Below are 43,068 nucleotides of genomic sequence, written 5' to 3'. Positions count from 1 at the left end.
GCCCGGACGTGATCTCCGAGCTGAAGGGCGCGGGCCTGCGGGGCCGCGGCGGGGCGGCGTTCCCGGCACACGTCAAGTGGGCCGCGGTCGCCGCAGCAACGGGGTCGAAGGTCGTCGTCGCCAACGGCGAGGAGGGAGAGCCGGCGTCGGCCAAGGACCGCTGGCTGCTCACCCACCGCCCGCACCTGGTGCTCGACGGGTTGTTCCTCGCGGCCCGCGCGGTCGGCGCCGATCGAGCGGTGCTCTACCTGGCGCACCCCGACACGGTGGCCGCGACCCTGAACGCCCTGGACGAGCTGCGCGGCGCCGCGGCACTTCCCACCGGCGTCAGGGTCGACGTGCACGTGGTCGAGCCGAGCTACGTCGCGGGCGAGGAGACCGCAGCCTGCCGTTCGATCAGCGGGGGACCGGCGCTGCCGCTGGCCAAGCCGCCGCGTCCGCACGAGAGCGGCGTGGACGGGACGCCGACACTGGTGTCCAACGTGGAGACCCTCGCGCATGCGGCGTGGATCACCCGGCACGGCGCCGCGGCCTATCGAGCCGTCGGCACGCCGGACTCGCCGGGGACCACCTTGCTCACTATGAGCGGCGCGTGTGTGCGTCCCGGGGTCTACGAGGTTCCGTTCGGACTTCCCGTCGCCGACTTGTTCGCCTCTGTCGGCGGCGGGTTCACCAGCGACCCGGTCGGGTTCGTGATGGGCGGCTGGTTCGGCGGCCTGCTCGCCGCGGAGCGCGGCGCCGTCGCGTGCTGTTACGACGCGGTTCGCGCGGCCGGCTCCGGGCTGGGCTGCGGCGCGGTCACCGCGCTGGGTGCCGACGAGGACCCGGTGTTGGTCGCCGCGGACATCGCGGCCTGGTATGCGCGAGAGTCGGCCGGGCAGTGCGGGGTCTGCGTCAAGGGCACCGCCTCGATCCGCGACGCGCTGGGCGCGCTGCGCGACGGCCGGGCCACGGGCCCCGAACCGGCGAACCTGGCCCGCTGGGGCACCGCGTTGCCGCGCCGCGGCGCCTGCGCGTTCCTCGACGGCGCCGCCACCCTCGCGCGCACCGTCGTCACCGAATTCCCATCCCAGGTCGCCGACCGCATGCGGCCGGTCGATCACCACCACAACCCGGGAGACCCCGCATGAAGGCCTACGTGGACTCCACGAAGTGCTCCGGATACGGCACCTGCGCCGACACCTGCCCATCGGTGTTCAAGCTCGACGAATGGGGCTACGCCGCCGCCCTGAACGACGGCCTGGTGCCGGATGGTCAGGACGAGCTGGCCCGAACGGCGGCCACGGGCTGCCCCGAGAACGCGATCAGGATCGAGGATTGAGCAGGCGTGGATCTGGAACTCAAGGACAAGGTCGCGCTGGTCACCGCGGCCAGCAATGGCATCGGCCGCGCTGTCGCACACCGGCTCGCCGCTGAGGCCGCCACGGTGGCGCTGAGCTCCCGTGACGCCGGCCGGGTGGACGCGGCGATCTCCGAGATCGGTCCGGTCGCAGGTTCGTTGAGCGCGCACCCCGCCGACCTGGCCGACCCGGCGGCGACCGAGGCGCTCGTGCCTGCGGTCGTCGCGGCGCACGGCCGGCTCGACATCGCGGTGCTCAACACCCCGGGACCACGGATCGCGGCGTTCCTGGACACCACCGCGCAGGACTGGGCGGACGCCTACGACCTGCTCGTGCGCCCGGTCGTCCAACTGGCGCACGACGCCGCCCGGCAGATGGTCGGCCAGGGTGGCGGCAGCATCGTCTTCCTCACCTCGACCTGGGTCCGCCAGCCCACATCGGGCGGGGTGCTGTCCGCGGCCATGCGGTCCGCGATCTCCGCCACCGCCAAGCAGATGGCCCTCGAGCTCGCACCGCACGGGGTGCGGGTCAACCAGCTCATGCCGGGGGCCACGGGGACCGGCCGGATGGAGTCGATCCTGAACTCGAAGGCCGCGGCCAACGGCACCTCGCGCGACGACGAGCTGGCCAAGATCGTCGAGAACATACCGCTCGGCCGGTGGGCCGAGCCCGAGGAGATCGCCGACGCGGTCGCGTTCCTGGTTTCCCCGCGCTCCGCGTTCGTCACCGGCTCGGCGCTAGCCGTCGACGGTGGCGCCATCCGCTCCACCTTCTAGACCGCAGCGAACGACGAAGGGACACACAAGGCTATGCCGAAGACTCTCCGGGAACTGTTCGTGGACCAGTTCCGGCTCTGCGCGGTCAAGCCCGACGAGACCGTAGGCGTGATCAGTGAGCTGGGGCAGAAGACCGAGTACGTCGAGGCGGCGGTGGCGGCGGCCCGCGACCTCGGGGCCGGGGCGCTGGTGCTCACCGCGTCCAGCCTCTCCAACCCGATGCTGCCGCCCTATTCCGCCGACGGACGCGAGGTCGCGGCCCTGCTCGCGGGTGCCGGGGAGTGCGACCTCATCGTCGACGTGACCGTGGGCGGGCTGATCCACTCCGATGTGCGCACCAGGATCACCGGAGCGGGCAAGCGGATGCTCTTCGTCGCCGAGCCGCCCGACGTGCTCGAGCGGCTGATGGGCTCGGCCGAGCTGCGCTCGGTCGTGGAGGAGGGTGGTAAGCGCCTCAAGGCCGGGACGACGTTGCGGGCCACTAGCGCCGCCGGGACCGACCTGACCGCCGACATCTCCGGCTCGGAGCTGCCGGTCACCCACCAGTGGGGCTACGTCGACGAACCGAGCCGGTGGGACCACTGGCCCAGCGGATTCGTGGCCTGCTTCCCGCACGACCGCACCGCCGAAGGCACCCTCGTGCTGCAGCCCGGCGACGCGCTCATCCCGTGGCAGCGCTACGTCCGCGAGCCCGTCACACTGACCGTGGAGAAGGGCTTCATCACCGACATCAGCGGCGGGGCCGAAGCGTTCCTGCTGCGCGACTACTTCTCCAGCTGGAACGACCCGGAGGTCTGGGCGCTCTCGCACATGGGCTGGGGCTTGCACCCGGTGGCGCGCTGGTCCGCGTTCGAGGTCTACGAACCACGCTCGCTCTACGGCCAGGAGCTGCGCTCCTCCGCGGGCAACTTCATGTGGTCAACCGGGTCCAATCGGTTCGCCAACCGGGAGACGCCGGCGCACCTGGACATCCCGATGCACAGCTGCACCGTGACGATCGACGACGTGGCGGTCGTGCGCGACGGCCGGCTGGTGGAGGACTGAGCGAGATGGATGCCAAGACCCTCGAGACCGCGATCCTGGCGCTGGCCGGCGACGCCGAACTGCTGGCGCGGTTCCGCGGCGACCCCTCCGGCGTCGCGCCCGAGGTCGGGCTGGACACCCAATGGGCGGCCGTCATCGCCGGCGGCGACCGGGACCGGTTGCGCTCGGCCGGCCTCGGTGACGGGATCACCATCCTCGTCAGCCGGTGGTTCGCCGACGACCTGGGCGACTCGGCCAGCACCGGCCGGTTCCACGTCGAGCAGGGCGGCGCGCTGCCCGACCCCGACATGCCCGCGGAGGTGGTCTTCGCCGGCGGCTGCTCGCACGTGCCCGACCTGCTGGCCCGTCCCGAGATCGACCCGGCCGACGCCGTGGCACGGCTGAACACCGGGTACGAGCGGCTGGCCCGCGACATCGCCGCCGCGAATCCCGACATCATGATCGTGACGGCGGACTGCCATTTCCAGAGCTTCTCCACGGGCGCCTTCGTGGTCGGGACCGGCGAGACGCACACCGGGTCGATGGCCTTCTTCAAGCGACCCGACCTGGACCTGACCCTGCAGGGCGACCCGAGCTACGCGCACGCGATCGTGGACGCGGTGCGGGCCGAGGGACTCGAGGTCGAGGAGTCCACCCGCATCGACCTCGACCACGGGCTGATCGTCCCGATGCGTCTGCTACTGCCGCGCCCGGACATCCCCGTCATCCCGATCATCACCCAGCCCGCCCGCGGGTTCTCCCCGTTCGGGGCGCGGGCCTTCGGCGAGGTGCTGCGGACCGTTGTCGAGTCGGCCGGGCGCCGGGTGGCGATGCTGGCGACCGGCGGCCTGTCGCACTGGCTCGACCCGGGGAAGTTCGGCCACGTGGACGAAGAGTTCGACAGCTACGTGCTGGAGATGCTGCGCGCGGGCAAGGGCGTGGAGCTGGGCAACTTGGAGCCCTACGCACTGCTCGACCACGGCCAGTATGAGTTCCTGAACTGGCTGATCATGCTCGGGCTCATCGGCGGCGGGGTGCGCGGTGAGGTCTACGCTTACGAACCCATGAAGGCCTCGGGTGGGGGCTGGACCGTGGTCAACATGCTCCTGCCGGAACGGCAGCCCGCCGGTGTGTGAGAGGGCGGAGCAGCGGCGGTTGCGGGTGGGGCTCACGCAGTGGCGGCCCACCCGCGACGTCGCGGCGAACCTGGCCGTCGCGACCCGGTTGATCGGCGAGGCCGGGCCGGACGCCGACCTCGTACTGCTCCCGGAGAACGGCCTGATGCTCGGCAGCAACACCGAGATGCGGGCTGCCGCGCTGTCCGTCGACTCGCCGGAGATCGACGAGTTGCGGGCTGCGGCGAAGAGCTCTTCGGCCACGGTGGTCCTCGGCGGTTTCAAACGCCGCGACGACGAGGACCGCATCTTCAACACCGCCCTCGTCATCGGCCCGGACGGGACCGTCGCAGGCGGTTACGACAAGATCCACCTATTCGACGCCCGGATCGGTGGACAATCGTTCGAGGCCTCGTCGGTTGAGCAGGCCGGCGAGCGACCGATGATCGCCGAGATCGGCGGCGTCCGGGTCGGCCTCACGATCTGCTACGACGTCCGCTTCCCGGAGCTATACCGCAGTCTCGCGCTCGCCGGGGCCGAGGTCATCCTGGTGCCGGCCGCGTTCACCCAGAAGACCGGCGCGGCGCACTGGGAGGTGCTGCTGCGGGCGCGGGCCATCGAGAGCGCGGCCTTCGTCGTCGCATCCGCCACCGTCCGCGGTGACGACGGCACCGACGCGTTCGAGACCTTCGGGCATGCGCTCGCCGTCGATCCGTGGGGGAAGGTGCTCGCCGACCTCGGGGTGGGTGGGCCTGCGTGGCAGGTGCTCGATCTCGCGCTGTCGGAGGTGGACAGGGTGCGCACCGCCCTCCCGGTACTGGCAGGTGTTCGGCCTCAGGCGTACGCCGCTGAGCCTGAGATCATCGGCGTCGGCTGATCTGAGCAGGGGAGAGGGTTCATGAGCGTGGGGGGTCCCGATGAGGGAATCGTGCGTGCCGGGGAGCCGTTCGGCATCGGGAACGAATTCACCGGAGTGCAGGTCCGAAAGGTGTGGACGAAACAGGGTGAGCGTCTCGAGCTGACGGTACCCCGCAGCGGTTATCGCATCCTGCTCGACGCGATGCAGTTGGAGATCATCGCGGCCCAGGACCCAGAGCGGTTCAGCGAGCTGTTCGCGATCCGGCTGGATGCCCACGACGGGATCAAGCAATGACGGTGCGCAGGCCCGGCAACACCGTCGAGGAGATCTACCAGACGTTGTGGGAGCGGATCATCGACGGCGTCTACGCGCCGGGATTTCGGATGTCGCAGAGCGCCTTGGCGGCGGAGCTGCAGGTCAGCCGGACCCCGTTGCGAGAGGCGCTGCACCGTCTGGAAGGCGACGGCCTCCTGGTGTCCGAGGCCAACCGTGGAATGGAGGTGGCCCCCACGAACGTGGCGCAGGTGGAGCAGTACTACGCCCTCCGTCTGCTCATCGAACCGCCGACCATCGCCGCGATCGTCTCCGAACTCGACGACACCGAGCTGGCCAAGATGGGCTCGGAGCTGGACAGCATGGAGGCCGACCGGCACCGGATCCGCGACTTCCAGGAGTCGCATCGCCGGTTCCACGACCTGGCGATCCGCCACTATCCGGCAGCCACCGCCGAGCTCACTCATTCACTGCACCTCAAGATCTATCGCCACCAGCGGCTCTACTTCTCGCGACCCGACGCGCCCGAGGACTTCACCCACGTCGACCGGATGTTCCTCGACGCCATGCTCGCTCGGCATCCCGAACTGACCCGGCGGCTGTTGGAGTTCCACCTCATCGACGCCGCAATCGGGCTGGTCCATGAGGGCGAGCCGGACCACCGATTCCACGCCCTGCTCCTGGCCACGCGGGGGGTCGGCATCGAGTTGAAGTCTCTGCCGGACGGCCGTCTCGAGCGGCCCGCGCGAATCCGCTGGCAACGCGCCGAGCCCTGGCCGCTGCCGGCGCTGACCACCACGAACCTCGTCCACACCGCTGGCCCGGGCGCCGGCTGGGAGGGGGATGCGACCGGATGACCACGTATGGGATCGGGATGCTCCTCCCGAGTTCGAGCACCACCATGGAAACTGAGATCCCCGCGATGCTGCGGGCGAGGGAGCACACCCACCCGGAGCGGTTCGCCTTCGACTCGGCGCGGATGGCGTCGCCAGCTGCGATCCAGCTGATGCAGGACGCCGTAGGGAGCCCGGTGGTCTCCTCGGCGACGACGACCGTCCAGCAGATCCCATCCGCCCTGGAGCTCGCACCTGTCGTCGCGGATGCGGGGGTGCTGCCGGAACCACGGTGATTGAACGCCGCCCAAGCGGCCGTGGGGTGGGAGCGATCCTTTTCGCGACGTTGCGGGTCGGCATCGCTCGAATTGCTATGCGTGAATTACCGTAGCAGAACCCGTTGAATCCGGGGATTGACAGTGCGCCAAGTGTATGCAGTAGTGTATCCACACTATTCGGAATCCTCGGCTTATTCGCGAGATCCCCATCGTGCAACCCGCCGCTGTGTGCCCACCACATTCGCGAGGAGATCGTATGAAACCTCCTGCGTTCGATTACCAGGAACCGCGCACGCTCGACGAGATCGTCGAACTGCTGGCCCGGACGGACCAGGACGCCACCGTGCTGGCCGGTGGCCAGAGCCTGGTCCCGCTGCTCAATCTGCGACTGGCCCGGCCGGACGTCGTCGTGGACATCAACCGCGTGCCCGGCCTCGATGGCGTCGAGATCACGGACGACTCGGTCATACTCGGCGCGATGGCCCGACTGTCGACGCTGGAACGTGACCCGGTGCTCCTCGATGCACTGCCGATCGTGCCGGAGGCGATCCGGTTGGTTGCGCATCCGCAGATCCGCAACCGGACCACCCTCGGCGGGTCGCTGTGCCACGCCGATCCCGCCGCTGAGCTACCCGCCGTCGCGGTCGCGCTGGACGCTCGCCTGCACCTGCGGTCCCGTGACGGTAGCCGGACCGAGGAGGCCGCCGACTTCTTCCAGTCGGTGTTCACCACCACTCGACGGCCGGAGGAACTGCTCACCGCGGTCGAGTTCCCTCGTCACCCGGGCTTCCGCTTCTGCTTCGAGGAGGTCGCCCGACGGCACGGCGACTTCCCGTTCGTCGGTCTGTGTTTCGGGGTCCAGCTCGAGGATGGCGTCGTGACCGCCGCCCGGCTGGCCGGTGCCGGCATCGCCGAGCGACCGCTGCGGCTGCCGACCACAGAAGCGGCACTGGTCGGCCGCCGGCTCTCCGGCGACCTCGCCGAGGTGCTCGCCGCCGCGAGCGCCGAGGTGGACCCGCCCTCGGACATCCACGGCACCGCCTCGTTCCGGCGCGGGCTACTCCGCGCCGTCATCCGCCGCGCCGCAGCCCGACTCGACCAGGGAGGCTCCCGATGACCGTACCGACGACCCCGGTCCCGGCCGGGACGCGGACCGTGACCACGACCGTGAACGGCGTGACGCACTCGGCGGACACCGAGCCGCGCGCGCTGCTCAGCGACTTCCTGCGCCACGACCTCGGGCTCACCGGCACCCATGTCGGATGTGAGCAGGGCGTCTGCGGCGCCTGCACGGTACTGGTCGACGACGTGCCGGTGCGCTCCTGCCTGCTCCTCGCGGTACAGGCCGACGGGCGCCGAATCGAGACCGTCGAGGGTCTCGCACAGGACGGGGAGCTCTCCGGATTCCAGCGGGCGATGCGCGATGAGCACGGCCTGCAGTGCGGGTTCTGCACCCCAGGAATCCTGATGAGCGTCACCGCCGCGGAGCGCGACGGCCTGACGGCCGAGCAGACCGCGACCGAGGTGCTCGGCGGCCACGTCTGCCGGTGCACCGGGTACCAGGGCATCCGCGCGGCGATCGAGCGTCACTGGCAGGAGGCCGGACGATGACCACCACGAGCACCCACAATGGTGAGACCCTCATCGGCAGGCGCATCCCGCGTCTGCACGACGCCCGGATGCTGCGCGGCCACGGCCGCTACGTCGACGACATCGACGAGACCGGGGTACTGCACGCCGCGGTCGTCCGCAGCCCCGCCGCGCACGGCACCATCACCCGCTTCGACGCCACGGCGGCCCGGGAGAGCGGCGAGGCGGTCGTCGTGCTCGGTCCCGACGAGATCGGCCGGCTCACCGACCCGCTACCCACCACCTGGCGGATCCCGGGCCAGCACCTCGCAGCCGTCGAGCTGGCCATCCGCACCGTGCGCTACGTCGGTCAGCCCATCGGCGTGGTCGTCGCGCGCAGCCGCGCCGTCGCCGAGGACCTCGCCGAACTCGTCGAGATCGACATCGACCCGCTGCCCGCCGTCGTCGGGATCGAGGCGGCGCTCGGCCCGGACGCGCCATTGCTGTACCCGGAGCACGGCAGCAACGTCGCGGGCGGCATCCATTTCGGCCCGCCCGTCGAGGACCTCGACACGCTCCTCGCTGGTGCCGCGCACGTCGTTGAGCGTGAGTTCGCCGTGCAGCGGGTCAACCCGAGCTCGATGGAGCCCCGCGGCGTGCTCGCCGAGTGGATCCCGAGCACAGAGCAGCTGACCGTCTGGGCCAGCACGCAGGTCCCGCACCTGGTGCGCCAGGAGCTGGCCGCCGGTCTGCGGCTACGTGCTGACCAGGTCCGAGTCGTCGCGCCCGATGTGGGCGGAGCGTTCGGCGGCAAGACCACCCTCTACGCCGACGAGGCGATGGCCTGCTTGGCCGCCAAGGTGCTGGGTCGCCGGGTGAAGTGGATCGAGGATCGCACCGAGAACCTCACGGCGAGCTACCAGGGTCGCGGCCAGCAAGCCCGGTGCCGGCTCGGCCTCGACGCCGACGGCCGGTTCACCGCCCTGCACGTGCACATCTACGGCGACGTCGGCGCCTTCCTCAGCACGGCAGGCAGCGGGCCGTTCCAGGTGGCCGCCCTGACCGTCGAGGGCCCCTATCGGTTCGGCGCGGCGGGCGCGACCGTCACCGCCGTGTTCACCAACGCCGTTCCGACCGGCGCCTACCGCGGCTACGGCATGCAGGAGTCGGCCTGGATCCGGGAACGGATCATCGACGAGGCCGCCCGCGAGCTCGGGCGGGACGCGAACGAGTTACGGCTGCTCAACACGATCCAGCCCGAGCAGATGCCGTTCACCACGAACACGATGCTCACCTACGACTCCGGCGACTACCCAGCCGTTCTGCGCCGGGCGGTGGAGATGGGAGAGGCCCGGCGGCGTCCGTCCACGGATCGGATCCGGCGCGGTATTGCGGTCACCGGCAACGTCGAGATCACCGGCTTCGCGCCCAGCGCGCTGCTGGAGATGTTCCAGATCCATTGGAGCGGGTACGAGACCGGCACGATCCGGGTCAACGAGGACGGCACCGTCACCGTCTTCTCCGGGGTCACGCCGATGGGGCAGGGCATCGAGACCGCACTGGCCCAGATCGTCGCCGACGAGCTGGGGGTGCCGCTGGACATAATCTCCGTCCAGCTCGGCGACACTGCCACCGCCCCGTACTCCAACTTCTCCTCGCAGGCCAGCCGGTCCCTGCCACTGGCAGGCGCGGCCCTGATCACCGCCGGTGCAACGATGCGCGAGCGGATGCTCGGTCTCGCCGCGCGCACCCTCGGGGTCGGTGTAGAGGACGTCAAGCTGGACGGAACGGTGTTCCGGGCCGCCACGACCGGCGCGGAGGCCACCTGGCGCGAGGTGGCGCATCGGGGCTGGATGGGCTGGGGCCGCGGCGAGACCGACAAGATCCTCCTCGAGGAGACGGTCTCGTTCGACCCGCCCGGCATCGCCTACGCCTACTCGGCGCACGGCGCCGCGGTGGCCGTCGACCTGGACACCGGAAAGGTGACCGTTGAGGACTACTGGACGGTCAACGACAGCGGTGTACTGGTCAATCCCCTGATCGCGGACGGCCAGATCATCGGCGCCATCGCCCAGGGGCTCGGGATCGCGCTCCTGGAGGAGGCGGCCTTCGACCCGGAGACCGGACAGCCGGTGGCGACCTCGTACCTGGACTACGTGATCCCGCTGTCCGAGGACGTCCCCGACATCACCATCGAGCACCACGTCACGCCGAGTCCGATCATCACCGGCGGGTTCAAGGGCGTAGGCGAGAGCGGCATCCAGCCACCAGCGGCGACGATCGGCAACGCCATCGCGAACGCGGTGCCCGAGATCGCCGCCGGACTGACCACGACCCCGTTGTCGCCGTCGCGGATCTGGACGCTCCTGGAGGGCGCCGGACTGCAGGGCTGACGCCGTTGGCGGTCGGCGTAGGGCCGGACGCATCAGCCCCGCGCCGACCGCAATCGGCCCATGAGGAACCCGCCGGCCCCGCCCGGGAGCCTTGGCGATCATGCGAGGTCAACGCCACCTCGCCGGGTGAAGTCGCCCATGCACGTCGCGGGGGTGGCGTGGTGCGGCGTCCCCGGACCGACAGATGGGCTGCTACGGGCGCATTGTCGCCCGCCGCTGCTTGCCCGCGTCGTAGCCCCGGCTGCGGCGCAGGACGGTGTCCGCGCCGCGCACCGACTGGGAGTCGATGATCGCCGCAGTCGGGGTCGGGTGGCGGCCGGCGCCACATCAACCGAGTAAAGATGATCAAGAGGCAGATGTTCGGCCGCGCCAAGCCCGACCTGCTCCGCAAACGCATTCTGCTCAGCGACTGAGCCCCACCGGTCAGACTCACGGAAACCGTGCCAGAACCAGTCTTGGGCTGCCGCCGACCTCGGGGCGGAAACCGGTGGCGGAGCCGCGTGCTGTGGCCTGGCGGGGCCTCGGGGTTGGGTGGATTTGCGCGCCGCACCACCGATGAGGCCAGATGTGGACTGCGGCTCGGTGCTTACCGGAGTCGGCCCGCGCACCGGCAGGCCGACAGTTCGGGCCGGGCGGACGATGCCGACGTCAGGGTCATTCGCCTATCGTGATGATGTGGGTCACGCCGCCGCGACAGAGGAGTCCTCGAGCTCCGCCCGCGCGGCCGTGGCTGGGCGTTGCCTGCTCCGCCTCGAGGAGCAGTACCGCGCTTGGCTCGTACTGCTACGGGAATCGGGGTTGTACGGCGATTCCTGGGTCGATCATGACGAGCTTCACGCGAAGGCGCTAGAGGTGTTCGAGCTCATCTGGCGTCGTATCGCCGGTTTAGAGGTGGGCAAGGACCTCGCTGAGGTGTCATACCGCGTGGGTGTTCGTCGCGCTGAGCAGGGCGTTTCGCTCAGTGAGGTGCAGGCGGCCGCGAATCGGGACTTCCAGATCGTGTGGGAGGCAATGCTGGCGGAGGCGGACGAGGATGAAGCCGCAACACTGCTGCACGAAGCTCCGGCGATCTGGTCGATCGTCGATGACCACACGCAACGCATCACGGAGGCATATCGGCGACGGTCCAGCGAGTTGGACCGGCTTTCCGGCGACCGGCGGCGTGAATGGTTCAGGCGCTTGCTGAAATGCAATGGCGAGCGACCCGATGTCGTCCAGAATGCAGCGGATGTGCTGCAACTGCCGGCCGACGGCCGGTTCCGGGTCGCAATCGCACACCGGGATTGCGCCGGTCGCTTCCGAGACGCACGTGACGCCCTGACGGCCCTGCGATGGTCCTGCCACTATCAAGAGGTCGAGGGCGGTGACCTTCTCGTCATTCAGAGCACACTGGAGCAGGACAAGCGGGTCATGAACTGCCTCTCGGAGATCCGCTGCGCCATCGCTCCGGCGGCCCATGGCTTGGACGAGGTCCCCCGGGCGGTTCGGATCGCCTCCGACATCCTCGCAGCACTGCCCGAGGATCGGGACTCACCGGGCCTGCTCGAGGACGCGTGGCTCTCCGTCGCGGCGACGCAGGCCCCATTGGTGACCCAGGCTCTTGCTGACCGCATCCAGTGCGCTCTGGAGAACGTCCAGGACGCGGATGTGCTCATTGAGACCGCGCGGACCTTCTGTGAAGGCGACGGCACTGTCTCCCGCACTGCCAGCGAGCTCTATTGCCACCGGAACACGGTGCTGAACCGACTCGAGAGGCTCCGCAGTCTCACCGGCATTGACGTACGTCGGCCTCGCGATGCTGCCAGCTTTCTGTTCGCGATGAGTGCCGGGAGGCCGGCCGGGGGGATCACGTAACGGAGGACCCGGCGACGATAAGCTGCTGCGCGTCTGTTGTCAGCCAGGCGGCCGCAGCTCAAGCACCGCCTCCGCCTCCGCCTCCACGGCGAAACGGCTGTAGAGAAGGGGGAAGTACTGCCCGTGCGCCCACGCGTCGACCAGGTCGTCGAAGTGCGTCGACCGGGGGTCGCCGGACTGTCCCGGGTAGTTCAGAGCGAGCGACCCGTCCCAGTCACCCACGTCGATCACCACGCGGAAGGTCGATCCACCCGTCTGCACGAAGGCGGCGTCGTAGGCGGTGTCGCACACGGTGTCCCCACTCCCACCACGTGGAACCGGGCCGACCTTCACAACCTCGCCCGTGTGCTCGTCGGTAAGGCCGAGGGGATGACGGAGCACCGAGACGTGGAGGTCCCCCCATCGCCACGTGGACGCGTCGTCACCCAGCAGCGACTCGCAGTGCGCGTACGCCGCCTCCAGCGACGACGTCATGACCTGTCGCAGCGTGGCAGCGGGGTCCGGCCCCAAGCGGTCGCCAGGCTGCTCGACGAGACTCAGCAGAACCCGGGAGTCGGCGAGCAGCGACTCGTCGGGCAGCAGCCGGGCCACCGCATCGTCGACGTCCGCCGCCGGCAACAGCCGGCGCAGCGCCGCGGCGAGCACCGCGGGCCGCAGGTGGCGCCGGTGCCACACCTCGAAGAGGGCGGCTGCCGCTGACGTCGCGTCGAGGACGCCGTCCCAGCCTCGGAGCATCACGAGACCACGTGTGGCCTCGCCGTCGGTGAGACGCTCGAGGACCCGAAGGATCCGTTGCGCGGGAAGGCTCGTCACGTCGCTCTGCAACCGCGCAGCGTCGGTGACCGACCGGACCAGGCCGTTCGAGATCGCCGCGTCGATCCGTTGCTTCCGAGCCGGGGCATACCAGTCGTGGGTGACCGTCTTCTCCGCGGGATGGTCGGGCGGGAGGTTCATCTCGTTCGCCGATGCGAACCAGCCGACGGCCGGGTTGTCGATTCCCGGGAGCTCGTCGGCGTCGTAGAAGCCGTCCCACTCGTAACGGCCGTCACCCGGGACGGGCAGCGTTCCGTCCCAGTTCGGTCGACGCGGGGTCAGCCCGGCTGCCTTCCACGCGATGTTCCCCAGGACGTCGGCGTAGATCTGGTTCTCCGCAGGTGCGCCCCATCTGTTCATGGCCGCGCTGAAGGTCTCGACGTCCGTTGCCCTCATGTAGTCCACGCTGCCCAGGTAGGGCGCCATGCCCGGCTCGAGCCACGCAGCCCGCACCACGAACGCGTGCGTCTCCGTCGTACGGATGACCGGCCCGTGGCGGGTGAACACGAGTTCGACCTCGACGTCGCCGCCCCCACGGACCGGGATCCGGCACCGTTCGACCCGCATCCGCTCCCAACCGTCGAGATACCGGTAACGCGTCGGGTCCTCCGGGTCGAGCTCGTAGATGTACAGGTCCTCCTGGTCGACGCTGAACAGCGTCATCCCGAATGCCATCGAACCGTTGTGGCCGATCGAGATCCCCGGTAGCGCAGGCTCACCGCCGCCGATCACGCTGAACGAGGGCGTGTTCAGATGGACGAGGTAGCGCAGCGACGGCAGCGACAGGGCGCGGTGCGGGTCGTTCGCGACGATGGGCCGACCCGTCGACGTCACCTCCCCGCCGAGCACCCAGTTGTTGCTGCCCTCCATCAGGACCGCCTCGGAGGACGGGACGTGGGCCGGGTCGTCGAAGTCGGGGTACGTCGTCGCGAGTTCATAGACGTCGAGCACGTCGTCGGGGATCGCGTCGAGGTCGAGCCCTTCGGGCACCGCCAATGGGACGAACGGCTCCCTCACCTTCCGCAGCTCCTCGACCGCGACGCCGTAGTCCCTGATCGTCCGCGCCCGAGCGACCTCCTCACGCACGTTCTGGAAGAGGCCATGGCTGCGGATGCGGGCGACGTCGTCCGGCTGCCAGCGCGACGGCAGATAGCCGTGCCGGCGGAACTCCGGCGGCAGCAAGTCGGGGGAGGCACACACCAGATCGACGTAGGCGTTCACGCCGGCGACGAACGCGGACGCGATCCGCTTGGTGTCGGATCCGTACGCGAGCCATTCCTGGCGCATGTCACCGCGGAAGAGGAACAGTCTCGCGGCCCGGTCGCGCTCGACGAACTGCGGTCCGAAGACCTCGGACAGGAGCCCCAGGCCGCGACGCCTCCACAGGTCGATCTGCCACAGTCGGTCGCGCGCCGCGTTGAAGCCCTGCGCGAAGAACGCGTCGTGCGAGCACGAGGCGTAGATGTGGGTGACGCCCCAGCGGTCGATGACCATCTCCACCGACGACTCGAGGCCGGGGATGACGTGAACCCGTCGGTCGGCAGGCACGTTCTGCTGACTCATCGTGACTCCTAGATGTGCGGGGAAGCAGAAGCGCAGGCCGCAACGCCGGGGGACGTGGGTTGAGCGTCACCCCGGCGCTGCGGGAAGGATCAGCCGACCGGGTTGCCGTTCTCGTCGTAGGCGAGGTCGTCGTAGTCGCTGACCTCGATGAGGCCTTCCTCGACCATCTTGTTGAAGGCCTCTCCGCGCTCGATGAGCTTCAGCGGAGCGCGGTTGGCGGCGAGCTCCTGGCGACGATCGGCAGTCGCCTCGGCGTCGACGGCCAGGGGGTGCCGAGGGTTGTCGCTGTCGACGAGAACGACGCCGTACTCGTCACGTGCGCTCTCCGGGGACACCAGGGCGCGCTGGACGTCGAGGCGCACGGCTTCCGGGTCGCGCTTGAGCGGGTCGCCCCACCCGCCGCCGCCGGGGGTCGTGATGCGGACGATGTCGCCCTTCTTCACCGGGACCATCTGCTGGCGGTGAACCAGCTTGACCTCGTCGGGTGTGCCCGGGTTGATCCAGCACACGCCCGGAAGGCCGGCCTTGCCCCCGTTGACGCCGAACGGGCCGAAGACGGTGCGGTACGCGGTGATCGAAAGGAAGCCGTCCGCTAGGCAGCGAACGTCCTTGAGGTACCCGAGGCCGCCCCGGAAGAGCCCGGCGCCGCCGGAGTCCTTGTAGAGACCGACTCGCTCGACGACGATCGGGTAGCGCTGCTCGATGAACTCCGCCGGCAGGTTCTTCGAATGGGGAACGAGGTCGACGGTGTCTGTCCCGTCTGCCCAGGGACGCGCGCCTGAGCCGGCCCCGAAAATCTCGCGGTAGAGGTACTCGTTGCCGTCGTCGTCGTGGCCCCAGATACCGTAGAGCTGGATGTTCATCATGCCGGCGATGACGTTTCCCTTGTGCGCCTTCGCCAGCGCCGCCGTGTAGGCGTTGATCATCACCAGCATGCATTCCATGCGGTCGACGACAGGTGCGGGATGCCTCGCCGACAGCACCGTGTCGGGCGGGATCATCATTTGCATCACGCGGCCCATGCCTTCGTTGACGAGGATCTCCTGCCCCGCCTCGCCGGCGAGGAACGCGCCGAGCCACTTGATGTAGTGGCGGCCGTCCATCGCCCAGTTGACCGGGCCTTCCGCCGTCGGACCGGTCCCGCTGGCGTCGATCACCATGCGGTCCTTGTCCTTGTGAATAGTGTATTTGATCTTGATCGGCTTGTTGGAGATGCCGTCTTCTTCGATGAAGTCCTCGCCGACGTAGGTCCCGTCGGGAATGTTCGGCAGTGCGTGCGCGCGAGCGTCGTTCTCGCACCGGTCCATGATCGCGTAGAACGCCGCCTCGACCACGTCCGCGCCGTACTGGTCGATGAGCTCGAGGACCCGGCGCTCCATCAGCCGCGCGCACGCGATGAACCCGTCGATGTCGCCTTGGAGCTCGCCCGGAAAGCGGCTGTTGCGCAAGATGATCTTCTGCGCGTCCGCGTTGAGCTTGCCGGCGTCGAACAGCTTGATGACCGGGCAGATCGTGCCTTCTTCGTAGATGCTTGTCGACCGGATGGGCCAGCTGCCCGGTACGGCGCCGCCGACGTCGGTGACGTGGCCGAACACCTGGGAGAAGCCGATGAGCCGGCCCTCTCCGAAGATCGGGATGACGATGCAGTAGTCGGGCAGGTGTCCGATCGTGGCGCACGAGCCATGGACGTCGTTGTAAATGTAGACGTCACCGGGCAGGATCTCGTCGAGAGCGTAGGTGTCGCGGATCGGGTCTGCGGTCGCGGCCCACGACACCGTGGTCACGTTGTCGCAGTCGATCGAGTTGATCGAGGCGCGGTAGTCGTGCTGCTCGCGGATGATGCTGCTGCGCGCCATCCGCTCGACGACAGCCTCGCCCTCCTCGACGGCCCACTGGAGCGCGCCACCAATGACGTCGACCGTGAGGGAGTCGAGCGTCGGCTTCAGCTTCTGGACCCGCTCCCACGCGGCGTCGTCGCGCGGCCAGCTCTTGAGCCGCATGGGCTCGAACTGGGTGCGGTCCTCGTACGGCGTCATGTCGATCGTGAAGTGCGTGATTTCCTGAGTCATGTCGGGTCTCCGTTCGAGGCGTCAGGTCAGTCGCGGGTGGCGAGGATCTGGCCGTTCTTGTCCACGGTCATCGACCAGCCCGGCTCCAGTACGAACGTCGAGTCCTCCTGCACCACGATCGCCGGTCCTGAGGTCGGCAGGTCGACGGGCAGACCATCACGCGGGTAGACGGGGGTCGAGACCCAGCCGCCGTCGTGACCGGCCTTCGACTCGAAGTAGACCTGCGTGTCACCGAGGTTCGCGCCGGCCCAGGTGGTGTGCTTGGCGGCGATCTCGTTGATGGGCGGCCGGCTGAGCTCCCCGATCCCGGCCGCCGCGAGCGCGACGATCTCCACGGGATCCTGCCCCTTGTACGAGTACCCGTAGGTCCGCTCGTGAGCGGCGTGGAACTGCTCGATCGCCTTCTGCCAGGCCTCCTCGGAGAGCTCGTTGGGGTCCCCGTCGTAGTGGGAGTCGACCTGCACACGGATCTCGTACGCCTGGCTGCTGTAGCGGAAGTCGAGGAAAGTCTCCACGCCGATCCGCTGCTGGTCGACACTTTCGCGACGGGCGGCCGCGAGCGCTTCCTCCGCGATCTTGCGGTACGCCTGCTGAAGCTCGGGGAAGTCGATCTCGTCCTCGCGACGCACGTAGGTGTAGACGGCGTCGGTACGGAGGTCGGTCATGAGCAGGCCCTCTGCGCAGGCGAGGCCGGGGGCAAGCGGCACCAGGACCTTGCCGGTCTGCATGATCTCCGCGCACCTGCAGGCATGCAGGCCGCCGGCGCCTCCGAACGGGAAGAGGGTGAACTTGCGCGGGTCGCGGCCGCGGGCGACGCTGGTCAGGCTGATGCCTCGGGCCATGTTCTCGCTCGCGAGTCGGAGGATGCCGAGTGCTGCCTCCTCCGGGGTCACGCCGAGCTTGTCGGCGATGTTCTCGGTGATGGCCTTGCGCGCGGCCTCGCGGTCGACCGTGATCGACCCGTCGCCGAGGGTGGCCTCCGGGATGCGGCCGAGGACGACGTGGGCGTCGGTCACCGTCGCCAGCGTGCCGCCCTTGCCGTAGGCGGCCGGGCCGGGGCTCGCGCCGGCGCTCTGCGGACCCACTCGCAGTGAGTCGTCACCGACGATCGACGCGATGGAGCCGCCTCCGGCGCCGAGCGTCGTGATGTCGACCATCGGTGTCTTGATGTTGTAGTGCTCGATCTTCCCCTCGGCCAGCATGTGTGGCCGTCCGTTCTCGATCAGGCAGATGTCCGTGCTGGTACCGCCCATGTCGAGGGTGATCAGATCCGGCTCGCCCGCCACCTGGCCGAACGTGCAGGCGGCCAGGACTCCCGCAGCCGGGCCGGAGAGCACCGCCTTGATGGGCTGGGTCGCGATGTCGGCGTCGGGGACGAGGCCCCCGTTGGACTGCATGACGAACAGCTCGGACTTGCCGCCGCTCTGGGCGATCGCCACCGACAACTGCTTCACGTAGCGCGTGAGCGCGGGCATCAGGGCGGTGTTGAGGCAGGTGCTCAGCGTCCGCTCGTACTCGCGGTACTCGCGGCTCAGCTCCGACGAGAGGGTGAGGTAACACTCCGGGTAGACCTCTCCGAAGATCTCGCGGACAGCTTCCTCGTGGACGGGGTTTCGGTAGCTGTTGAGCAGCGAGACCGCCACTGCCTCGATGCCCATGGCCTTGAACTCCTCAGCGACCGCGCGCACCGAGTCGGAGTCGAGGGGCACCATTTCGCTCCCGGTGTGGGCCATGCGCCCCTTCACCTCCCGCACGAGCTCGAGAGGCACCACGCGGGGCGGCTTCTCCCAGTAAGCGATGTTGCCGAAGCCGCCCGGCACCGTCTGCCGGGCGCATTCGAGCACCTCACGGTGCCCGTGAGCAACGATGAGCCCGGCCTCGCTGTACTTGCTCTCGAGAATCGCATTCGTCGCCACGGTGGTGCCGTGCATGACCATGGCTGTTTCGTCGGCGCTGACTCCGTGCTCCGCCAGACCGCCGAGGCCGTTCGCGAAGCTCTTCGAGGGGTCCCACGGCGTCGACGGGACCTTCTCGTAGACGCGCCGTCCGGTCTCTTCCTCGATTGCGACGACGTCAGTGAACGTCCCCCCGATGTCAATCCCAACTCGCCACGTCATTTGGTGTCCTTCCTGGTTGCTCGACTGCCGGTGAGCGGGCGACCGTAGCGCCAGGCCGGGCGCGCCGGTGACCTGGCCCACACCGACCGGGGAGAACTCAGTACAGACGTCGGCTCCGCCGGTCACAAGCGGCAGGTCCACAGCCTTGGCGGAAGTCGGTTGTGCACTTGCTGTCCGGAGGGTGGACGGAATTGGGGCGCGGGTTGTTCTGCGTGGCCTCGTACCCGAGGAGCAGACCGATACATCTGGTGAGCTCGGCAACCTGGTCAGGCGAGCGCGGGCCGGGTCGGTAGCACGGGTCGCTGCGCGTCACCCGTCGCGGTTCACAGCCAGCTCCGAGAGACCCGCATTGAGCAGATGTCGAATTCGGGCGCGTACCTGCTCACTGTCTGCCCATCGATCCTGTGGACTCGAACGCCTAGCGTCCTCGGTACGTGGCGGGGTCACATCCGCGACGCCAACGGCAGGACGAAGCCCGAGGAGGTCGTCGAGGCGTGTCGGTAGCCCCTGAGTTGGACGCAGTTGGTCAGGCCGAGCTCGTCCGTGCAGGTGAGGCGACTCCCGAGGAGATGGTTCGGGCGGCGATCGACAACATCGAGGCGCTGAACCCGAAGATCAATGCCGTCATCCACCGCATGTTCGACGAAGGGCTGGAGACCGCGCGACGTGCCGGCACGTCGTCAGCGCCGTTCCACGGCGTGCCTTTCCTCCTCAAGGACTTGCTCGCCGAGTACGCGGGCCAGCCCTATCGGGCAGGCAGCCGGTTCCTCGACGGCAACGTGTCGACCCAGGACGCCGAGTTGACCAGGAGATACAAGGCTGCGGGCCTCATCACTCTCGGGAAGACGAACCTACCCGAGATGGCTGTTGGCCCTGCCACGGAGCCCTTGCTCTTCGGTGCGACCCGGAATCCTTGGAACGCAGAGCTGTCGACGGGCGGTTCGAGTGGTGGAGCTGCCGCGGCGGTCGCGGCCGGCCTCGTTCCGCTCGCGCACGCGAACGACGGCGGCGGGTCGATTCGAATCCCGGCTTCCTGCTGCGGGCTCGTCGGCCTCAAGCCGAGCCGTGGCCGCAATCCCGTCGGCCCTCGCTATGGCCAGGTCTGGGGCGGACTCGTCGCAGAGCACGTCGTCAGCCGTAGCGTCCGCGACAGCGCCGCTGCCCTCGACGCAACACATGGTCCAGACGTGGGCGCGCCGTACTGGTTCGAGAATCCGCCGACGACATTCCTCGAGGCAACCGGTCGCTTGGACCGCTCGCTGAAGATCGCGTTCACCGAGCAGACGTATGGAGGGGAGGCGGTGCATGAAGAGTGTCGCGCTGCGGTGCGGCTCGCCGCGACACTCTGCGAGTCTCTCGGACACAGGGTGGTTGAGTCTCGGCCCTCCATCGATGAAGACGTCTTGTTCGACAACTTCACCCGCATGCTTGCGGTTGCTGTTGCTGCGAGCGTCCGCGACGCAGCCCGACTCAAGGGCAGGGAGCCCACGGAGCGTGAGATCGAACCGCTGGTGTGGCTCATGGCCCAGCGCGGAGAGAAGATAAGTGGGGGCGAGTATCTGACTGCCGTCCAGGATCTGCAGGAATTGAGCCGGCGAGTTGCTCAGTTCCACGAAGATGTAGACGTCATGCTGACACCGACCCTCGGGCGGCCTCCCGTTCCGATCGGGGCGTTCGTGACCGCGCCTGGCGCAGACCCATTCGAGACTCGACGACGGATGTGGTCGTTCGCGCCCTTTCCTCAACTCCAGAATGTCACGGGCCAGCCGGCCATCTCCCTGCCTCTCCACTGGACGTCCGATGGTCTTCCCATCGGAGTTCAGGCGGTCGCAGGACTCGGCGAAGAGCGCACGTTGTTCGGGTTGGCCGGCCAGCTCGAGGCCGAAGCGCCATGGGCGCATCGCTGGCCGCCCATCTCGGTGGTTGGAGAAGGGCTACGAGGAACACGCACCGCCTCATCTGCCTAGATGGGGTCTGCGGCAGGCGCGTTCGGCAGTTCGGCGAGACCACGTCCGAGGCGCAGCGTGCAAGCACAGCGAGCTCCACTCCCGGGAGATTTCCAAAGTTCTCGAAGCGCTGTGCCGCGCGATTTCCGCCGCCTTGCACGCCAAGCGACGCCGAGCATGCGCTGTGCGACGTCACGGGCTGGGTCACGGCCGGCACTGCCGACTGGCTCGTGGATGGCGTCGTCGAGTGCGATGGTCGGAGTCATCGCCTTCGAGGAGACGACAACAGCCGAGGTTGGGGCCCAGCAGGCTTCCCCCTAGACGAGGGACTGTCCCGATCGTTCCACCCTACCCGCCCGCGGCGGCGTGCTGCTGACTACCCGACGCAGCCGGTGGCAGATGCACGCGGCCGCGGGCGAGTACGAAACGGACCCGGCCCAGCGCGTCGAGGTCGGCCAGCGGGTCACCGTCCACCGCGATCAGATCGGCGCTGAAGCCCGGCTTCAGCTGGCCGATCGAGTCGGCGAGCCCGATCGCGGCCGCGGCCTCAGTGGTGGCCATGGCCAGGACCCGAGCCGGTGACCAGCCGGCGCGGGCGTAGAGCCCGAGGGAGCGGGCGAAGTCATCGAAGAAGGACCCGGTTACGCCGGCATCCGTGCCGGCCACCACCTTGAGGCCGTGACGGTCCATCCAGGCCAGCCGATCGAGCAGGGAGTCGAGTCGCTTGAACGTCTCCCAGTTGCTGCTGCGGGCCGGGCATACGTAGATGCCCGCGGCCGCGATCATCTCGGCGACGTGGTCGGGGGTTCCGTAGCGCCCTTCGGCCGGATGTCCGACCAGCCAGGTGCAGTGCTCGATCGTGTCGACACCCGCCTCGACACACGCGATGATGCTGTCCGTGCCGTGGGCGTGGGCGGCCACGGGCAGGCCGACCTCCCGGGCAGCGTCCACTACGACCTCGAGCTGCCGTGCATCGAACTGCGGTTCCCACATGGCCGCCCCGCCCGGGGTCATGTGCCCCCCGCTGACCATCACCTTGATCACGTCGACCCCATAGGCGGCGTGATCGGCGACTGCGGCCCGGATCGAGGCATCGCCAGTGACCTCGCCACCGAGGAACCAGCAGTGCCCACCCACGACTGTGAGCGGCGCTCCGGCGGTCAGGATCCGTGGCCCGGCCGCAGTGCCGGCGCCGATCGCGTTCCGGAGCTGGGCGGCGAGCCCACCACGGTCCCCGAGGTCGCGCGCAGTGGTGATCCCGGCATCCAAGAGCTGCCCGGCGCGCTCGGTCATGGCCGCCAGCAGGGCGACATCATCGGTATTGCGCAGCGTGGCCGCAGGGTCAGCGCTGGCATCGAACGCCAGGTGGATGTGGCAGTTCACCAAACCCGGTAGGACCGTTTTATCCGGAAAGTCCCACCGGTCGACATCCGGACTCGCGAGCTGCACGACTTCAGCCTGGGTGCCAATCGCAGAAATTGTGCCGTCCGTAGCGACGAGCACGGCGCCATCGTGAAGCGGAGCCCCATCTGGAGCAGCCAGAACCCGCCCAGCAGTCACAATCAGTTCTTTATTCACTCGAATGGGTGTCTTCCTGTAGAGAGACAGTAGGATGCTTTCTGCAGCCTACTGTGGAACCCCGTGCAGCCACGCCCGCCGAATGAGCCGTCCTAGTTGTCCCGGAGGTAGACACATGATGAACGAGCTCCGCCTGCGACGGCAGTGCCGGCGGTTGCTGCGGGATCTGGACATCCAACCGCCGCTGGACATGGCCCGGCTCTGCACCCGAATCGGGGACTACCGCGGTCGGAAAATCATATTGCACGAGGAGCCACTGGAGATCTCCTCGACGGCCGCAGCGGACGGCGGCCACGGCAAGGGCGATACCTCGGCGTTCGGGTACTCGTTCGATTGGGGCGACTACGATGTGATCGTATTTCAGAAGAACACCTCCAGGTCGCATCAGCTCCATATTATCTTCCATGAGCTGGGGCACATCATCTGCGGCCATATTGACCCCGACTATGTCGCCGAGGATCAAAACGAAGCGGAGGACGATGCGGGGGCCGCTGCCGCGGCGATTGCCGCGGTCGCCCTGCATTTGCCGCCGTTCAAGGGCGTGGTTCCCCCGCGCATGCTGCGCCGAGCCTGCTACGACTCCTCCCGGGAACGCCTCGTCGAATCGATCGCTACGACGTTCATGGAGTGGGCTGTCATGCCGGGACACGCGCCGCAGCCGACCCCGAGAGAGCTCGGCGACGCCCAGCGACTCTATGAGGCGCTGTCCTATCGCCGGGGTTGGCTGTGATCCTGCAGCTCAGCGCGGCCTCGGCGGTCGCCCTGTGGGTGGGGGTGGTGCTGCTCGCGCTGGCTGTCTCCCAAGCACCCCATGATGTCGTCCTGCGCTACTTCGCCGGACTCATCTTCCTGCTGGCGGTGCAGCACTCATTGGTCGTGGATCAAAACGGCACGACAGCATTTATGCGACTGCTGGGGAATCTTCTCGGCTTGGCCGCCGGCTGTGTGAAGGTCTGCTTCTTCCTTACGGCTCTACGCCAGCAGAATGCACCCCGGCCGCGGTTGTGGATCGAGGTCATGGCGGCCTCAACGGTCGGAGCAGTGGGGGTCGTCGCCTGGTTGCTGGCCCCGCCGGAAGTGCGCCCGGCCATTGGGCAGCCGAAGAATGCTCATCTTCTGGCCGCTTTCGTGTTCCAGATGGCCATCATCGGGTATCTCGCCTCGGTGTCGTTCCGGACGATCAACTGGTCAGTGCGACTCATTCGGCGACTCCAGAACTCCGTCTTCCGGGCGGGCTTGGTCTTGGTTGGTTTGGCTGCGGTCGGCTCACTCGTTGCGGGACTGCTCGATATTTACACTCACATCGTCGCGTTCGTTGCTCCATCTCGTATTGACTCGGTGCAGTTTCTGTACCCGTCGATTGTCACGACCGTGGCCCTAAGCTTTGTCCTCTTGCTTATCGGAGCGATGTTGCCAGTGCTGGACGGTACGGTGCGAGCTGTTCCGCTTGCGCTGGAACAGCTCAACGGTTATCGGACTCTTGGGCCGTTGTGGCGGGCGCTCCGTACGGCGTTTCCGACGGTCCCCTTCCGGGCGGGTTGGGCGATTCATCGCCTGTTTTACCGGCGGGGCATGGAGATCCGCGACGGCCTGGTGCTGCTGGGCCCCTTCTACGACCGCGCCATTGCCGCGCTGGCCGAGGAGCAGAGCCGGGCGCGCGGGGAATCGGCCGAGGACCGTTCCATCATGGTGGCGGCGGCGCTGGTGCGAGCCGCGCTGCAGGCCCACCGCGCCGGCCGACCACTGCCCGACCCGCACCCCATCCCGACCAGCGGCGCAGATGACTGGGCGACCGATACGGCCTGGCTGGTGCGGCTCGGCCGGGCCTTCGCGAGCAGCCCGCAGCGCGGACCGACGGCCGTGTCTTCGTCCTCGCTGGCCAGGTGAGCCCACCTCGGGCTCAGCCGGCCTCGTCCCTCTCTCCGCGGGGCTTCTTCCCTTCCGCCGCTTCCTGCTCGGACAGGGTTTCCACGATTGCGAGAATCTGGCGTTGCAGGGCCGGGCCCATCTCCCCGTAGCGAGTGGCCAGGCGGCGCACACCGTTGTCGGCGAGGCGGGTGTTGAGTTCGCGCTCCTCGTCGAGTTGGCGCTGGAGGCTGGCGACGCGTTCCTCGTCCTGGGCGTCACGCCACGGCTGGTCCACCGGCGTTTCGGGATCGAAGTAGTTCAGCGTGATCGGAATGCCGATCTTTCGCGAGAAGTACGTCGACAACGCCTGCAGATGATGGAAAGTCGGGTTGTCACGCGCTCCGGTCCGGAGCTGCCAGAGGTACGCGCCGGATACGGTCGGCCCGCCGTCGGCCTTGATCTCCTGAGCGATCTTGTCATAACTCGGGCCACCGATCGCCACGATCAACGCGTCGATCTTTGCTGCCAGCTCGGCCATCCAGTGCCCTCGTCTCTCGTGCGCTCGGCTCCCCCGGGCGGAGCGAACCTCACCAAGGTTCGCCCGCGATGACCGCCGCAGCAACCAGCATGCACGTGTTGGCAACTGCTGTCACCGGGTCGGATGATCCCTGATCCTTCTCAGAGGCTGAAGAGCCGCCCTACCTCACCGGCCTGAGCAGGCAGTCTCGGCTCCTCCCGGATCCTGATCACCCTCCGCCATCTTTGCTAGTTCCCAGTGACTCGCTGATCTACAACTGCTATAAACAGCTTGGAGTGCGACCCGCCGCTCCGCTGGCAGACACGGACGGCAGGAGAGAGACCGTGACCGAGGACCGCCTCGCTGATGGGTAGGCGCTTCGGCTGCCGCGCTGATCGGGGCGCCGCGGAGCAGCCGCCGTGGCTGGTGGCGCCGGGCTACGCCCCGTCGTCGGTGCCCGCCCACGAGGCCGCCGACTGGTCGGAGCCGCAGGATCCGGGTCTGCTGACCGCGGGCGTGCCCTCGTTCGTCCCGGCCGCAGTGCCCGAGGACCGCACGGCGCCGCCAGCTCCGGCCGCACCGCCGTGGCCCGCGCCGGGAGAGGCGGTCTCGTACCTCCCCGGGCGTGATACCCCGGGCCAGGGCGCCGCGGCGGACCCGCCGACGGTGCCCGACCGCGGCGCGGTGGCGCCGACCCAGCCGTCCCCCGCTCGCCCGTATCCCGGGCCGCTGCCGGGGGCATCGGAGCCGGTGGTGGCGATGCACGCCGGGACCCGGATCCAGGGTGAAGACGGGTCACAGCTGTGGATCCCGCCGAGCCACCGCGCCCGCCCCAGGCCCCGGCCGGATCGTCCCCGCAACGGGTACGCCGCGCCGGCGCCTCGGGCCGGAGCGCTGCGGCGGGTCGAGCCCGCCGATGGTGAGCTGCGGGTGCTACGCAGTGGTGCCGGGGGTCGGTCTCCGCGGGCGCTGTTGGAGCGATCCCTGTCCGCGTTGGAGCCGATCGGCGAGGCGGAGGCCTCGGCGTTCGCGGCGCGGTTCGCCGCGGACTACCTGTCCTGGGACGAGGACAACCCCACCAAACGGGCCGAGGTGCTGTGCCGGTACCTCGCCGATCCCAGGGCTGCCACCCTGGGCTGGTCCGGCGCGGGCAGGCAACGCGCGGACGTGGTGCTGCCAGGCCGCACCCTGCGCACCTCCGACGACGTGATCGTCGTCGAGGTGACGGTGCGTGTCACCACGTACCAGCGCGACTGCCCGCGCCCGGCCGATCCCGAGCCTCCGGCCCCGGTGGAGCCCCCCTTCGGGGACGTCGGCCCGTCGTGCGCACCACCGCCGCACGCGGAGGGCTGGCGCGCCGTTGCCGCGCACTGGGTGCGCATCGCCGCCCCGGTCACCCGCGACCACACCGGCGCCCTGGTGGTCGACATCGGCCCTGCACCCGACCCCGAGAACAGCTGATCGAGCGATCGAGGCCCCATGATGCAGAACAACAGCAAGGCCCCCAGCGGTTCGTGGGCCGATGACCCCGCGCTGGCGCCCTGGCGGGCCCAGCCCGCCGCCGCCCCGCGCCCGGCGCCCCCCGGCGAAGGACCGTCAGGGCACACGGAAGGGCCCCGGGTCCAGCACGAGGAGCAGCCGATCCCCGAACCGGCCCGGCAGCGGCCCCCCGTCGAGCCGCCCTCGCCCCCGCCGGTGCCGCCGGCTCCCGCTCCCCCGCAGGCTGCTGCTCCGGCGGCGAGCTCGGCGGTGGTCACGGGGCCGTGGTCCCCGCTCGGGCCGCCGGTGCCGGTCGCACATGCCGAGCCGGCGCCCCCACTGGCCCCGCCCGGCCGTGGGCCCGGCCGGCCGGAGGGGTCCGCGGACGCGCTGTCCTACCAGCAGCTCGTGCGCAGCCGCAGGGACCGGCCAAAGGAGGGCTGGCGCGGCGCCGCCTACACGCTGAGCCGGGGCCGGTGGAACCCCGGGCTGTCACCCGCGGAGGCGGATCGCCGGCAGAAGATCGTGCGGGTGCAGGCCCAGCTGGCTGGCTGGCACACGATCACGGTCGCGTCGATGAAGGGCGGCATCGGCAAGACCACCGTCTCAGCGCTGCTGGGACTGGTGCTGGCCGAGTACCGCGGCGACCGGGTGGTGGCATTGGACGCCAACCCCGACGCCGGCACCCTGGCCGACCGCGTCCTCGGGCATCCCGTGCTCTACACGGTCCGGGACCTGATCACCAACCTGCACACGATCCACTCGCTGACCGACATCACCCGCTACACCAGCCTGGCCGGGCGGCTGCAGGTGCTGGCGTCCGAGCAGGACCCGGCGATGAGCGAGTCGTTCAACCGCAACGAGTACGAGCAGGTCGCCACCGTGCTCAAGCGGTTTTACAACATCATCATCACCGACTCGGGCACCGGGCTGATCCACTCGGCGATGGCCGGTGCGCTGGAGGCGACCCGTACCCTGGTCATCGTCGGGGCGCCCACAGTGGACGGCGGCAGCAGGGCCAGCAAGACCCTGGATTGGCTCAAGGCCCACGGCTACGACGACCTGGTCAGCAATGCGGTGGTGGCGCTGTCGTGCGACCGGTTCTCCCGCGACATCGACCGGTCCGCGGTGATCGACCACTTCGCGGTTCGCTGCCGCGCGGTGGTGGAAATCCCCACCGATCCGCACCTGGCCACCGGCGGCCTCATCCAGCTCGACCACCTGCGCGAGCGCACCCGCGACGCCGCGCTCACCCTGGGCGCCTACGTGGCAGACCAGTTCAGCTGGAACCACGCCGCCCGCACCTACGACCCGGACCGCACGCACCACGACCGCGAGCGGGGCTGACGTGGGCCTCGGGGTACTGGCCGCCACCGCGGCCGCGGCGACCGGAACCGACGAATCGTCGCACGGGGGCCAGTGATGGGTCCGCGTACCCGTGCGTTCGGGCTGGTCGCCACCGCGGCCACCGCCTCGATTGCGCTGTCCGCCATGTTCGCCCCGCCCGCCGCCGCGAGCCCGCTGGTCAACGATGCGGTGCCTGCGGAGCTCGCCGCGGCGCTCTCGCTCACCGGTTTCAGCCTGGCGGCCACGCCGGGAACGGACGCCTCCTGCACCTGGCGCCTCTCGGCCGTACGGCTCTACCAGGAGCTCACCGGAATCAACAACCCCCGAGCCGTCCAGCTGCGAGCGCTGCTCGCCGATTCCGGGGTGGACCAGCCGGGCTTCCTGCCCGACCAATGCCGCTCCGGCAGCACCGGGGCCGCGGGCTCCGGCGCGGGCACCGCAGGCTCGCCCGGAAACCGCAGCTCCGGATCGTCCCCGTCCGGCCCGTCCGGTCCGTCGGCGGCCGGCCCGGGCTCGGTGGGTGCCGGTAGCTCGTCCGGCCCGACCGGGCCGGGGACGGGCTCGAGTTCGACCGGTTCGGGCACCACGGCCGCCGAGACGCTCGGCTGGGGCACCCCGGACAGGACCTCCGACTTCACCACCGGTGCCGGGACCAACGGCTGGAGCCTCTACGACGGCCCCGGCCACGCCGGCAACGGCCGCCGCTCCCCCAGCGCGGTCAGCCTGCTGAACGGACTGCTGACGATCAGCGGCGACTCAGGCGGCACGTCGGAGGGGATGGCCTGGACCCCGGGGCAGAAGTACGGCCGTTGGGAGGCCCGGGTGAAGTCTCCCGCCAGCGCGGCCGCCTATCACTCGCTGTTGCTGCTGTGGCCGGACGCGGAGAACTTCCCGGTCGGCGGGGAGATCGACTTCATGGAGATCGGCGACCCGACCCGGCAGAAGACCGACATGTTCCTGCACTACGGCGCCGACAACTCCCAGCTCCACGGCCAGCTGCAGATCGACGCCACCCAGTGGCACAACTGGGCACTGGAGTGGACCCCGAACAAGATCACCGCGTTCGTCGACGGCAAGCCGTGGTGGTCCACCACCGACACCTTCACGTTCCCGCCCGGCCCGATGCACCTGTGCATCCAGCTCGACTATTTCCCCGGCGACGGCAGCGCCGCCGGCGGCGGCCAGGAACACGTCGCCTGGGTCAAGCAGTACCCGCTCAACAGCGGCGGCAGCTCCGGCAGCTCCTCGAATGGCAACAGCGCCCCCGGCTCGGCCGGCCCATCGGGTTCCTCGCCCGGCGGCTCCGCCTCATCTGGCTCATCCGCGTCCTGACCTCCTCGTCCCGTTCGGACACCCGACCCCAGGAGCAGTGCAATGCCCTCCTCCCCCGCCGCGGCGCTGATCGCCGCCGCGCTGATCGCCGGTCCGACCGCCGCGCTCACCCCGGGCACGACTCCCCTCGCCCCCGCGGCGTACTCGACCTGCACCCAGCAGTCCTCGAACACCGGCGGCGGTCAGCAGCTGACACCGGAGCAGGCCAAGCAGCTGCTGGCGCAGGCCCGGGAGCTGGTCGCGGCGCTGAGCGGGCTGGCCGACCCGCGCGCGGCCAGCCTGGACTCCGGGCTGCGCGGCATGGGGATCACCCCGGCGGTCGCGACCGGCTGGCGCCAGCAGGCCCACGACCTGGCCGACACCCCGATGGGCGCCTCCACCGACCCGCGGGCGATGCAGGTCGCGGTCACCCTCGCCGGGGCGGGTTTCTCCCCCACCCCCGCCGACCTGCAGAACCCCACGCCCTCACCGGCGCCGGCCGGTGCGCCCGATACGCCGGCGGCGATGACGGGCCCGACGCAGAACACGGCGACGGCACCCGCCGCGCCAGCCGCGCCGGGTGGGAACCTCGTCGCGACCGCCACGGAGGGCGCGCTGTCCACCGCGCTCCGCCAGGCCCAGCAGACCGAAAACCAGGGCGCCGCCACCCCGGCCACTCCCGGTCCCCCCCAGACCACACCCGCCCAGGGGGCCCCGGCCCAGCAGTCTTCGAGCACATCCGGCGTCCAGGTCTGCAACAGCGGGATCTCGGACGGGAAGGACCGGTCCTCGACCAGCCCCGGTTCCGGCAATGACGAGCAGCCCCAGCAGGGCCGGCCGAGCGGGTCCAGCGACGGCGCCCCTGGTGCCCAGCCCGGCGGACAGGGTTCCGGACCGCCGGCGGCAGGACCGCTGAACGGGAGCGCGGCGTCGGGCCAGAACGGGACCGGCACGGGCCAGCCCAGCAGCACGAGCAACTGGGAACAGCAGGCCCAGGACCTGGCCGGTCAGCTCGCGACGACCAACGATCCGGCCGCAAAGCAACTGGCCGACAAGCTCGCCGCCGCCGGGGTCACCGGCTCCGCACCGGTCTCATCTGGCAGCTCCAGCAGCTCGTCGACCGGCTCCGGCTCGAACGGCTCCGGCTCGCCCAGCACCGGCAGCGGCTCGGACTCCGGGCCCGGCTCCTCGTCGGCGGATCCCGCACAGAGTCCTGGATCGCAGTCGACGGGCTCGGACAACTCGACGAACGGCAACAACCTCACCAGCCAGAACCAGGCCGAGAACAACAGCGGCTCCGACCACAGCGGTCGAAGCGATTCCGGCAACCAGCCGAGCAACACGCCGGCGGCGGCCCCGGGAGCTTCCGGTTCGGGTGGCCAGCAGAACGGCGGTACCGGTCAAGTGTGGGAGCAGCAGGCCCAGGACCTGGCCGGTCAGCTCGCCACGACCAACGACCCGACCGCCAAGCAGCTCGCCGCGAAGCTCGCCGGCGCCGGATTCACCGGCTCGGCGAATCCATCCGGCACCGGTCGGCCGAACACCACCGGCCAGCCGAACACCGGCAGCCCAAACGGCGAAAATATCCAGGCGGGCGTGAGCGGCAATAACAGCGCAGCTCAGGCCCCGGCCGGCCAGCCCAAGCCCGCCCAGCCCAACCCCGGTGTCGCCGGTGCTGCCGCGGGCGCCGACCTCGGCATCTGGGACAAGCTCGCGGGCTGCGAGAGCGGTGGGCGTTGGGGTATCTCGCCCGGCAATGGATACAGCGGCGGCCTGCAATTCGACCTGGCCACGTGGCAGGCCTACGGCGGCACCCAGTACGCCCCCAGCGCGGACAAGGCCACCAAGGACCAGCAGATCGCGGTGGCGGAGAAGGTCCGCGCCGCCCGCGGCGGCTACGGGTCCTGGCCGGCCTGCTCGCGCAGGCTGGGGCTGCCCCAGTGACCGCGATCTGGACGCCCCAGGACGCCGACACCGCCCCGGAACCGGCATCCGATCCGCGCGCCGCCGTGACACCGTGCCCGGCGTCGGTCGACGGGGTGCACCATGCGCTGGGGCGCGCGGCCCGCCGGGGCTGCGCCGATCTGGACGTCGCTGACGTCGAGGCCGCGGTCAACGCGACGGCGGTGCTGTGCGCGCAGCCGCGCAGCGACGTCGACCCGGCCGCCGTGGCCGAGCAGATCGGCGCGACCGCGGCCGCGATGGCGCAGCTGGAGCTGCCGGCGGCGGCGCGCGGTGCGGTGGACTGGTCGGGGTTCGGCGCGCTCATCCCGGTGCTGTCCGGCTCCCCCGGCGCGGGCGGGTCGGTCCTCGCCGCCGCGCTGGCCGACGCGCTGCAGCTGGGTGGGCGGTGCGCGCTGCTGGTCGACGCCGCGGACCCGTCCCGCTCCGGGCTCGCGGTGGCGGCCTCGTCGGAGGGCCCGTGGGTGCACCAGCCCCACGCCCAGCTGGTGATCCGCTACTCCTGGCGCGGCTACGCGCTGCTGGCCCGGCTGGAGTCCAGCCTGCCCACGATCACCCCGGGGATGGTGCCGCCGCCCCCGGCCTGGCTCCCCGAGCTCGATCCGCTGCACGCCACGATCGTCGACATCGGCCACGACGGCTGGCGCGCCGCCGCGAACCCTCTCGCGGGGGCCGGGGGCTGGCTACGCCGCGGGACGCCCGCGCCGCGGCCGCTGCTGGTCGTGCGCCCGACCCGGCCGTCGCTGCGCCACGCCGAGCAGGTGCTGGCCCGGCTGGAACCGTGGATCACCGCCGGTGCGGCGGTGCCGCCGTACCAGCTGGCGGTGATGGGCGCGAAACGCTGGCCCCCGCAGGTCGTGGGCGCGGCGGGGCGGCGCCTGGACGCGCTGCTGGACGAGGCGGTGTTCGTTCCGCACGACGCGGAGGTCGAGGTCGGCGGGGTCACCGCCGAGCTGCTGCCGGACAAGGTGCTCGATGCGGTTTCCCCGCTGCTGCAGGACTGGGGGCTGTTGTCCCCGACCGGCCGGTCACGTTCACGAAGAGAAGGACGGCGCTGATGCTTGCCCACACCCTCGCCGATACGGCCCATGTCGTGCTGGCCCAGTTACCCCCGAATCCGACGCCCCAGGCTCCCCCGGGCACGGCCGGGGACAGGATCAACCAGGTCGTCGGGATGGTGAAGTGGGCGGCCGGGATCTCGCTGTTGGTGGGGTTCTTCGGCGGGGTCGCGGTGTTCGCCGGGGGCCGGCTGGTCGATCACCACCGGATCGGGCGGGTCGGCACGATGATGATGATGTCCTCGGTGGCCGGGGCCATCCTCTACGCGGTCGGCTACACCCTGCTGTCCTCGTTCGCCAGCGGCGGGTGACGCGCGATGCCGGGCAACACCCCTGACCTCGAGCCGGGTCGACGCCGCCGCGCCGGATTGACCCTCGGCGGATTCGCCGTGGTCGCGGTGGTCGTGCTGGTCGCGCTGGTCGCGTTCCTGCTCGGCCGGGGCACGGACCCGGTCCAGCCCACGACCCCGCCGGCACCGGGCACACCGGCGGGCCCAGCCGGGCAGGCGCCCCCACCGGACTCCGCGGGTTGGGACGTGACCGCGGAGACCGCGCTGGCCACCCGCCCGATGCTGGAGCTGCCGGAGGTCGCGGCGCAGCCGCACGAGCTCACGACAGCGACCGCGGGGCCACCGCTGTCGGTGCCCGAGCCGACACAGACCACCGGTCGGTGGGTTCCGGGGGGTTTCCCGGCGACACCGGAAGGAGCGGTGGGCCAGCTGGCAGCCCTGACCACGGCGGGGTTCGAGGGCGGCGACCCGCAGGTGTATTCGCAGGCCTACCAGTCGATCGCGTTGCCGGGCGCTCCGCCAGCGGATCGGGCGCGGCTCACGACGGACCTGCAGCGCTTCCGAGCCCGCGCCGGGCTGCCGGCGACAGGGCCGGTGAACGGCCTGACCGTCACCTGGCAGCTGACCAATGCCCTGATCAAGGGAACGGCCGACGACGGCCGCTACGCGGTGGTGTGCGTGCTGGGCGAGCTGACCGTCACCGGCAACGGACAGTCCGTCTCCGGTGGCGGCGGGGACTGCCAGGCCTTGCGCTATGTCGCCGGCAACTGGCAGATCTCCCCCGGCGCCGCGGCCGCCCCGGCACCGCTGGCCTGGCCCGGGACCGCCGAGGCCGTCGCGGCCGGCTACCGGGCGGTGGGGTGAGATGGGCGGCTTCCTCGGCGATACCGCCGCCACCTTCTTCGCCAGCGTGTTCGATTCGATCATGAAGGGGATCTGGTCGGCGGTAGTGAACCTGCTGCATGCGGCGTTCGGGCTGGTCGACCTGTTGACCGGGTTCACGCTGACCTTCGATCCGCAGGGCAACCCCGTGGACCCGTCGATCGCCGTGTCGTGGGGTGTGCTGCGGCCGCTGTCGCTGACGATCGCGTTGGGCCTGTTCTTCTGGCAGCTGATCTCGACGATGCTGCACGGCGGCCGCGGGTTCTTCCGGGCCGCGTCGGGTCCGTTCGCCTACGGCATCGCACTGGCCGCGACCGGCGGCGCGGTCATGCTGTTGCTGCTGGCCTCCGACGAGCTGACCCAGGATTTGCTGTCCAAGGGCTTCGAGGGCGCGACGAGCTTCGCCGGGTTGCTGGACAACAAGAAGTTCGGGGGCCTGTTCACCGCTGAGGGTGCGGGCCAGGCCGTGCTGAACGGGGTCAGTGCGGTCACGCTGGGCTTGATCGCGATCTTCGGGCTGTTACCCGCGGCGCTCGGCTACTTGATGGAAATGGTGTTCCGGGAGGCGGCGATCCTGGTCCTGGTCGCGACCATCCCGATCACCGCCGCCGGTCTGGTGGCGCAGACGACCGCGTCGTGGTTCTGGCGGTCGCTGCGCTGGATCCTGGCGGCGGTCCTGATGAAACCGGCGCTGGCGCTGGTGATGGTGATCGGGGTGTCGCTGCTGGCGAACCCGCAGGGCCTGGGCGGGTTGCTGGCCGGGGTCGGGGTGTTGCTGATCGCGCTGTTCTGCCCCTACACCCTGTTCCGGCTGTTCTCCTTCGTCGAGCCCGGCACCAACGCCGGGGCGGCGTCGCGCGCCTGGGCCTCGTCGTTTGTGTCCTCGCTCAGCCCCGGCGGCGGGGGCGGGCAGGCCAACACCAGCAGCGGGATGGACTCCGCGGAGGCATCCAACACCGCCCGATTCGACCAGGGCGGCAGCGGCGGCGGGTCCTCCGGCCTCGGTGGGCTCGGGGATCTGATGGACCGCACCACCGCGGCGGCCGGGCAGGCCAGCAACTTCGCCAACGCCCAGATGGACGCCACCGCGGTCGGCTCCCCCAGCGGGGGCCGGATGTCCACCGGCGGCGCAAGCAGCGGCGGACCGTCCCGCAGCGACGGCGGCGACAGCGGCACCGGCGGCGCGGACGACGCCGGGGATGCAGCGCCGCCGCCCCTACCGCCGCCGCCGGGTCCGCCGCCAGCATCACCAGCATCTGACGATCCCACCGCCCGCCGCTGGGCTGGGCTGGATGACCCGCCCCCGCCGGAGCAACCCCCCGGCTCCGACGGCGGTGGCGGCGGGGGTCCCCGGCCGGGTGGTGGTGGCGGTCCCCGGCCGGGTGGTGGCGGCGGTGGCCGTGGTGTGTCGGCTGGTGAGGTGGAGGAAGCGGCGGTGGTCCTGTGAGCAGCACGGCGGGTGCGGGCCCGCGGATCTACCGCGGGCTGGGCCGGCGCGAACGCGCGGGCTGGATCATGGGACTCACCCCGCTGCAGGCCCTGGTGTGTGTGGCCTCGGCCGCCCCGGTGCTGCTGGCGATCTCCGCCGGCCGCTGGCCGCAGGCCCTCACCCTCGCCGCGGTCGGCGGGCTGACCGCGGTGCTGGTGGTGGTTCCGGTCCGGGGCCGCCCGGCGCTGCGCTGGCTCGCGGATCTGCTGATGTTTCAGACGGGAGTGCTGATGGGCTGGTCGAGCTGGCAGTCCAGGGCGGCGGCCGGGATACCCGGCCCTGCCCACGAGCCGGATCTGCCCGGGGTGCTGACCCGGGTGGTGTTCCCCGACGGGCCACCGTTTCGCGACCAGGGCCGGGTCTGCCTGATCCACGACACCGGCGAAGGCCGCTGGGGCGCCACCGCCAGGTTGACCCACACCGGGGTCGGGATGCTCTCCGACGCCGAGTGCGAGCGGCTGGCCGCCCGGCTGGGGAACCTGCTGCTGGGCATCGGGCACCGCGAGGTGATCGACCGGATGTCGCTGCTGGTGCGCACCGTGCCCGATGACGGCACCGAGTACCAGGTGTGGCGGGCCGGGCACCTCGACCCGGCCGCCCCACCGCTCGCGCGGCGGACGACCGCGGAGCTCGACGCCACGATCGGCTCGATCAGCGTGCGCACCGAGCTGTTCGTGACGGTGTCGGGCACCGAGACCGCGCTGCGCCGGCCCGCGCAGGCCGCCGGCGGCGGGGTCACCGGCCGCGCCTACGCGCTCTACCGGGTCCTGGACGGGCTCGACGACGGGCTCAAGGCGCTCGGGGTCCGCACCGTGTCGTGGCTGTCGGGCGCGGGCATGGCCGAGGCGATCCGCACCGGGTTCAACCCGGCCGCGGCCGCGGTGCTGACCAACCACCACCTCACCCACGCCGGCAGCCACGCAGATCAGGGCGGGGCGGGCGGGTTGCCGATGGCGGCCGCGGGCCCGACGCAGGCGCCCTCACCGGCCCCGCGGGCCTATCACCACGACGGGTTCTCCTCGGTGTCGTATGCGGTGCTGATGCCCGAGCCGGGCACCGTGTTCGGCTCGCTGGGGCCGCTGCTGGGCGTGCGCACCGCCGGGGAACGGCGCACGGTCGCGATCCACTACGAGGTCATGAACCAGCGCAGCGCCTCCCGCGCGGTGCAGGGCAACCGGTTCCGGTCCAATGTCATCACCGACTGGAAACGGCAGAAGGGCTTCTCGGCCACCGCCGTCGACGAGCGCCAGGCCGGCGGCGCGCTGGCCCAGGAACGCGCGGTCGCGGCCGGGCACGCGATGGTGCGGTTCACCGTCGCCGCCTCGATCACCGTGCCCGCGGAGTGGAACCTCGAGGACCACGCCGCGAAGCTGGAGAACGACGCCTCGGGCCGGTTCCGGCTGCTGCGCCTGGAACTGGCGCAGGACTCCGCGTTCGTCTCCGCCGCGCTCCCCCTCGGGATCGGCCTGCCGCGGCTGCGCGGAGCACTGCAGTGAGGGCCAGAGGCCAGACCCGCCCCCGCGGCGGACGACGTGCGGAGCGCAGCGCCGGCGAGCTGCTGACCATGTTCGGCGCCGCCCCGGCACCGACTGCGGCCCCGCCCACTGAGAACCCCGACGCCGCTGAGGCGGGGTCGGGGCGAGTGAACCGCCCGCTCGCCCCACGCCGCGGCCGATCGGCGGCGGGCGCGGGCTGGGCGCCGGTGGAGGCCGCGGCACGGTTGCCGGTGTATCAGGCAGCCACCTCCGAGGTGGGCGGGCTGTTCCCGCTGCTGGCCGCGAACGGGGTGCCCGCGGTCGGGGCCCGGATGGGCTACGACACCCTGTCCGGGGGCGCGTTCTACTGCCACCCCATCGAATGGCTGCTGCGCGGCCTGGCCACCAACCCCAACCTGGTCATCTTCGGCGAGCCCGGCCGCGGCAAGAGCTCCACCGTGGTGGCGTTCTGCCTGCGGATGATGCTGTTCGGGATCACGACGCTGATCTCCGGGGACGTCAAGGGCGAATACACCCCGCTGCTGCGGGCGCTGGGGGTCACCCCGATCGCCCTCGGCCGCGGCAGCCCCGCCCGGCTCAACGCCCTGGACCTCGGGCCGCTGGCATCACGGTGGAACGGCTGGTCGCTGACGCGGCAGCGCGAGGAGCTCACCGGCGTCCTGGGCCGCTGGACCAAACTCCTGGCCGCGCTGGCCGAGACCCAGGGCTACGCCCCGACGGTCACCGACGAGGCCGTGCTCGCCGCGGTGCTGCGCCGCCTGGTCGGCGCCGGCGACGGCTACACCGCGCTCACCCCGGTCACCATCCCCGACGTCGCCCGCGAGCTCGCCGACCCCGCCGAGGACCTCTGGCGAGAGGCGCGGTTCGCCGGGCGCCGGGAGTTCCTCGACCACACCCGCCAGATCACCGACGCGCTGTCCAACCTGGTCCTCGGCCCACTGGCCGGGCTGTTCGACGAGCCGACCAACTTCACCCTGGACTTCGACGCGCCCGTGCAGTCGATGGACCTGTCGCTGCTGCGCTCGCGCGGGGACCAGGCCATCGCCGTCGCGCTGACGTGCCTGGGCTCGTGGTCGTCGCTGATCACCGACCTGCAGGACGACGGGGAGATCCGCATCGTGGTCCGCGACGAGGTGTGGCGGCAGATGCGCCTGGGCCTGCGCGCGGTGCAGGCCGTGGACTCCGACCTGCGGCTGTCCCGCGCCGAACGCAAGATCCAGCTGCTGGTCATGCACAAACCCTCGGATCTGCTCTCCGTGGGCGCGGCCGGCTCGCAGGAGGTCGCGATCGCCAAGGACCTGCTCGCGCTCTGCAGCACGCGGATCCTGCTCGGACAGTCCACCCGGGTCGCCGACGAGCTCGCCACCGACCTCGCTTTGTCCGAACGCGAGCAGGACGTCACCACCGGCTGGGCGATGGAACGCCGCGGCCGCGCCCTGTGGAAGATCGAATCCTCACCCGGCTACAAGGTGCAGACCGTGCTCTCCCCCACCGAGCTGGCGATCTTCGACACCAACGCCCAACTCCGCGCCCGCACCGGCCCGGCCACCTGATCACGGCTGCGGTGAAACGGTGGACTCACCCAGGCTCACCATCGCGGTGGCCGCCGGCGTCGCGCTGTTCGGGTTGGCGATGACCACGCTCGGGATCGCGGTGCTGGCCGCGTTCGGCGGCGCGCTGCCCGGCGGCGGCTGCGGCGGGGACGGCGGCACCGGCGGGGGCTCCCAGCAGATCGGGCCCCGGGCCTGGTCGGCCGAGCAGACCGCGAACGCCCAGACCATCACCCAGATCGCCGTCCAACGTGGTCTACCGCGGCGGGCCGCGGTGATCGCGGTCGCGACCGCGATCGTGGAATCCGCGCTGACCAACGTGCACTACGGCGACCGGGACTCCCTCGGGCTGTTCCAGCAGCGCCCCTCCCAGGGCTGGGGCGGAGCGCAACAGGTGATCAACCCCGCGTATGCGGCCAACACCTTCTACGACAGGCTCCTCGCCGTCCCCGGTTGGGCGACCCTCCCCCCGGGCCAGGCCGCGCAAGCGGTGCAGCGCTCGGCGTTCCCCGGCCGCTACGGCCCCCAGGAAGCCGCCGCGGCCGCCCTGGTCGCCCGGTTCTGGGCCGGCCCGGACAACCCGGCCCCACCCCTACCCGGCGCGGCGGGCCGGGACACCGCGCAGCTGGCCTCGCTGTCCACACTGGCCTGCCCCGACCAGGGTGGCTCGAACCTGCCGCTGACCGGCGGCACGGTGGACCCGAGGCAACTCCCACCCGGCTTCGGGCTGCCCACCGACCCGCGCCAACGCGCCGCCGTCGCCTACGCCCTCGCCCAGGTCGGCAAGCCGTATGTGTGGGGCGCCAAGGGGCCGGGCGCGTTCGACTGCTCCGGGCTGATGCAGGCCGCCTGGGCCGCCGCCGGCGTGCCCATCTCGGCCGGCACGGTCACCCAGAAAACCGACGGCACCCCCGTCCCCGGGCTCGCGCAGGTCGCCCCCGGCGACCTGCTGTTCATCCCGGGCTCCCTCGGGACCCCGGCCAACCCGCGCCACGTCGGCATGTACGCCGGGGGCGGGATCGTCGTCAACGCCTACGACTCCTCCACCGGCGTCATCCTCGAGCCCCTCGACCGGTGGGCGGACAAGATCGTCGCCATTCGCCACATCGCCGGCCCGTCCGGCGCGCCGCCATCCACCAGCGTGCTCGCCGAAGGAGCCGCCGCATGACCAGCCGATACCGCTCCCCGGCCACCGACCGCGACCTCGCCCTGATGGCCCTGCTGTGCGGGGGCCTGGTGGTCCTGGCCGGGGTGGGCGCGCTGCTGGTGGTCGGCCTGGTCGTCGCCACCGTGCTCGCCGGAGGCCCGCTGGCCTGGCCTCCGTCCGCGGCGTGGGCGAAGACCGCGGGCACCATTCTGCTCCACGGTGGGGACCCCGCCGCCGCGGCCGGGCCGCCGTGGGCGGCCGCACTCGGCGGGCAGCCCACGCTGTACTGGATCACCACCGCGGCCGTGACCGGCGTCGTACTCGTGACCGCCGGCGTCCTCACCGGGCTGGTCTGGCGCCGGTGGGGCCCGACCCCGCCCGGGCACGCCACCCGCGCCGAGATCCGCGCCGAGCTCTCCCTCGCCGCCGCGCGGCGCACCGCGGCCTGGACCCGTCCCGGCCTGTCCCCGGCCGAGCGCCGCCGCGCCCCGATGAGCGAGGTGGCCGCCCCGCTGCACCGCGGCCCGGCCGGGCCGATGTGCACGCCGCTGGAGAACCCCACCGGCACGCTGGCCCCGACCCAGTCCGGCAAGTCCCGCCGCGACCTGGTGCACAAGGCGATCGACGCGCCGGGCGCGCTGCTGTGCTCCACCACGAAACCCGACCTGCTGGAGTTCGCCGCGCTGGCCCGCACCCGCCGCCCGCTGGCCGGGCCGGTGCTGGTCTTCGACGCCACCGCCGCGGCGGCGTGGCCGGCGCGGCTGCGCTGGTCCCCGATCACCGGATGCGAGGACCTGGCCACCGCCTACCGGCGCGCGCACACCATGGTCGAGGCCGCCGCCGTCGCGGTCGAGGCCGGTGGGGGCGGCGGCGCCGGCAACGACAAGGTGTTCCGCGAACGCGCGGTGTTCGTGCTGGCCGCCTACCTGCTGGCCGCGGCGTTGCACCGCCTCGAGGTGAGTTCTCTGGTGCGGTGGGCGATCGCCAAACCACCCGATCTGGAACCGGTCACTCTGCTTGAGAGGTACTACCCCGACCTCGCCGACAACCTGCGCGCGGAGATCGGGATGGTCGCCGAGACCTCTGATGCGGTCTGGCTGTCCGTGCGCCGAGTGATCGAGCCTCTGCTGGACCCGACGCTGCGCGAGCTGTGCAGCCCTCGCCCCGGGGAGGGGTTTGACGCCCGCACCCATATCGGCAACCAGGGCTCGGTGTTCCTGATCGCCGGGCAGCACCAGGCCCGGCAGGCCGCCCCGTTCCTCACCGCGCTGGCCGAGCACTGGCTGGCCACCGCGCAGGAGATGGCCCTGCACTACCCGGCTCGCCGGCTGGATCCACCCGCGACGGCGGTGCTGGATGAACTGCCCAACGCGACCCCGCTGCCGCAGCTGCCCGACATCGTCTCCGACTCCGCCGGGCGCGGGGTGGTGATCCATTGGGCGGCCCAGTCCATGGCCCAGCTGGAGAACACCTTCACCCCGGGCCGGGCCCGGCAGCTGCTGGACAACACCACCACGCTCTCGGTGTGGGGGGCGTTGAAGGACTCCCGCGCCCTGGAATGGGTGTCCACCCTGGGTGGGCACCACGAGAAGCTGCGCCACCAGCAGCACGCCGACGGGTTGCTGGCCCCGGGCCGGTCCTCGATCGGCACCGAGACCGTGCCCACCTACCGCCCCGGTGACGTCCGCACCCTGGAGCGGGGCCGGGTCCTGGTGCTGCACCGCAGCCTGCGCCCGATCCTGGCCCGCACCATCGACGTCACCGACCGTCGTGATTGGACGGTGCTGCGCGCGGACGTGGATGCCGTGCGTGCCGGGCGGCCCCCGGTGGACACGGCTGGCTATGCCGACCCGCCGACAGACCGGCCGGGTGGACGTCGGTTCCCGGCGCCGGTGGGCAGGTGACCCGGACATGACCGGCAGAACACGTCTTCGTCTCGCGCCTGGGCCGGACCGTGCCGCCCGGCTCATCCTGTTGATTGATCGCTGTCGTGGGGGGAGAAAGATGACCAGCGGATACCCGCAGCTGCCCGCGGACCCGGACCGGATCTCCGTGGCCGATATGGCCGAGCTGACCCAGGCCGGGGAAGCGATCCAGCTGTTCCCGGAGTTCAACATCGGCCCCACCTTCTGGGACGGGGCCTGGTGGGTGGTCCCGCAGGGCCCCGGCGAGGGCGCCCGCGGCTACACCATGGCCCCACCGGAACTGTCCCAAGAGCTCACGGAGTGGCTGGTCGCGTTGCAGGCCTCCGCGGAGAAGGTGGCGACGATCCAGGCCGCCCGCCGCGCCGCCAAGGCCGCTGGCCGGGAGTTCGTCGACGGCGACCTGCTCGGCCTCGAGGACCCACCGGGTCATCGCCCCGCCGGCGCGCGGCCGTCCCACCGACGGCGGTGGTGGAAGCGATGAGCGAGCAGCCGATGGGCAAGCCCGCGGCCGGGTCGGCGGCGGTGGAGCTGCTCGATCCGCAGGTCGTGGAGGCCGCGCTGAGCGTGCTGGCCCGCAAAACCCGCGCCGAGCTCATGGTCGGCCTGCTGGAGGACTTCACGTATGGCCGCCGCAGTGGCCGGTTGGTGCTCAGCGAGTTCCGCCGGGCCGCCGAGGTGCTCACCCCGACCAGCACGGCCGGGCTGAGCGACTCGACCGCGCGCACCGTCGAGGGCGTCGTCGGGCTGGCCGAGGCTGCGCAGACCGGACCGCGGGCGTCCCTGGACGCGGCCCGCCGCGCCGCCGGGCGTGGGGTGCCGGAGTGGGAACGGCTGCGCCAGGTGGGCCGGGACAAGGGCGAACCGATCCCGGAATGGGAGATCTTCCACGGCCTGGCCGCGATCGCCGGGCGCCCCTCCCCCACCCCACGCCACGGCGACACCGGACTCAGCGTCGACGCGTTGGAGTCCAGCATGGACCTCGCCGGCCCGAGCGGGCTGGGGGAACGCTGGTCGCTGCACGAGTACCTGGCCGAGACCCGCGCCAAGCTCGGCCAGCACGTGCGGCCCCGGGACCCGGAAACCCTCGCCGCGACCCTGCTGCGCATCGACGCCGGCCGGCAGCTGCTCAAACCCGGCGGGCTGAGCTTCGATCTCGGGCTCGCCGAACCCGTGGCCGAGCCGCGCACCATCGACGTCGACACCGCCCGCCAGATCATGGGCGCCTACCGGGAGTCGCTGGCCCCGAAACTGGCCGCCGCCGCGAGCATCGACATCCTCCGCCGCGGCGTCCCCGGCCGTGACGGGCCGGCCGACCTCAACCCCGACGTCGACCGGGCATTGATCGCCGGGGAGAAGATCGTCGCCGCCCGCCAGGCCCGGGACAGGGCCGCCACGGCCCGAACCCGGGCCGATGAGCTGCGCGACATGCGGACCGCGTCTCGGGGCAACGCGCTGTACTGGGCCGGCGGTGGCGCCGCCGTCGCCGGCACCGCGACCGGGCTGGCCGTCGGCCTGCGCGCGGACCTCGCCGGCCTCATCGGCATCGTGGCCGGCTCGGCGAACCTGTTCGGCCGGGCCCTGTCGGACTGGGACAAGACCAGAGAGCCTCTCATCGCCCCCTTCCGCGCCTGGTACACCGCCCGCCAAGCCGACCGCGCCGAACGGGCCGCCGACCGGGCCATCGACAACCTGTTCCGCACCGACCGGCGAGCCGACCAACGAACCGATCAGCCCGCGCGACGCGCCGGGCTGCGTCGTAGCTGATGCCTCGGCACCGCCGCAGCCGCATCCGAATGTCGCTGTCGGCTGGTAGGGATCAGGAGCGATGGCGAACGCCGGCGACAACGACGGATCAGCTGGACGCGCCCCGGCGGCCCGCCATCTGTCAGAGCATCCACCCATCCCACACGGAGGAAACATGATCGAGAACATCGGCCGGAGTCTGTCCACGGCCGTGCTGACCGCGCTCACCATGCTGGCCGCACTGGCCACCGTCACCGTCGTGTTCGGACCGCTGAGTCCCTGGACGCTGGCCACCTTCATCGTGGTGGCGGCGTTCGCGATCGGGCTGCTGCAGGGACGCCACCGACGCGCCCATCGGGCCGGCTAGCCACCACAGCGATGGGGGGAACAGAGCACGGCTACTACGAGCTGCTCGGGGTGGCCGAGACGGCGACCAGCGCGGAGATCGTGTCCGCCTACCGCCGGATCTCCCGGCGCGTGCATCCCGATGTCGCCGGCGACAGCGCGGCGGGGCTTTTCCGCCTGATCCAGCACGCCCGCGATGTCCTCACCGACCCCGCCCGGCGTGCCGCCTACGACAGCCAGCGCACCCTGCGGTCCGACCCACCTCGACCCCAGCCCGACC

At 70.9% G+C, this 43,068-nt stretch carries 37 protein-coding genes; 32 read left to right on the top strand and 5 right to left on the bottom strand.

The window, feature by feature from the left end:
- From HF526_RS25585 to HF526_RS37095, 13 genes are all read left to right on the top strand, one after another.
- On the top strand, nt 1-1,130 hold a 1,130-nt coding region (locus HF526_RS25585; RefSeq protein ID WP_169384116.1), incomplete at its 5' end, for an NADH-ubiquinone oxidoreductase-F iron-sulfur binding region domain-containing protein.
- Complete coding sequence (locus HF526_RS25580; RefSeq protein WP_169384115.1) at nt 1,127-1,321, top strand: ferredoxin; 195 nt, start codon at nt 1,127-1,129, stop codon at nt 1,319-1,321. The genes HF526_RS25585 and HF526_RS25580, both read left to right, overlap by 4 nt.
- A 6-nt stretch (nt 1,322-1,327) precedes the next feature.
- Nucleotides 1,328-2,116, top strand: a complete 789-nt coding sequence (locus HF526_RS25575; RefSeq protein WP_169384114.1) for an SDR family oxidoreductase — start codon at nt 1,328-1,330, stop codon at nt 2,114-2,116.
- Nucleotides 2,117-2,149: 33 nt separating this feature from the next.
- Nucleotides 2,150-3,160: a 2,5-dihydroxypyridine 5,6-dioxygenase NicX family protein gene (locus HF526_RS25570; RefSeq protein WP_169384113.1), complete on the top strand. Its 1,011-nt coding sequence runs from the start codon at nt 2,150-2,152 to the stop codon at nt 3,158-3,160.
- Between the two features lie 5 nt (nt 3,161-3,165).
- Nucleotides 3,166-4,275 carry a DODA-type extradiol aromatic ring-opening family dioxygenase gene (locus tag HF526_RS25565; protein WP_169384112.1) on the top strand — a complete coding sequence of 370 codons (1,110 nt, stop codon included), beginning with the start codon at nt 3,166-3,168 and terminating at the stop codon, nt 4,273-4,275.
- Nucleotides 4,268-5,131, top strand: a complete 864-nt coding sequence (locus HF526_RS25560) for a nitrilase-related carbon-nitrogen hydrolase (protein WP_169384111.1) — start codon at nt 4,268-4,270, stop codon at nt 5,129-5,131. Before HF526_RS25565 ends, HF526_RS25560 begins: the two co-directional genes overlap by 8 nt.
- Nucleotides 5,132-5,152: 21 nt before the next feature.
- Nucleotides 5,153-5,407, top strand: a complete 255-nt coding sequence (locus HF526_RS25555; protein ID WP_169384110.1) for a hypothetical protein — start codon at nt 5,153-5,155, stop codon at nt 5,405-5,407.
- Nucleotides 5,404-6,243 (top strand): GntR family transcriptional regulator, encoded by an 840-nt coding sequence (locus HF526_RS25550; RefSeq protein WP_169384109.1) that lies wholly within the window; start codon nt 5,404-5,406, stop codon nt 6,241-6,243. Before HF526_RS25555 ends, HF526_RS25550 begins: the two co-directional genes overlap by 4 nt.
- Nucleotides 6,240-6,515 (top strand): hypothetical protein, encoded by a 276-nt coding sequence (locus HF526_RS37640; RefSeq protein ID WP_476705402.1) that lies wholly within the window; start codon nt 6,240-6,242, stop codon nt 6,513-6,515. The genes HF526_RS25550 and HF526_RS37640 overlap by 4 nt, the downstream gene beginning before the upstream one ends.
- A 238-nt stretch (nt 6,516-6,753) precedes the next feature.
- The gene (locus HF526_RS25540; RefSeq protein ID WP_169384108.1) at nt 6,754-7,614 is read left to right on the top strand and encodes an FAD binding domain-containing protein; all 861 of its coding nucleotides are present in this window, start codon (nt 6,754-6,756) and stop codon (nt 7,612-7,614) included.
- Entirely contained in the window at nt 7,611-8,108 is a 498-nt protein-coding gene (locus HF526_RS25535; RefSeq protein WP_169384107.1) for a (2Fe-2S)-binding protein, read from the top strand. The genes HF526_RS25540 and HF526_RS25535 overlap by 4 nt, the downstream gene beginning before the upstream one ends.
- A complete protein-coding gene (locus HF526_RS25530) occupies nt 8,105-10,459 on the top strand; it encodes a xanthine dehydrogenase family protein molybdopterin-binding subunit (RefSeq protein ID WP_169384106.1) in 2,355 nt (784 codons plus the stop codon). The genes HF526_RS25535 and HF526_RS25530 overlap by 4 nt, the downstream gene beginning before the upstream one ends.
- A 555-nt stretch (nt 10,460-11,014) precedes the next feature.
- Entirely contained in the window at nt 11,015-12,313 is a 1,299-nt protein-coding gene (locus tag HF526_RS37095; protein WP_476705403.1) for a PucR family transcriptional regulator, read from the top strand.
- A gap of 39 nt (nt 12,314-12,352) precedes the next feature.
- Here HF526_RS37095 and HF526_RS25520 read toward each other — a convergent pair whose 3' ends face one another.
- The 3 genes from HF526_RS25520 to HF526_RS25510 form a co-directional block, all read right to left on the bottom strand.
- Nucleotides 12,353-14,689 (bottom strand): penicillin acylase family protein, encoded by a 2,337-nt coding sequence (locus tag HF526_RS25520; RefSeq protein ID WP_169384104.1) that lies wholly within the window; start codon nt 14,687-14,689, stop codon nt 12,353-12,355.
- Between the two features lie 89 nt (nt 14,690-14,778).
- Nucleotides 14,779-16,689, bottom strand: coding sequence for a hydantoinase B/oxoprolinase family protein (locus HF526_RS25515; RefSeq protein ID WP_239029142.1), 1,911 nt, complete (start codon nt 16,687-16,689; stop codon nt 14,779-14,781).
- Nucleotides 16,690-16,784: 95 nt separating this feature from the next.
- Nucleotides 16,785-18,875 carry a hydantoinase/oxoprolinase family protein gene (locus HF526_RS25510; protein ID WP_169384102.1) on the bottom strand — a complete coding sequence of 697 codons (2,091 nt, stop codon included), beginning with the start codon at nt 18,873-18,875 and terminating at the stop codon, nt 16,785-16,787.
- A 494-nt stretch (nt 18,876-19,369) separates the two neighbouring features.
- Between HF526_RS25510 and HF526_RS25505 the strand changes: the two genes are divergently transcribed.
- Entirely contained in the window at nt 19,370-20,842 is a 1,473-nt protein-coding gene (locus HF526_RS25505; protein WP_211177787.1) for an amidase, read from the top strand.
- Between the two features lie 327 nt (nt 20,843-21,169).
- Here the strand turns inward: HF526_RS25505 and HF526_RS25500 are convergent, their stop codons facing one another.
- Nucleotides 21,170-22,399, bottom strand: coding sequence for an amidohydrolase family protein (locus HF526_RS25500; protein WP_169384101.1), 1,230 nt, complete (start codon nt 22,397-22,399; stop codon nt 21,170-21,172).
- Between the two features lie 115 nt (nt 22,400-22,514).
- Between HF526_RS25500 and HF526_RS25495 the strand changes: the two genes are divergently transcribed.
- Both HF526_RS25495 and HF526_RS25490 read left to right on the top strand, forming a co-directional pair.
- Complete coding sequence (locus HF526_RS25495) at nt 22,515-23,129, top strand: hypothetical protein (RefSeq protein WP_169384100.1); 615 nt, start codon at nt 22,515-22,517, stop codon at nt 23,127-23,129.
- Nucleotides 23,126-24,286, top strand: a complete 1,161-nt coding sequence (locus tag HF526_RS25490) for an MAB_1171c family putative transporter (RefSeq protein WP_169384099.1) — start codon at nt 23,126-23,128, stop codon at nt 24,284-24,286. Before HF526_RS25495 ends, HF526_RS25490 begins: the two co-directional genes overlap by 4 nt.
- 13 nt (nt 24,287-24,299) lie before the next feature.
- Here the strand turns inward: HF526_RS25490 and HF526_RS25485 are convergent, their stop codons facing one another.
- Entirely contained in the window at nt 24,300-24,785 is a 486-nt protein-coding gene (locus HF526_RS25485) for a hypothetical protein (protein ID WP_169384098.1), read from the bottom strand.
- Between the two features lie 345 nt (nt 24,786-25,130).
- On the opposite strand from HF526_RS25485, the gene HF526_RS25480 reads away from it, so the two are divergent.
- The 16 genes from HF526_RS25480 to HF526_RS25405 all read left to right on the top strand — a co-directional run.
- Nucleotides 25,131-26,225, top strand: coding sequence for a hypothetical protein (locus tag HF526_RS25480; protein WP_169384097.1), 1,095 nt, complete (start codon nt 25,131-25,133; stop codon nt 26,223-26,225).
- Between the two features lie 18 nt (nt 26,226-26,243).
- Nucleotides 26,244-27,590, top strand: coding sequence for a MinD/ParA family ATP-binding protein (locus HF526_RS25475; RefSeq protein ID WP_169384096.1), 1,347 nt, complete (start codon nt 26,244-26,246; stop codon nt 27,588-27,590).
- 75 nt (nt 27,591-27,665) lie between these two features.
- A complete protein-coding gene (locus tag HF526_RS25470) occupies nt 27,666-28,922 on the top strand; it encodes a glycoside hydrolase family 16 protein (RefSeq protein ID WP_211177786.1) in 1,257 nt (418 codons plus the stop codon).
- A gap of 42 nt (nt 28,923-28,964) precedes the next feature.
- Nucleotides 28,965-30,845: a transglycosylase family protein gene (locus HF526_RS34765; protein WP_239029141.1), complete on the top strand. Its 1,881-nt coding sequence runs from the start codon at nt 28,965-28,967 to the stop codon at nt 30,843-30,845.
- Nucleotides 30,842-31,921, top strand: coding sequence for a hypothetical protein (locus tag HF526_RS25460; RefSeq protein ID WP_338051739.1), 1,080 nt, complete (start codon nt 30,842-30,844; stop codon nt 31,919-31,921). The genes HF526_RS34765 and HF526_RS25460 overlap by 4 nt, the downstream gene beginning before the upstream one ends.
- Entirely contained in the window at nt 31,921-32,232 is a 312-nt protein-coding gene (locus HF526_RS25455; RefSeq protein ID WP_169384095.1) for a hypothetical protein, read from the top strand. Before HF526_RS25460 ends, HF526_RS25455 begins: the two co-directional genes overlap by 1 nt.
- 6 nt (nt 32,233-32,238) lie before the next feature.
- On the top strand, nt 32,239-33,075 hold the full coding sequence (locus tag HF526_RS25450; RefSeq protein ID WP_239029140.1) for a hypothetical protein: 837 nt from the start codon (nt 32,239-32,241) through the stop codon (nt 33,073-33,075).
- 1 nt (nt 33,076) lies between these two features.
- Nucleotides 33,077-34,540 (top strand): hypothetical protein, encoded by a 1,464-nt coding sequence (locus HF526_RS25445; protein WP_169384094.1) that lies wholly within the window; start codon nt 33,077-33,079, stop codon nt 34,538-34,540.
- On the top strand, nt 34,537-36,078 hold the full coding sequence (locus tag HF526_RS25440) for an SCO6880 family protein (RefSeq protein WP_338051738.1): 1,542 nt from the start codon (nt 34,537-34,539) through the stop codon (nt 36,076-36,078). The genes HF526_RS25445 and HF526_RS25440 overlap by 4 nt, the downstream gene beginning before the upstream one ends.
- Before the next feature lie 230 nt (nt 36,079-36,308).
- The gene (locus tag HF526_RS25435; RefSeq protein ID WP_338051737.1) at nt 36,309-37,631 is read left to right on the top strand and encodes an ATP-binding protein; all 1,323 of its coding nucleotides are present in this window, start codon (nt 36,309-36,311) and stop codon (nt 37,629-37,631) included.
- A gap of 19 nt (nt 37,632-37,650) precedes the next feature.
- The gene (locus tag HF526_RS25430) at nt 37,651-38,796 is read left to right on the top strand and encodes a C40 family peptidase (RefSeq protein ID WP_338051736.1); all 1,146 of its coding nucleotides are present in this window, start codon (nt 37,651-37,653) and stop codon (nt 38,794-38,796) included.
- Complete coding sequence (locus tag HF526_RS25425) at nt 38,793-40,679, top strand: type IV secretory system conjugative DNA transfer family protein (protein WP_169384093.1); 1,887 nt, start codon at nt 38,793-38,795, stop codon at nt 40,677-40,679. The genes HF526_RS25430 and HF526_RS25425 overlap by 4 nt, the downstream gene beginning before the upstream one ends.
- 100 nt (nt 40,680-40,779) lie before the next feature.
- Nucleotides 40,780-41,181, top strand: coding sequence for a hypothetical protein (locus HF526_RS25420; RefSeq protein ID WP_169384092.1), 402 nt, complete (start codon nt 40,780-40,782; stop codon nt 41,179-41,181).
- The gene (locus tag HF526_RS25415; protein ID WP_169384091.1) at nt 41,178-42,464 is read left to right on the top strand and encodes a hypothetical protein; all 1,287 of its coding nucleotides are present in this window, start codon (nt 41,178-41,180) and stop codon (nt 42,462-42,464) included. The genes HF526_RS25420 and HF526_RS25415 overlap by 4 nt, the downstream gene beginning before the upstream one ends.
- A gap of 154 nt (nt 42,465-42,618) precedes the next feature.
- Entirely contained in the window at nt 42,619-42,810 is a 192-nt protein-coding gene (locus HF526_RS25410; RefSeq protein ID WP_169384090.1) for a hypothetical protein, read from the top strand.
- 11 nt (nt 42,811-42,821) lie between these two features.
- The coding region (locus HF526_RS25405; RefSeq protein WP_169384089.1) for a J domain-containing protein at nt 42,822-43,068 on the top strand (247 nt) is incomplete at its 3' end.

It is taken from the genome of Pseudonocardia acidicola (assembly GCF_012911935.1).
Lineage (GTDB): Bacteria > Actinomycetota > Actinomycetes > Mycobacteriales > Pseudonocardiaceae > Pseudonocardia > Pseudonocardia acidicola.
The sequence above is the reverse complement of the archived record's forward strand: the minus strand, read 5'-3'. Positions and strand labels throughout refer to the sequence as shown.

What these genes read in the sequence shown, in the direction of transcription:
- HF526_RS25580 (WP_169384115.1), top strand. Translation starts at nt 1,127, where the DNA reads ATGAAGGCCTACGTGGACTCCACGAAGTGCTCCGGATACGGCACCTGC.
- HF526_RS25570 (WP_169384113.1), top strand. Translation starts at nt 2,150, where the DNA reads ATGCCGAAGACTCTCCGGGAACTGTTCGTGGACCAGTTCCGGCTCTGC.
- HF526_RS25565 (WP_169384112.1), top strand. Translation starts at nt 3,166, where the DNA reads ATGGATGCCAAGACCCTCGAGACCGCGATCCTGGCGCTGGCCGGCGAC.
- HF526_RS25555 (WP_169384110.1), top strand. Translation starts at nt 5,153, where the DNA reads ATGAGCGTGGGGGGTCCCGATGAGGGAATCGTGCGTGCCGGGGAGCCG.
- HF526_RS25550 (WP_169384109.1), top strand. Translation starts at nt 5,404, where the DNA reads ATGACGGTGCGCAGGCCCGGCAACACCGTCGAGGAGATCTACCAGACG.
- HF526_RS37640 (WP_476705402.1), top strand. Translation starts at nt 6,240, where the DNA reads ATGACCACGTATGGGATCGGGATGCTCCTCCCGAGTTCGAGCACCACC.
- HF526_RS25540 (WP_169384108.1), top strand. Translation starts at nt 6,754, where the DNA reads ATGAAACCTCCTGCGTTCGATTACCAGGAACCGCGCACGCTCGACGAG.
- HF526_RS25535 (WP_169384107.1), top strand. Translation starts at nt 7,611, where the DNA reads ATGACCGTACCGACGACCCCGGTCCCGGCCGGGACGCGGACCGTGACC.
- HF526_RS25530 (WP_169384106.1), top strand. Translation starts at nt 8,105, where the DNA reads ATGACCACCACGAGCACCCACAATGGTGAGACCCTCATCGGCAGGCGC.
- HF526_RS37095 (WP_476705403.1), top strand. Translation starts at nt 11,015, where the DNA reads ATGAGGCCAGATGTGGACTGCGGCTCGGTGCTTACCGGAGTCGGCCCG.
- HF526_RS25520 (WP_169384104.1), bottom strand. Translation starts at nt 14,689, where the DNA reads ATGAGTCAGCAGAACGTGCCTGCCGACCGACGGGTTCACGTCATCCCC.
- HF526_RS25515 (WP_239029142.1), bottom strand. Translation starts at nt 16,689, where the DNA reads ATGCGGCTCAAGAGCTGGCCGCGCGACGACGCCGCGTGGGAGCGGGTC.
- HF526_RS25510 (WP_169384102.1), bottom strand. Translation starts at nt 18,875, where the DNA reads ATGACGTGGCGAGTTGGGATTGACATCGGGGGGACGTTCACTGACGTC.
- HF526_RS25495 (WP_169384100.1), top strand. Translation starts at nt 22,515, where the DNA reads ATGATGAACGAGCTCCGCCTGCGACGGCAGTGCCGGCGGTTGCTGCGG.
- HF526_RS25485 (WP_169384098.1), bottom strand. Translation starts at nt 24,785, where the DNA reads ATGGCCGAGCTGGCAGCAAAGATCGACGCGTTGATCGTGGCGATCGGT.
- HF526_RS25480 (WP_169384097.1), top strand. Translation starts at nt 25,131, where the DNA reads ATGGGTAGGCGCTTCGGCTGCCGCGCTGATCGGGGCGCCGCGGAGCAG.
- HF526_RS25475 (WP_169384096.1), top strand. Translation starts at nt 26,244, where the DNA reads ATGATGCAGAACAACAGCAAGGCCCCCAGCGGTTCGTGGGCCGATGAC.
- HF526_RS25470 (WP_211177786.1), top strand. Translation starts at nt 27,666, where the DNA reads ATGGGTCCGCGTACCCGTGCGTTCGGGCTGGTCGCCACCGCGGCCACC.
- HF526_RS34765 (WP_239029141.1), top strand. Translation starts at nt 28,965, where the DNA reads ATGCCCTCCTCCCCCGCCGCGGCGCTGATCGCCGCCGCGCTGATCGCC.
- HF526_RS25455 (WP_169384095.1), top strand. Translation starts at nt 31,921, where the DNA reads ATGCTTGCCCACACCCTCGCCGATACGGCCCATGTCGTGCTGGCCCAG.
- HF526_RS25450 (WP_239029140.1), top strand. Translation starts at nt 32,239, where the DNA reads ATGCCGGGCAACACCCCTGACCTCGAGCCGGGTCGACGCCGCCGCGCC.
- HF526_RS25445 (WP_169384094.1), top strand. Translation starts at nt 33,077, where the DNA reads ATGGGCGGCTTCCTCGGCGATACCGCCGCCACCTTCTTCGCCAGCGTG.
- HF526_RS25425 (WP_169384093.1), top strand. Translation starts at nt 38,793, where the DNA reads ATGACCAGCCGATACCGCTCCCCGGCCACCGACCGCGACCTCGCCCTG.
- HF526_RS25420 (WP_169384092.1), top strand. Translation starts at nt 40,780, where the DNA reads ATGACCAGCGGATACCCGCAGCTGCCCGCGGACCCGGACCGGATCTCC.
- HF526_RS25415 (WP_169384091.1), top strand. Translation starts at nt 41,178, where the DNA reads ATGAGCGAGCAGCCGATGGGCAAGCCCGCGGCCGGGTCGGCGGCGGTG.
- HF526_RS25410 (WP_169384090.1), top strand. Translation starts at nt 42,619, where the DNA reads ATGATCGAGAACATCGGCCGGAGTCTGTCCACGGCCGTGCTGACCGCG.